43 protein-coding genes, 1 other RNA gene and 1 pseudogene (2 of these 45 only partly in view) are annotated in these 57,671 nt (G+C 68.8%); 24 read left to right on the top strand and 21 right to left on the bottom strand.

Going from position 1 to position 57,671, the window contains the following annotated elements; genetic code table 11:
• The 4 genes in view from G3I56_RS05410 to G3I56_RS05395 are tightly spaced (at most 42 nt apart) and all read right to left on the bottom strand, a layout consistent with a single transcriptional unit that may run on beyond the window.
• Positions 1–798, bottom strand: the 5' end (the start) of a protein-coding gene (locus G3I56_RS05410) for a DEAD/DEAH box helicase (RefSeq protein ID WP_164407624.1). 1,329 nt of this gene lie to the left of the window's left edge; 798 of the gene's 2,127 nt are visible here — the first part of the coding sequence; the start codon lies at positions 796–798; its stop codon lies off the left edge, out of view.
• Positions 799–829: 31 nt separating this feature from the next.
• Positions 830–2,170 carry a BREX system ATP-binding protein BrxD gene (gene brxD / locus G3I56_RS05405; protein ID WP_164407622.1) on the bottom strand — a complete coding sequence of 447 codons (1,341 nt, stop codon included), beginning with the start codon at positions 2,168–2,170 and terminating at the stop codon, positions 830–832.
• Between the two features lie 42 nt (positions 2,171–2,212).
• Entirely contained in the window at positions 2,213–4,996 is a 2,784-nt protein-coding gene (gene pglZ / locus G3I56_RS05400) for a BREX-2 system phosphatase PglZ (protein WP_164407620.1), read from the bottom strand.
• On the bottom strand, positions 4,996–8,916 hold the full coding sequence (locus tag G3I56_RS05395; RefSeq protein WP_164407618.1) for a PglY protein: 3,921 nt from the start codon (positions 8,914–8,916) through the stop codon (positions 4,996–4,998). The genes pglZ and G3I56_RS05395 overlap by 1 nt, the downstream gene beginning before the upstream one ends.
• Positions 8,917–9,271: 355 nt before the next feature.
• On the opposite strand from G3I56_RS05395, the gene G3I56_RS05390 reads away from it, so the two are divergent.
• The gene (locus G3I56_RS05390; protein ID WP_164407617.1) at positions 9,272–10,021 is read left to right on the top strand and encodes a hypothetical protein; all 750 of its coding nucleotides are present in this window, start codon (positions 9,272–9,274) and stop codon (positions 10,019–10,021) included.
• Complete coding sequence (locus G3I56_RS05385; RefSeq protein WP_164407615.1) at positions 10,018–11,328, top strand: 7-cyano-7-deazaguanine synthase; 1,311 nt, start codon at positions 10,018–10,020, stop codon at positions 11,326–11,328. The genes G3I56_RS05390 and G3I56_RS05385 overlap by 4 nt, the downstream gene beginning before the upstream one ends.
• Here G3I56_RS05385 and G3I56_RS05380 read toward each other — a convergent pair.
• Entirely contained in the window at positions 11,305–11,814 is a 510-nt protein-coding gene (locus G3I56_RS05380; protein WP_164407613.1) for an ATP-binding protein, read from the bottom strand. The two genes, G3I56_RS05385 and G3I56_RS05380, sit on opposite strands and share 24 nt — an antisense overlap.
• A gap of 161 nt (positions 11,815–11,975) precedes the next feature.
• On the opposite strand from G3I56_RS05380, the gene G3I56_RS05375 reads away from it, so the two are divergent.
• Complete coding sequence (locus G3I56_RS05375; RefSeq protein WP_164407611.1) at positions 11,976–12,836, top strand: helix-turn-helix transcriptional regulator; 861 nt, start codon at positions 11,976–11,978, stop codon at positions 12,834–12,836.
• Complete coding sequence (locus G3I56_RS05370; RefSeq protein ID WP_164407609.1) at positions 12,833–13,039, top strand: DUF397 domain-containing protein; 207 nt, start codon at positions 12,833–12,835, stop codon at positions 13,037–13,039. Before G3I56_RS05375 ends, G3I56_RS05370 begins: the two co-directional genes overlap by 4 nt.
• A 50-nt stretch (positions 13,040–13,089) precedes the next feature.
• Here G3I56_RS05370 and pglX read toward each other — a convergent pair whose 3' ends face one another.
• Positions 13,090–16,806 (bottom strand): BREX-2 system adenine-specific DNA-methyltransferase PglX, encoded by a 3,717-nt coding sequence (pglX, locus tag G3I56_RS05365; protein ID WP_343239866.1) that lies wholly within the window; start codon positions 16,804–16,806, stop codon positions 13,090–13,092.
• 158 nt (positions 16,807–16,964) lie between these two features.
• On the opposite strand from pglX, the gene G3I56_RS05360 reads away from it, so the two are divergent.
• Positions 16,965–17,219: a hypothetical protein gene (locus G3I56_RS05360; RefSeq protein ID WP_164407605.1), complete on the top strand. Its 255-nt coding sequence runs from the start codon at positions 16,965–16,967 to the stop codon at positions 17,217–17,219.
• Positions 17,220–17,263: 44 nt separating this feature from the next.
• Here G3I56_RS05360 and pglW read toward each other — a convergent pair whose 3' ends face one another.
• Entirely contained in the window at positions 17,264–21,691 is a 4,428-nt protein-coding gene (gene pglW / locus G3I56_RS05355) for a BREX system serine/threonine kinase PglW (RefSeq protein ID WP_343239865.1), read from the bottom strand.
• 325 nt (positions 21,692–22,016) lie between these two features.
• On the opposite strand from pglW, the gene G3I56_RS05350 reads away from it, so the two are divergent.
• The 5 genes and pseudogenes from G3I56_RS05350 to G3I56_RS43615 form a co-directional block, all read left to right on the top strand.
• Positions 22,017–23,942, top strand: a complete 1,926-nt coding sequence (locus tag G3I56_RS05350; RefSeq protein WP_164407601.1) for a DUF2075 domain-containing protein — start codon at positions 22,017–22,019, stop codon at positions 23,940–23,942.
• A 134-nt stretch (positions 23,943–24,076) separates the two neighbouring features.
• Positions 24,077–25,981 (top strand): DUF2075 domain-containing protein, encoded by a 1,905-nt coding sequence (locus G3I56_RS05345; protein WP_164407599.1) that lies wholly within the window; start codon positions 24,077–24,079, stop codon positions 25,979–25,981.
• Positions 25,982–26,649: 668 nt separating this feature from the next.
• Positions 26,650–27,000 carry a type II toxin-antitoxin system Phd/YefM family antitoxin gene (locus tag G3I56_RS05340; RefSeq protein ID WP_164407597.1) on the top strand — a complete coding sequence of 117 codons (351 nt, stop codon included), beginning with the start codon at positions 26,650–26,652 and terminating at the stop codon, positions 26,998–27,000.
• Complete coding sequence (locus G3I56_RS05335; protein ID WP_164407595.1) at positions 26,997–27,566, top strand: Fic family protein; 570 nt, start codon at positions 26,997–26,999, stop codon at positions 27,564–27,566. Before G3I56_RS05340 ends, G3I56_RS05335 begins: the two co-directional genes overlap by 4 nt.
• Positions 27,567–27,606: 40 nt before the next feature.
• A pseudogene (locus G3I56_RS43615) lies at positions 27,607–27,768 on the top strand (MFS transporter); the annotation flags it as partial.
• Here the strand turns inward: G3I56_RS43615 and G3I56_RS05325 are convergent.
• Complete coding sequence (locus G3I56_RS05325) at positions 27,727–28,497, bottom strand: dienelactone hydrolase family protein (protein ID WP_203689223.1); 771 nt, start codon at positions 28,495–28,497, stop codon at positions 27,727–27,729. The pseudogene G3I56_RS43615 and the gene G3I56_RS05325 sit on opposite strands and share 42 nt — an antisense overlap.
• A 47-nt stretch (positions 28,498–28,544) precedes the next feature.
• Complete coding sequence (locus tag G3I56_RS05320) at positions 28,545–29,042, bottom strand: hypothetical protein (RefSeq protein WP_343239864.1); 498 nt, start codon at positions 29,040–29,042, stop codon at positions 28,545–28,547.
• Positions 29,043–29,338: 296 nt separating this feature from the next.
• On the opposite strand from G3I56_RS05320, the gene G3I56_RS05315 reads away from it, so the two are divergent.
• Complete coding sequence (locus tag G3I56_RS05315; protein ID WP_343239863.1) at positions 29,339–32,449, top strand: AAA family ATPase; 3,111 nt, start codon at positions 29,339–29,341, stop codon at positions 32,447–32,449.
• Positions 32,450–32,618: 169 nt separating this feature from the next.
• Here the strand turns inward: G3I56_RS05315 and G3I56_RS05310 are convergent, their stop codons facing one another.
• Together G3I56_RS05310 and rnpB are read right to left on the bottom strand one after the other, a co-directional pair.
• Entirely contained in the window at positions 32,619–33,530 is a 912-nt protein-coding gene (locus G3I56_RS05310) for a calcium-binding protein (RefSeq protein WP_164407593.1), read from the bottom strand.
• Between the two features lie 1,024 nt (positions 33,531–34,554).
• Positions 34,555–34,973, bottom strand: an RNA gene (gene rnpB, locus G3I56_RS05305) — RNase P RNA component class A.
• Positions 34,974–35,071: 98 nt separating this feature from the next.
• Between rnpB and G3I56_RS05300 the strand changes: the two genes are divergently transcribed.
• On the top strand, positions 35,072–35,392 hold the full coding sequence (locus G3I56_RS05300) for a hypothetical protein (RefSeq protein ID WP_164407591.1): 321 nt from the start codon (positions 35,072–35,074) through the stop codon (positions 35,390–35,392).
• 475 nt (positions 35,393–35,867) lie between these two features.
• On the opposite strand, the gene G3I56_RS05290 is transcribed toward G3I56_RS05300, so the two are convergent.
• From G3I56_RS05290 to G3I56_RS05280, 3 genes are all read right to left on the bottom strand, one after another.
• A complete protein-coding gene (locus tag G3I56_RS05290) occupies positions 35,868–36,734 on the bottom strand; it encodes an AraC family transcriptional regulator (RefSeq protein ID WP_164407589.1) in 867 nt (288 codons plus the stop codon).
• A gap of 23 nt (positions 36,735–36,757) precedes the next feature.
• Positions 36,758–37,336, bottom strand: a complete 579-nt coding sequence (locus G3I56_RS05285; RefSeq protein WP_203689219.1) for a Uma2 family endonuclease — start codon at positions 37,334–37,336, stop codon at positions 36,758–36,760.
• Between the two features lie 112 nt (positions 37,337–37,448).
• The gene (locus G3I56_RS05280; RefSeq protein ID WP_164407585.1) at positions 37,449–38,966 is read right to left on the bottom strand and encodes an RNB domain-containing ribonuclease; all 1,518 of its coding nucleotides are present in this window, start codon (positions 38,964–38,966) and stop codon (positions 37,449–37,451) included.
• A 135-nt stretch (positions 38,967–39,101) separates the two neighbouring features.
• Between G3I56_RS05280 and yaaA the strand changes: the two genes are divergently transcribed.
• Together yaaA and eda are read left to right on the top strand one after the other, a co-directional pair.
• Positions 39,102–39,887 (top strand): peroxide stress protein YaaA, encoded by a 786-nt coding sequence (yaaA, locus tag G3I56_RS05275; RefSeq protein WP_164407583.1) that lies wholly within the window; start codon positions 39,102–39,104, stop codon positions 39,885–39,887.
• A 155-nt stretch (positions 39,888–40,042) separates the two neighbouring features.
• Positions 40,043–40,714 carry a bifunctional 4-hydroxy-2-oxoglutarate aldolase/2-dehydro-3-deoxy-phosphogluconate aldolase gene (eda, locus tag G3I56_RS05270; RefSeq protein WP_164407581.1) on the top strand — a complete coding sequence of 224 codons (672 nt, stop codon included), beginning with the start codon at positions 40,043–40,045 and terminating at the stop codon, positions 40,712–40,714.
• Here eda and G3I56_RS05265 read toward each other — a convergent pair.
• Genes G3I56_RS05265 through G3I56_RS05255 form a run of 3 tightly spaced genes read right to left on the bottom strand, consistent with a single transcriptional unit; the run spans position 40,689 to position 43,541 of the window.
• On the bottom strand, positions 40,689–41,855 hold the full coding sequence (locus tag G3I56_RS05265; RefSeq protein WP_164407579.1) for a bifunctional RNase H/acid phosphatase: 1,167 nt from the start codon (positions 41,853–41,855) through the stop codon (positions 40,689–40,691). The two genes, eda and G3I56_RS05265, sit on opposite strands and share 26 nt — an antisense overlap.
• Positions 41,856–41,910: 55 nt before the next feature.
• A complete protein-coding gene (locus G3I56_RS44980; protein ID WP_164407839.1) occupies positions 41,911–42,654 on the bottom strand; it encodes a C4-type zinc ribbon domain-containing protein in 744 nt (247 codons plus the stop codon).
• Positions 42,651–43,541 carry a Nif3-like dinuclear metal center hexameric protein gene (locus G3I56_RS05255; protein ID WP_164407577.1) on the bottom strand — a complete coding sequence of 297 codons (891 nt, stop codon included), beginning with the start codon at positions 43,539–43,541 and terminating at the stop codon, positions 42,651–42,653. Before G3I56_RS05255 ends, G3I56_RS44980 begins: the two co-directional genes overlap by 4 nt.
• Before the next feature lie 246 nt (positions 43,542–43,787).
• On the opposite strand from G3I56_RS05255, the gene G3I56_RS05250 reads away from it, so the two are divergent.
• Positions 43,788–45,059, top strand: a complete 1,272-nt coding sequence (locus G3I56_RS05250) for a hypothetical protein (RefSeq protein ID WP_164407575.1) — start codon at positions 43,788–43,790, stop codon at positions 45,057–45,059.
• A 96-nt stretch (positions 45,060–45,155) separates the two neighbouring features.
• Complete coding sequence (locus tag G3I56_RS05245) at positions 45,156–45,359, top strand: hypothetical protein (protein ID WP_164407573.1); 204 nt, start codon at positions 45,156–45,158, stop codon at positions 45,357–45,359.
• A 117-nt stretch (positions 45,360–45,476) separates the two neighbouring features.
• Here the strand turns inward: G3I56_RS05245 and G3I56_RS05240 are convergent, their stop codons facing one another.
• From G3I56_RS05240 to G3I56_RS05230, 3 genes are all read right to left on the bottom strand, one after another.
• Complete coding sequence (locus tag G3I56_RS05240) at positions 45,477–46,439, bottom strand: 3-oxoacyl-ACP reductase (RefSeq protein ID WP_164407571.1); 963 nt, start codon at positions 46,437–46,439, stop codon at positions 45,477–45,479.
• Between the two features lie 36 nt (positions 46,440–46,475).
• Positions 46,476–47,552, bottom strand: a complete 1,077-nt coding sequence (locus tag G3I56_RS05235) for a Zn-dependent alcohol dehydrogenase (protein ID WP_164407569.1) — start codon at positions 47,550–47,552, stop codon at positions 46,476–46,478.
• 81 nt (positions 47,553–47,633) lie between these two features.
• On the bottom strand, positions 47,634–48,494 hold the full coding sequence (locus tag G3I56_RS05230) for a MaoC/PaaZ C-terminal domain-containing protein (RefSeq protein ID WP_164407567.1): 861 nt from the start codon (positions 48,492–48,494) through the stop codon (positions 47,634–47,636).
• 331 nt (positions 48,495–48,825) lie between these two features.
• On the opposite strand from G3I56_RS05230, the gene G3I56_RS05225 reads away from it, so the two are divergent.
• The 8 genes from G3I56_RS05225 (at position 48,826) to G3I56_RS05190 (ending at position 57,035) form a co-directional block, all read left to right on the top strand.
• Positions 48,826–50,226, top strand: a complete 1,401-nt coding sequence (locus tag G3I56_RS05225) for a sensor histidine kinase (RefSeq protein WP_164407565.1) — start codon at positions 48,826–48,828, stop codon at positions 50,224–50,226.
• A gap of 5 nt (positions 50,227–50,231) precedes the next feature.
• Entirely contained in the window at positions 50,232–50,864 is a 633-nt protein-coding gene (locus tag G3I56_RS05220) for a response regulator transcription factor (RefSeq protein ID WP_164407838.1), read from the top strand.
• Positions 50,865–51,004: 140 nt separating this feature from the next.
• Entirely contained in the window at positions 51,005–52,735 is a 1,731-nt protein-coding gene (locus G3I56_RS05215) for an MFS transporter (protein ID WP_164407563.1), read from the top strand.
• Between the two features lie 169 nt (positions 52,736–52,904).
• On the top strand, positions 52,905–53,570 hold the full coding sequence (locus G3I56_RS05210; RefSeq protein WP_164407561.1) for a class I SAM-dependent methyltransferase: 666 nt from the start codon (positions 52,905–52,907) through the stop codon (positions 53,568–53,570).
• A gap of 10 nt (positions 53,571–53,580) precedes the next feature.
• Positions 53,581–54,507, top strand: a complete 927-nt coding sequence (locus G3I56_RS05205) for an N-acetylmuramoyl-L-alanine amidase (protein ID WP_164407559.1) — start codon at positions 53,581–53,583, stop codon at positions 54,505–54,507.
• 149 nt (positions 54,508–54,656) lie between these two features.
• On the top strand, positions 54,657–55,514 hold the full coding sequence (locus tag G3I56_RS05200) for a DUF5336 domain-containing protein (protein WP_164407558.1): 858 nt from the start codon (positions 54,657–54,659) through the stop codon (positions 55,512–55,514).
• A gap of 111 nt (positions 55,515–55,625) precedes the next feature.
• A complete protein-coding gene (locus G3I56_RS05195; RefSeq protein WP_164407556.1) occupies positions 55,626–56,660 on the top strand; it encodes an LLM class F420-dependent oxidoreductase in 1,035 nt (344 codons plus the stop codon).
• An 81-nt stretch (positions 56,661–56,741) separates the two neighbouring features.
• The gene (locus tag G3I56_RS05190; RefSeq protein ID WP_164407554.1) at positions 56,742–57,035 is read left to right on the top strand and encodes a hypothetical protein; all 294 of its coding nucleotides are present in this window, start codon (positions 56,742–56,744) and stop codon (positions 57,033–57,035) included.
• Between the two features lie 39 nt (positions 57,036–57,074).
• Here G3I56_RS05190 and G3I56_RS05185 read toward each other — a convergent pair whose 3' ends face one another.
• Positions 57,075–57,671: the 3' portion of a prenyltransferase gene (locus G3I56_RS05185; protein WP_164407552.1), read on the bottom strand. The gene runs 474 nt beyond the window's last position; the window shows 597 of its 1,071 coding nt (coding positions 475–1,071); its start codon lies off the right edge, out of view; its stop codon occupies positions 57,075–57,077.

Below are 57,671 nucleotides of genomic sequence, written 5' to 3'. Positions count from 1 at the left end.
TGACTCGCAGAAGACCAAACGCTTCTCTCCCCGGTGCAGGGCCGCAATCACCGTGGCCGCGTTGTCCAGCGAACCGACGTAGTCGAGCTGGATGTCCCCGGGGGGGACGGAGGCCGATCCCTTCACCGGTTGGGCGTCGAGGTGCGGAGCGACCACCCGAGCCGGACGCTTGCCCGCCTCTGCCCCCTGCAGCCAGTGCAGGAGTTCGGCCGGGTTTCCCACCGTTGCGGAGAGGCCGATCCGTTGGATGGGGCGGCCGACGATTCGCTGCATGCGTTCGAGTACGGCAAGCAGGTGCCAGCCACGGTCGTCCCCCGCGAAGGCGTGCACCTCGTCCACGACGATGGCCTTGACGCCGGAGAAGAAGGTGCGGTGGTCGACGTTCGCGCTCACTAGCATCGCTTCCAGCGACTCTGGGGTGGTGAGCAGAATGTCCGGCCGTTGGGTGCGGATCCTCTTGCGTACGGTGGCGTTGATGTCGCCGTGCCACAGCGCTGCTGTGCGGCCGAGCCAGCCCGTGTACGTCTCGAGGCGGGGCAGCAGGTTGTTGAGCAGCGCTTTGAGGGGACACACGTACAGCACGGAGGTGCCGCTCCAGCGTTCTGCTGTCATCCTCGACAGCAACGGGAAGGAGGCTGCCTCCGTCTTGCCGCCTGCCGTGGGGGCCAGAAGAACCGCGTCCTCTCCAGCGAGCAGGGGATCGATCGCCTGCTCCTGGAGCGGTCGAAGGCCTGGCCAGCCAAGGGTGTTGACGATGTGGTGGATCAGAACCGGGTCCAGGTCGTCGATGCCGCTCACGTACGTTCCTGTCCGGAGTCGGCTGTGCCGTTCACGGCAGCTCCAGTTCGATGTCGTCGGCATCGCCCGGGTCGGCCGCGGCATTGCGCTCGACCTCGTTGAGTTCGGTGCTGGAGACGGTCAGCGCGTAGTGCAGACGGGGGTCGAAGTCGTCGAACTCGTCGACCCGGTCCAGGACATCGGCGACCAGTTTGCGCAGGAACAGTCGTGGCGCCACCCCCACCTTCCCACCGAGTCCGCCGGTGACGGCGGTGGCAAGTTCGCCGAGGTAGGCGTCATCCACGCGTTGCGCGATCCGTTCTGGGTGTCGCGCCCCGGCCGCGAACAGGTCGCGTACGTTGCGTCCAAGTTCGCCCAGTCGCTCCAAGTCGAAGCCTGTCAGGCGAAGTTGTACGGCACGGGGCGAGTCGAAGCGCGGGTCGGTGGTGAAGTCTGTGGCCAGACGCTGGGCCAGAGGTGGCAGCCGCTGGACGCCCTGCTGACCGTCGTAGAAGGCCGGTGTGCCGGTGATGACGAGAAACAGTCCGGGGAAGCGTCCGGTGTCGATCTCGTCGAGGAGTTGTCGCAGTGCGTTGAGTCCCTTTTCCCGGACGTCGCCACGGACCCGTTGGAGTGTTTCGGTCTCGTCGAGTACGAGCAGCAGCCCAGGGTGCCCGCAGTCGCGCAGCACGGTGAGCAGTCCTTGGAGGAACCCTAGCGCGGCGAAATGGTCGAGGTCTCCGCGTACGCCGGCCGCCCGGCGGGCGGACGCGGCCACCGACTTCTGTCCGCCGATCCAGGCGATGAGGGCTTCGGCAGTGGCACTGTCGCCCGCCACAGCAGCCTGTCGATAGCCGCGCAGGGCCGCCGAGAATGCAGGGGTGGTTCGTGCGACGTCAGCAAGCCGTCGCTCCATCAGTTCGTCGACGGCTTTTGCCAGTGCCTCGGCGTCGTCCTCGTCCACGTCTCCCGCGTCGACGACCTCGTCCTCAAGGGAGTAGAACCACGAGTCGATGACCGCTCGCAGCGCGCTGGCCTGGTGGGTGGCAGTGGTAAGGCATTCGTTGAGCCGTCGGTAGACGGTCTCGAGCCGGTGAAGGGGTGTCTCTGTCTCTGAAATCTGTACCTCGGCCGTGGCAAGCCCCGCCCGCTTGGCACGTTCGGCCAGCCAGCGGGCGAAGAAGGTTTTGCCGGAGCCGTATTCGCCGCGAATGGCGTGGAAGGCCGCGCCACCGTCCTTGACCGTCTCCAGATCGTCGTCGAGTGCGGCCGTGAACCGGTCGAGTCCTACGGCGAAGAGGTCGAGCCCCGCCTGCGGCACCGTGCCCCGCCTCAACGCATCGACGACTTCCCGGCGACGGGCTGCACTCACGGAGGGCTGTGCGCTGGTCACGTCCGGCTTCCTTCCACGGTCACGTTCCGCATCCTTCCACGGTCATGTCCGTCTCTTCTCCAGCTGGAACTGCGTACGCAGCAGGTGGACATCGAGCCGGACGGTGTGTCCCGAGTCGATGAGGCCGAGCACCGGATATCCCTCCACGTTCAGGAGCCGCTGCAAGGTGGCGATGAAACCATCCATATTGCGCCTGACGCGGTCGCTCGCGGAAATGGCTGCGGCGAGGGCTGCAGGGGACATGGTCTCGCCTGCCTCGGCGAGTGCGTCGATGACGGCGGCGACGACAGGCCTTTCGGGTTTCCTGCGGACGTACTCGGCCTGTGCGGCGTACACGTCGCCGGCCACGACCAGGGCACCCAGAGTCGTTGGAGCCGGCGGGGGCTGGGACTTGGACGGCTCGCGTTCGACCTCGGCCGGGGTGAAGAGGCCTTCACCCTCCTGTTCTGCCCGTTTCCGGGTGGTCCTGGGCTTCGTCACGGGAGCGGCGGCGGGAAGCGTGACGGACTCCGGCCAGGTCTCCTCCGGCATCCGGCTCTGGCTCCACCACGAAGGTGTCGCCTCTTCCCTCGGGAGAACTTCCCAGCCCTTCGGCAGGACATCCAGGGCGGGCAGCAGCACCAGCAGAGGCACTGTCACCTCGGCCAGCGATGCGCCGCCGTGGTAGCCGGCCTTCCGCGGCGTGTACCGGATGTCCTCTCGCCAGGGAGCGATGATCGTGCCTCCGCCTTCCAGAACGCGCGGTCCCGAGAGGATGATCTCTCCGTCTTCGGCGCTGCTCCCGCTGCGCCAGCGGGACGACTCCGCTCCGCTCGCCTTGGCGGGTCCGGGGTTCACCCCGCGTTCCAGCACATGGCCGTGATCCGCAACCAGCAGGACAGGACGCCCATAGCCCTTGGCCGCGGCCAGCAGCTCGCGCATGAAGGTGATGTCGTTGATCCGCCACTGGGTGCGCTCACCCTGCTGTCCGTGGTCCAGGGCGTCGTCGATGGTGTTGAGGACGACACCGACCACCGCGGTCGAGGCGAGGGCGGAGGCCAGTTCCTCAGTCAGCCGGTGTCCGGACGGGCCGCCTATCGTGGCCTTGTGGAACAGCACGCCGACGGCCCGTCGCTGCTCCCAGAACTGGGCGAATCCAGCCGTCTCCTTCGACTGCCCACCCGTGCCGGCCATACCTGTGAGCAGTGAGGTTCGGCTGATCCTGGTCACCGAGGGCAGCATGGAAACCGCTGCGCTGCGCTGCGCCGACTGCCCGGCGGGCGGTGCGGGCACGGCTTCGATCCACCCCTCGCGCTCCGCCTCTTCGCCGAGCTGCACGGCTGCCGCGCTGCTCATGCCGTCGATCAGCAGGATCAGCGGACTCGTCGACTCCGAGTAGAGGCGGGCTGCGCATTCGGTCAGCACGTTCTCGACGAGCAGGCAGCCGCCCGGGTTCTGCTGGTCGGCGGTGCGGGTCCAGCCCGCGAGTCGCTGTGAGAACTGCTCGTCGAGTGTGTCCCTGCGGGCACGAGCAGTGTCGTGAAGCGTCCTGTACGCCTGCCCGGCTACCACGTCCCCGACCGGGTCGCCCGACCACAGGACGTTCAACGCCCGGTCCACCCAGCCCCACTCGGCGAGATGTCCGCGGACCCCAGAGGCGACGGACTCGACGCGGGGCTGTTCGGTGGACAGCCAGCGTGCGACGCGTACAGCCATCTCGGCGACGGCGATACGGTCCGTGTTCAGGGCTGCCAACGCGTGTTCCCGCAGGTCGGCAAGGGCCGCTTCTGCCTGGTCGGGCGAGGCGGCCAAGGCCTCTGCGACGGCCCGTAGTTGAGCGGTGAAGCTGGTCAGAAGGAAGCGGCTGCCTCGCAGTGCCTGGGTCAGTCCGGCTTCCTGGGCGAGGCGGTCCGCACGGTCGATGACGGAGAACACCCGCTGCTTGGCGGCCTCGTTGTGTCGTGCCTCGCCGATCCAACGGGTGAGGGTGCCCGCCACCGCATCGCTGAATGCCAGGATGTCGGACCGGCGTACCTGCCCGAAGAGCCCGCCGACGGCGAGCACGGTGTCCGGCCCGGTCGCCGGGTCGGCCATCGCCGCTGCGAGCAGCCCCCGGGCCATCGCGTCCTGTCCTCGCCCGTCTTCGACGAGTGACATCAGCACAGGCACGGCGGCGCCGGCCGTTTCGCCGAGCCACTCCTTGATCTTTCCCCTCTCGACGGCGTCGAGTTCGAGAAACCTAGTGGGACCGGCCGATGTACGGGACCAGACGAGCATGGCGTCGGCGTCGATGGCGAGGCCGGCGGTGGTCTCCCCGTCGACGACGCGGTCCAGCCCGAGTCGCGCGACGACGAGCGCCTTGACCGCCGCATCCCGGGTGAGCAGAGACCCAGAACGCGGCCAGCCGTCGTGCGGTTCCGCGTCAAGCAGCGCTTCGAGCAGCCACGGTTCGCCGTACAACCGGGAGTCGAGTTCACGCACGCCGAAGCGCTGTTTCACGATCTCCGCCTTCTCGACCGTGAGGGTGCGCCGTTTCACGGCGTGTCCGCGCACGTCCCAACCGAGCTGCTCGTCACCGATACCGGTGGTCACCACGAGTACGTCGGCGTCGCGAGCCCGGTCGGACCGGTGCTGCTGCCAGGCGTCCACGATGCCCAGTACGGATGTCTGGTCGCTGACATGGACCCGGCGGGGTTCCCCACCGATCTTGGCGGTGAAGATGTCGGGTGCCGTGTCCGGGTAGCGACCGTGCACCAGCATCAGACGGCGGTCGCGCAGACCGGCCGCGTAGGTGTCGAGGAGTGCCTCGATCGTGAGCCGGTTGATCTGCGGCGGAGGTGTGGACATCAGCGGGCGGCTCCCTCGTCCGGTGTGCCCTGGCCCTCGGCAGGCACTGGCCGCCAGGCGATCTCGATGCGCACGCCGGGGTTCGCGGCGGCGTACGAACGGATCTCGTCCTGCACATCGGCGATCGCGTCGGTGAGCGCGGACTCGAGGCCGGTGAGCTGGGTCGTGTCCACGACGTGCGGCGCACTCGGACCACGTACCGAAGCGGCCGCAGGAGGAGCCGTCGGCTTCGACTCGTCGAAGCCCAGCTGGGGTGGCAGGCCGGACGGCACCACAGGTCGGCCGTGCTGAGTCAGACTGATGTCCCCCGGACCCGGCATCGGCGGCTGCACAGCGGGCGGCTGGGCGACGGTCGCGAGCCGGGCCGCCTCCGTGACAAGCGCCACGGACTCGTCCTGCAGCCGGCTCAGCACCGGTACGAGGGATCTGGTCAGCTCGTGGTCGTTCACGGCGTCGTGGAGCGCGGTGATCAGCCGATCGGCCTTGTCGCCGACACCGTCGTTTCGTTCGGCGAAGCCTCGCACGCTCCTCAGCAGAGGCCAGTTGGTGCTGTCGAGCGCCGCCAGCACCTCGGGGGCCTGCTTGATCGCAGCGCCCACCTCCCGGTCGGTCACGTCGTACGAGACCGCCGCGAGTTCCTTGACCAGGGAAGTTCCGTCGCTGGTACGGGAGAGCCGGGCGATCAGGTCGGCAGCGGCCCGCATGGAACGCATCCTGTCCGCGTCCGGGCCGGTGATGCCGAGGTCTGTCGCGTGCTTGTCGAGCGAGCGTCGCACTCCCCCGACTGCTGCCTCGTGAGCGGCGGCGACAGCGCGCACCTCGGACTCCAACGAGGCGACATTACGAGCGAAGAGCACGGGCTGGGCAGAGACACCGAAGATCGCCCCGGCTCGGGTGCGGGCGGCGGCGAACTGCTCCTCGCTGGGCAGTTCGACGGCGCGCAGTCCGTACCCCAGTCCGATCCGCTCCAGGTCGGGGGCGGGCACGGGTGTCGTCTGGTGCACCCAGGTCCGGTCGTCGAGCAGCGCGTACGTGGCGATGATCAGGCTGGAGATGTTCTTCTCGAGGCCCTCGAAACCCAGCTCGGCGATCCAGCGTCGGACGTCCTCGACAGCGAGCTCCGTACCGGCCTTGGCGTCGGCGGCCTTCTGGTTGATCTTCAGGCGCCAGTCGTTCAGGAGGTTCAGCGGCCCGTCGTGTACTTCGCCGAGTCCGAGCGGGTGCACGATCTTCTTGACGATGACCAGGTGATGCCTGTCCACCACGACCCGCCGCGATCCGTCCTTCATCGCGTTCCCGATCCACTCCAGGGCTGTCTTGAGTTCCCTGGTGGTTACCGCCTTTCGGGTCAGCGTCGGGTCGAAGTCCGGGTGCTTCGGGTACAGGGCGGCGAACATGCCGTCGGCGAGCGCGTACAGGTTCTGCTCGAAGCTGAGCCCCGCCTGCGGCCTGGGCCGGGAGTACCTGGGTTCGAGTGACCACACGTGCTGGTTGTCCGGCACCTCGGCGCCGACACTCCCGGGGTCGGGCTTGCTGATCCCGTACAACTGCTGGAGTACGGCGATCAGTTGGGAGGTCAGGTTCTCGCTCTGCGCCTTGAGCTGGTGGCGGATCTGGATCCGCTCGTCCTCGGACTTGGTGGCGGTGTGATCGTCGAGGCGGTCCCGCTCCAGCAAGTAGTTGATCTTCAGGAGGCGGCCGAGCTGGTTGGACTTCTGCTCGGAGAAGAAGTCGGGCAGCCAGATGATGGTGCGGGCGTACTTGCCCTCCTGCTTCATCTTCTCGATGCGTCGGACGTCGTCGCTCGGGAAGTGCTTGTCGTCGAAGGGGTAGTCGAGGACGAACCGGATGTTCCCCTCGAGCATCGGCCGGAACTGCTCGTCCGGCAGATGCGGATCACAGACGTTGCCGAAGACGAACTCGGCGGTGCGCTTTGTGCCGCGCCAGACGATCTCGCGCTCGCTGACGAAGCCCTGGGCGTCGCTGATCCCCAGCTCCGTCCACAGCTTGTCCTTGATCCACTGTCGGCGCTTGCCGGGATTGTCCTCACTGGCGACCTCGTCGAGCAGCGGCTCGATGTCGAGGTCGGACAGATGCAGATGAAAGACGGGGTCGGCGCTTCCCTCGCTGCGCAACTCGCCGAATTCGCCCTGGAGTTCCTTGAGCCGCTTGGCCGCCGCGGTCCCGGCGGAGCCGAGCCGTACCTTGATCGACCCGTGGTTGAGCGCGGCGAGCCGTTCTCCGGTGAGTCGGGCCAGCGCAGGGACGTTGGGCGCGAGGGCGGCGAGCAGCAGAGTCTTGATGAGCCGCTCGTCCCCCTTGAACAGGGGGCTGTCGGCCGAGCCGTACTTCTCCAGCAGGTAGGCCACCACGCGTGCATGGAAGCGTTTGGCGGTCTCAGCCTCCTTGCGCAGGCGTGCGGTGAACGCCTCACCCGTGCCGTCCAGGATGACGTCCCACAGGTCTCCGAGCGGGATGAGTTCGCCGAGTTTCAGGTCGTTGCGGCGCCGCGACAGAGCCTCCTGGACGAGCTTCAGACCGGTGCGCTCGCGCTGGAGCGCACCCGCGAGCTCGACCAGCACATTGAGGAAGGCGGGCGAGAGCGGGTAGACCTCCCGGAAGTCGTTCCACGATGCCTCGGTACGCCCATGGGCGTCGAGCAGAACCTGCCGCACCTCGTCCTTGGAGGACTCGACTGCCGCGAAGGCCTCGTCGCGCACACCTTCCATGCCGGGCTTCGGAGCGAGCACGCGGTGCTTGATGATCTCGATGAGGTTGCTGTCTTCGAGGTCGACGACGTCGATGCGGCCCGCGAGGTACTCGACCTGCTGTTCCAGGTTCTGCACCTCGGCCCCGGCGACGTCGGAGCCGATCAGCTGGGAGAGGTCACGCTGGCGGGAGATGAAGGAGATGATCGGCACGGGCCGGTCGCTGTCTCCGGACTCGATCAGCTTGACCAGCCTCTGCACCTGGTCGCGTACGAAGTCCTGCTTCCCCATGTGGGCCTGGAGCCACAGGATCAGTTCGTCCAGGAACAGCACGATCCCGTCGTAACCAAGCATCTGGGCATGGCGGGACACGACTGCGAGCCCGTTCTCCAGCGGAACGAAGGCCTCTTTGTCGCCCCGCGCACCGGTGCCGTAGGAGGCCATGGGTCCGGAGAGCAGAGCGGAGACCAGTGCGTTGCGATGCGGGTCCCCGGCGGGGGCGGCGAAGGCACGGTCGAGTTCTGCGGTGGTCCAGGTGGCGGGCGGGGCAACGCTCGCGGCGGCTCCGAGCCCGCTGGTGTCCAGGTCGCTCGTGTCGAGGTCGTTCTCGTCATCGGCCCCGGCCACGGCGCCACTCGGCGCGACGACCACATCGCCCGAACCGAGCCATCGCGTGAACTTGCCGTCGTCCGCGAGGAACGCGCGCTGCTTGTGGGCGTCAGCCAGCGCGGCGTCCGCCCGATAGACAGCGGGCGTCGGCTTGTCGGAGTGCTGCTTTCGTACGGCCGCCACGTACCCGCCGAGCAGCGCCGAGTCCAGGTCGGCCGAACCGACCAGGTGGTAGGGCACCATCAGGAACTTCTTCTGGCGCAGCCAGTCGTCGTGCGGGGCGATGACTTCCTGGAGCCGCTCCTTGCGGCGGGCTGCGGGGTGGTTGTTGAGCACCGCGTGCAGCACGGTCAGGAAGTGGCTCTTACCGGCGCCGAACGATCCGTGCAGGTAAGCGGCGTGCGAGTTGCCGGTGCGGACGGCCGCCCCGACAAGACTGAGCGCCTGCTTGAACGCCTCCTGAAGCTGGTCCGTGACGACGTACTCCGCCACCCGGGCGTCGGTTTCGGTGAAGCCTCCGGAGAGCTCCACCTTGAAGTCGCCGGCATGGACGTCTTCCTTGATGTCGATGACATCCCGCAGGAAGAGATCGCTCGTGGGCATCAGGGGTCTCGTTCCCTCATTCGACTGCAGTCGGACCCCACGTCTGCACACGGGGCAAGGTCCCATCCTGCCAGCCGAGCAGTGGTGCGGACCTGGGCAGGAGCGAATCTCCGCGACGACCCGGCTACGGTACGCATTCACCCACCTCGCCTTCATCACCTTCCGTGACAATTTGTTGAATATGGCCGAGTCGCGCCCTACCTGCATGTGCCACCCGCTGCTGCACTGGAGCTGAGGGTGCCGGATCGGGGGAGGCGGTGGCATGGGTACATCCACGAGCTGGAAAGGGCCGCGCTGGTCCGGCTTGAACAGCCGCCTCGCGCGTTGGGACCCGGACCGGTCCGACCCTGAGGCTGTGGCCAGCGCTGCGATAGACGCTCTCCAGGGCTCCTGCCGCGACGACCCGTCGGCGTTCGGTCTGCGAGACGCCGCGTGTGAGGCCGGGGCACGACTGTCCGACGCGATGGAGACCTTGGCTGCGGCCGGCCCGAGCGGCTTGCTGGACAAGGACCCGCTCCACGACGACCACGTGTCTGAGCAGGACAGGGACACTCTCGACTGGCAGGACCCTGCTGACGCGTTCGTCGCGGAGCTCACCCGTCAGGTCGGCGGCGAGGGCGGCACGATGGTGGACGCGGCTTTGCGCCGTGCCATCGCGGCCTCCGCTCAGCGGCTGCTCACCGAGCATCCCGACATTCGTGAGTCCCTCACCGCTCCGGGTGGTCCGAGCCACGGCACGGGTCTGGCAGGCGACCTGCTCTGCCTGCTCTACCAGTGGTTCTTCGCGGACCTTGTCACCGAATTCCTGCGTGCGGTCATCGCCGAGAAGATCAAACTCACGGTTCCCGTGCTCGAAGTCATCGACGCGGAGGGCAGGATCGCCGACGGCGTCGCCGAGCGGATCATCGCGCTGATCCCCAATCCCTGCGAGGAGGCCGAGGCACAGACGGCGGAGGCCGCGAAGGCCGCCTTGTCCGTGAACGGCGACTCGATGGAAGCGGATGTCCCCCTCTCGGACGTAGCCCGGCGACTGGTCCCCGGCGTGGTCGGCAAGATCCTCGGCTTCGCCGTCGACGCCCTCAGCGAGGAGGAGGTCCCCGCATGACACCGGCTCCCGGTCCGCTCCACTTCTGGTGGCGCTCGTACGACACCGAGTCGCCCGAAGGGTCCGAGTGGCGCTCGATCGGTGCGAGCGGCATCCAGGAACGCGAGGAACGCCTCACCGGCCACCACCTCCTGTACGGCCCTGTTCCCGCCTGGGCCGACGACCTGCTGCGCATTTCCCGTGCCGTCTTCCTGGCGGACAAGCTCGCCGATCGGAGCCACTGCGAGGACCGCTGGACCCGGCGGTTCCGCCTCTCGGTGCCGGTCTCGGATCCGGACCTCTGGGCGCCGGCGGCCTCCGGCCCACTGCCCGCCCTGTTCCAGACCTTGACTGCCGACGTATGGGACGTGTCCCTCCGCCCGATGCGGGCGACCCCGCAGCAGGTGTCGATCCCGGTCGGCGAGGAATGGCGGGCCCAGGAGGTGGCCCTGTTCTCCGGCGGCCTCGACTCCCTTAGCTGGGCGGCGACTCGTGCCACTGTGCCTGGTGAGGGGATGCTGCTTCTGGTGACGTACGCCGAGAAGAACGTCGAGGACGTGCAGCGTGAGGCATACGCCGCCGTGAAGGTGCTGGCCGCGCGGTCGGGCCGCCGACTGCGGCAGATCACCGTGGGCCAGACTTCTGGCGGTCGGGACGGCGCGGTGGTGGAACGCACCTCCCGTCCTCGTGGCCTGCTCTACGCGTCTACGGCGGTGCGTGTCGCGGCAGCCGACGGGGTCACCGGCGTCCAGGTCCCGGAGAACGGCCAGCTCGCTCTCAACCCGCCCTTGAGCGCGGCCCGTTCAGCGGCTCTGTCCACCCGGTCGGTGCACCCGCGGACTCTCCATCTCCTCAATGCGGTGATCGAATCCGTGGGTGGCCGGGTCAGGGTCGAGAACCCCCTGGCCCGCCTCACAAAGGGCGATGTCTGCCGCGCGGCCCTTGCGGCCGGCCTGTCGGAGGCGTCCTTGGAACACACCCTGAGCTGTGGAGCCCCGCCCCAGCGCCGCCGTGGCCTCCCCCACGTCAACTGCGGCACCTGCTACCCGTGCCTGATACGCCGGGCGGGCCTGCTCAGCGCCGCGGGCTCGGACGCCACCCCGTACGAGACCGCCCCGTGGTTACCCGGCCTCAGCGAGGACCGGATACAGCACTGGCTCGCGCTTCAGGGCTGGTTGGCCCGGGGGTACTCCGTACTCGACATGATCGGTGACACGCCGCTGCCGCCGGGAAGCCGTACGGGAGAGTGGCTGAGCGTTGTGGAGCGGGGGCGGGTTGACCTGCGCGCGCTGGTCCGGTCGGCGTCAGGGGCGAGAGAGGTGGCGTGAGGGGTGTGCTTCGGTCTCGCCCTGCGCGGGCAGGTCGGAAGAACCGGTCAAGTGCGCTGCTGGGAGCGGCACTTCGGCCCAGATGGTCTTACCGATCACCCTTTCGGTGATGCCCCACGCGTGTGAGAGTCCCTGTACGAGCAGTAGGCCGCGCCCGCATTCGGAATCGGCTGACGGAGGCGCGACCTGGCCCGGTGTGGGCGGCTGTCGTTCGGTGCGGGTGTCGGTTACTTCGACACGGACCGTGTGAGGACTGAGCTGAAGACGTAGCTGGAAGTCCCGCCCTGGTACGTGACCGTGGGTGACAGCGTTGGCGGCCAGCTCAGCGACGACGTGGGCGACCGCGTCGGATACGTCGCTGCCGTACGGAATTCCCCATGCGTCGAGTTGATGGAGCGCCAGCCGCCGGGCGAGGCGGGCACCGCGCCGGGTAGCCGAGAGTCGCTGCGTGAAGTCACTGACCAGGGTGGAGATTTCGGCGTTCATGTAACAGAGCGTGTCTGAACGACTCTAGTCTGACCAGGAATGATGTCGGTACGGAGTGTGATCTGTCCGGGCGCGGTGACCGCGTGTCCGGGTGGCCGGGCGTGACGTCGGAGATGCGGGTGTCGTTGGGTGCGGACGGTTGGACCTCGGAGGTGGCGGACATGACGGTCGGGGCGGGTCAGTCGGGCAGTGGAACCGAGGACCAGGACTGGGACGGCGACGAGAGCACGGCGGACCTCCTCAAGACGGTCGGCAAACAGGTCAAGCTGTGGCGTGAGCGGGCGGGCCTCACACAGGCCGAGCTGGGCGCGGCGATCGGGTACAGCGAGGAGCAGGTGTCCTCGGTTGAGCGGGGACGGCGGGTTCCGAAGCCGGGGTTCTTGGACGCGGCGGATGAAGCGCTGGGGGCGGGTGGGTTGTTGGCGGCGTTCAAGGAGGACGTGGAGCGGGCTCGGTATCCGAGGAAGGTTCGGGACCTCGCGAAGCTGGAGGCGGAGGCGGCGCAGTTGGGGGCGTACGCGAGCGCGGTCGTCCATGGGCTGTTGCAAACCCCGGACTACGCGCAGAGCCTCTATCGCCTACACCGTCCGATGCTCGACGAAGACACGATCGAGAGGAGCGTGTCCGCACGTATGGCGCGCCAGGAGATCTTCAGTCGGTGGCCCGCGCCGATCTTGAGCTTCGTACAGGAAGAGGTGACACTACGCCGCCCGGTGGGTGGCAGGATGGTTCTGCGTGGACAGCTCGAACGACTCTTGGAGGTCGGTCAGTTGCGAAACGTCGAGATCCAGGTCATGCCGATCGATCGCGAGGACCACGCCGGTCTTGGTGGCTCGTTCATGCTCATCGACCCACGAACCGGGCCCAAGGTCGGCCACGCTGAGGTTCAGCAGTTCAGCCGGGTCGTAGCTGATCGAAAAGAGGTCCGGCGCCTGGACTCCCTGTATGGAATCATCCGGGCTCAGGCTCTCACTCCTCGGGAGTCGCTGGCCTTCATCGAGAAAGTGCTGGGAGAGACATGACGATAAAGCCCTCTGCCGACGCCACCAGGCTGGAGTGGTTCAAGAGCAGCTACAGCACCAGCGAGGGCCCAGAGTGCGTTGAGGTGGCTGCCCCCTCTGACGCCGTCCACGTCCGGGACTCGAAGGACCAGCAGGGCCCGCAGCTCGCCTTCGGCCAGGCGGAGTGGTCGGCGTTCATCCCTTACGCGGCCAACGGCGGCTGACGTAGTAGAGGTGGCCCCGAACGAGCTGCGGCCACCTCTGCATTGAATTCCTACTCGCCGAGGGCGGGTTGCTCGGCGGAGACCTTCGCCTTGGGGGCGGTCTTTTTTTTGGCCCGGGTCTTCTCCGGTCGCCAGGCCCGCAGGTCCGACTCGCTCACCTGGTGCTTGGCACACAGCTCCTCGAAGTACGCCTGGTACTCGTCGGCGGGTACGCCCTCCCAATCCTCGTCGTAGTCGCCATGCCACTGCCGCACCCACGGCATGACTTCGAGTAGCCCGGCGAGCAGCGGCTTGATGCGATCAGTGTCCCAACCCGCCTGCTTCGTACGGTCGTCAACGAGGTTGAACAGTGCCTGCGCCTGATCCTTGTGGTCCCAGCCGGCCCAGCCGAGCAGGACGGTCGGATCGGCATCCGGGCTCGCCCCCAGGTAGGAGATGAACCGCTCCTTGGGCACATCGAGCTTGCCTCGGTTGGACCAGTACGACTGCTTCAGGAAGTCGGATCCCTTGTACTTTGGCGGCACGGGGATGTCGAGGCGCTGGCCCGTCCGGTCCTCTTCACGCTGCAACTCCCAGACCTGCTCCCACTGTTCGCGGTTGCGGAGCCCGGAGTCCTTGTAGCGGAGGGCAGCAAGGTACGGGACATGCTCGGCGTCGATGACCTCCGCGAGCACGTGCGCGAGGGGCAGGTCCGGCTTGCCCATGTGGTCGGCGGCGTACAGCTGGGCAACGGAGTTGAAGTCAGTGTCGTCTCGCAGGGCATCGGCGAGCTGGCTGACGGTCAGCGTGCGAGGCTGCTTGATTCCGTCACGAAGGGCGTACCAGAGACTCGGCTCCTCAATCCGGTCCAGAAGCCATGTCCGCAGGGCCGCCTTCTCCTTCTTCTCCCAGGAGTCGCCTGCCCAGCGCCGCTTGCACTCTGGACGCTCGATGAGGGCGATGTCCTTGCGGGAGTTGATGATTTCGATGCGGGCCTGAACGATGTCGCGGTACCAGTCGGGCCAGCGATCCGGGATCTCGGTAACTGGATTGGAGCCATGGCGCTCAAACCATGCGGTCTCGATTTCACCCGCAGCCACCTTTCGAGCCAGGACGATCTCGAAGGCCCGTTCTCCTAGGTGGACTTCAGGAACGCTAGTCGATACGCGCAAAGGAACCGTGACGCTAGGCAATTCCTGATTTGCGAGAAGTCCGTATGAACCATAGACCTCCCAGTCCAACTCTTCCTGCCATGCGATCAACAGGCCAAGAATGCTTTCGCTTCTAGAGCGAGCCTTAGCCAGCGCAGTTCGAGTAGGCACAGTCTCACACTGGGCAACAGGTTCACACTCACCCAGCTCACGACACAGAGCATCTACGGCGCACCCCGCCTGATTCGGAACCTTCACAGGCAACGGAAGTTTGCTTACTTTTGTCCCGCTGAACTGATAGTTCCACGACCATGGCTGGTCTGCCATTCCACTAGAAGCTGTAGCGTTACCTTTGCATTGGCATACTTGCTTCAGCCAAAAGCATGCCACCGAAGAATTCAGGATAGCCCATAGTGCAATATGCCGTTCTTCGGAAACTGATTCGCGGAGCTTAACGACTGGAGCAGTCCTGTTGAAGACAACTCCCGCCCTGTCCATCACGAAATGATTATGTGTAGCGACTTCAGCAAAGGCAATGGCGAATGGGTGCGCGCTCTCATCCTTAGGTAGCTGATGCCATTCATACCACTGGCGCCCCGCATCGGCGTATGTGCCTCCACCAAACGCACTACGGCACCAAAGTTCAGTTCGCCAGGGCCAAAAATGGCGAGCAAAGTACTCACCCAGACGATCAAGAGGAAGCAATCGTTTATCTTCATCGTATGGATAAATCATCAGGTCTGAGCGAGAAAATCGCCAGTCTCGAGCCTGATCTCCACGGTGGCTCTTGCGTGCTCGCAGAGCTTCAGCTTTCCGAGCAAGGGGCCCAGTCGGCGGGATAGCAAACGCTTCATCAGCGTGAGAATCACCAAAGAATCCTACACGCTTGACGTATCGCGTGAGTCGATCCGCCATCTTATCGATGTGAGACAGGAGCTCTGAAGCTCCTCCCCCTTGCAATGACCATGGGTGATCCACCATCGCATGACGGTCAACATCTGCGACACTAACCCATTCAGACTCGCTCCCCGGAGAATCAACCTGAGCCTTAATGGCACGCCACGCCGGGCCAAATTGCTCCCCATCGGGAATAGCGGACTCTTGCCGAATGCCCTGCACAACCCGAATGACATCAGATTGACGACCCAGACGATTCCTCCCGACGAGAGTAACAGTCGGGGTACTATGCCCAGGGATGAGCGCACACGACGTATCGATGACGTGCGTCAAGTCCACACTGGGGAAGAACTCTGTAATCAACTTCTTCCCAAACTCGCGTTTCATGAAGTTATTTCCGGTGATCTGACCAACGTACCCGCCGTCTCGCGTTGAACCAGCGGACCGAATAGCCAGGTCGAAAAGTCGCTGAGCGAACGGGACAGTGAGGACCCAGAGCCCCGAGCATGCACTATAGGCTGCCTTATAATTTTCCTTTTCTCGCCTATCGGACACCTCGATGTATGGCGGATTTCCAACTACTACGTGATAGGATCCCCGCCCTAGCAGATCCACCCGCGCAGCGAACTCGCCCACATCCTCCGTCGAGTACTGAAACGCCTCGCCATCGCCTTCCTCCTCAGCGAACAGCGTGTCCAAATCAGTCTGAATTCCCGCCGCCCCCCGCCCATGCAGCAGTGAATCCCCCACCGCCACGTTGATCGGGAACACCGGCGCCTCAGCCAACCGCCGCGCCCCCGCCTCCTTCATCGCCGCAACCAGCAGCCGGAACCGCGCAATTGAAGCCGCGAACGGATTCTTGTCGCACCCGTGCACCGACTCCAACGCCCGCCGCACCAACGCCCACTCGTCCGTCCCCGGCTCAGCGGCCCGCCACTTCTCCACCAGCCGACCGAAAATTCCAAGCAAGAAGTGCCCTGACCCACAAGCAGGGTCAATCGTCCGCAGCCCGCCCTCCGGCGCCAGCCCGAATTCCTCGATCGCAGGCTCAAGCGTGAGATCGAGGATGAACTCCTCCACGAACTCCGGGGTTTGCAACAGCGCGTACGTCTTGCGGGCGTGCTCGCTCAGGTCCTGGTACAGGTCACCCAGGAAACGCGTGTCCCACTCAGGGTCCGTGAAGTCGTACAGGATCTCGCCGTCCGCGCCCCTTCGCCGCCAGAAGGACAGCAGGTCCGTCGCTGCCTCATAGCTCGGCGTGAGACCCCACAGCGGATTGTGTGCGTGGTCGAAGAGGCCGGCCGCCGTCTCGTTCGAGTCGGCCAGGTGCTGGAAAGCTGCCTCCAGCCAGTCCCGATTGTTGAGGTGCGGCTTCTCGCGGAAGAACGCCTCGTGACGCTCCTCCGCATCCCGAAGCCGGTCCTTCGGCCCCGCCAGGAACGGCCACTCGATCAGCCGGTTGTCCTCACAGAACCGTACGAAGACACATCCCAGAACCCACGCCGCCGCAGCCTGCGTGACCCGCTCGTCGCGCCAGGCACCATACGTCGCCGCGGTCCGCTTCCCCTCACGGGCCCGCGCGTACTCGGCCTCAAGTCCGGCGCGGAACTCCTCGACGGACCCAGTGCGCTCCCGGAGATCGTCCTCCAGAGCCGTGACCTGCTTCTTCAGGTCCTTGAGCAGAGCCGCCCCGCTCACTCCCGCACCCGCACCCGCACCCGCACCCGCGACAATCGTCACTCTTCGCATCCCTCTCGCACCGCAACGCCACCCACCGCAAACCGGCAGCTCGACCAACCCATCCTGTCAGCCCCATCAGCACCTCAGTCCGCGAACGACACCCTCCAAGCGGCCGCGAAATCGATTGGCAACTATCGATCCCGAATAGGGCGTGCAAATTGGAGCTGCTCGACAGAGCAGAAGCGCAGCGGCAACAAGCAGATACCCCGGTCCGCGGCGACTTCCTGGCGGCACATGGCAGCCAGCCGGTTCCCGATCTCGAGATCGGGACCACGGGTACCGAGTGGCGAAAGGCAACTCTCTCTGCCTGGTCCCAAGGAGCCATCACAGCCGCCCGCACGGTCGAACTGCTCTACGCCGCAGTGGCTGAAGACGAACTCCCCAGCCGAAACCTGGAGGAGTGCCTGCCGTGACCCAGGCCACGCCTCCGGCATCCTCAGCCTCGAGCGCCGTTGGTCTACGTGTCCTGAGCCCCAGTCCCCGCGTCCGCCGCCCCCGACGCCAGCGTCTCGACAAACCTGCTGTCCAGATGCGTACGCTCCCCGTCGCTGCCGATGTACTCGACCGTCCTGCCGTCCACATGCGGGTCCTGGCCGCGCGTCTCCACCGGGCACAGCAGCCACAGCCCGTGCGGTGCCTCGGCCGGGAGGCGCGCCGCGTGCTGGAGCTTGAGCAGCAGGTCGCGTCCGCCCTCGTCCCAGTAGCGGGCGAGCAGGCCGGCGTCGTAGAGGAAGAGAACCGTGCGCGGGGCGGCGGCGCGCTCCAGGAGTGAGTCCTCGATGCGTGTCCACACCGTGCGCACGTACGCCGCCAGGCCCTTGGAGATCTGGCCACTGGTGGAGAAGCGGGCGTCGACGCCGAGCACCTTGTCCCAGGCCTGGTCCTTCTCGTCTGCCAACCGGCGGAATTCGGACAAGAATTCGTTGTTCACATCGACCGGTTCGACCGGGTATCGGGCGGCTACCGCCTCTGCCGTACCCGGTAGCCGCGTTCCCCTGACCGTCAGCGCGAGGAAACCGCCACGGCGCACGGCAGCGTCCAGGCGTGCCCTGATCGTAGAGTGCGGGTCCTGGGCCACCAGGCGGCTGCCGGTGACCGGAGGCATCAGGCTCGTGGCGTCGCCGGTCGAGGTCCAGGATGCCTCGGCCGCCACCCGGGGCGGGAAGAACTTGCCCTGCTCCGTGTCGTATTCGAGGGAGAAGCGCGCGTCGCGCAGTGCCTCTTCCAGCTCGGGATGCGTGGGCTCCGTACCGTCCGTCAGAAGGGACAGGTCCGGGAATCGTGCGCGCAGACGGTTGTTCAGCTCTCCGGGCGTGATGCCGTTCTCACGGCGGACCCCGGCACCGGCCTGCGAGATGCGCAGTGCCCGCTCCAAGGTCAGATCTCGGGGGTACAGCTCCAGACGCGGGCTCGCCTGGGCCGTGGGCGCGACCGCTGCGGCCAGTGCCACGAGGCGGGTGTCGGCGAGCGGGGCGAGTCCGTCCGGTGCCGGCACGCTCCGCAGGGCACGAATGACCGCGGCCCGGCCCGGCAGGGGGTCCTCATGGGCCAGTCGTCCCGCTTCCTTGCCCAACGCGGCCGCGTAGTTGGCCAGTTCGCTGGGGGCGGGGTCGGCAGTGCCCGGGAGGGACTCGGCAGCGACGAGAACGGCGTCCTCCCGGCGGTGCCAGGCGAGGCGAGGCTCATGGGGTTCGGCTGCTTCGGAATCGCCTTCGCCTGCCTCCGCCTCCACTGCGGCCCGTACGACAGCGAGCGCCTTGGCGAGAGTGCGCTCCTCGGTGTCCCCGCCCGCGCCGTGCCTTATGCGCAGCTCGACAGCCAGTTCCTGAGCGGTCATCACACGGCCAGCCGCCTCGACGACCTCGACGAGAGTCGCGCGGACCGGCGCCAGCCACTCGGTCTCGTACCACTCCTTGATCGCATTGCGGTGGTGGCGCGAGACCGGCGGCTGCTGAATGCCGATCCTGTCCGCGACCCGCTTCTGCACCGGCCAGGGGCCCAGCGGGGGCAGCCCGCCGTCCTCGGGCGGGATGCCCAGGGTGAGGCGGATGACCTCACCGCGGTGGGAGCCCTTGCGTCCGGGCGCGGGAGTGAGCCGCGCGGCCATCTCGTCCACCGAGAGCACCCCGCCCGCCTCGGCGGGTACCGGCCCGGACTCGGGGTCGCGGCGTGCTGAGGGTGCGGCGGGCGTGACAGGCTGCCGCAGGCTCACCGCCCACTGCTTGCGGCGCCGGTTGAGTTCCTTGCGTACGAGTGCTCCGGCGCCTCTTGCCTTGGAAATGATGTACGGCGGAACGTCCAGGAGTCCTTCGACGTCGGTGGCGCCGAGGCCGCCCGCAACCGAGATCGCCCGTTCGGAGAGCCCGGCCGCCACCAGCGGAGTCTTCAGCCCGGCTGCCCTCGCCGCGGCGTCGAGGCTGGTCTCACCTGCGTCCGAGACCGTGTCGACCGTGGCGGGTGTCGTGACGGGCTTGGCCGCATCCGCCTCGCGAAAGATCTCGTACCAGGCATCGCGCATCTGCCGCAGAGTGTCGAAGCGGTGCTCGGTGTCCCGGTGCAGCGCGCGCCTGAAGAACCGGGTCAGTCCGTCACTGAGCGCGTCCTCGAACAGCTCGGTGGCAACGGAGAGTTCGGCCTCGTCATTGGCGACCGGGTCAGCCTGGCCCTCGCCCCACAGCGGGCGTTCGCCACTGGCCATCTCGTGCAGGGTGACGGCTGCCGCGTACCTCTCGGCGTGATCGTCGTAGTGTCCTCGGCGCACCGAGTCCAGGAAGGGGTCGAGGTAGCCGCGGGTGCCCGCCTTGATGTCCCGGTCGGAGGCGTCGGCGAGCGAGAAGTCGAAGAGCATCAGCTGCCAGGTGCGGTCGCTGCGCCTGTACAGACCGAGGTTGTCCGGTTTGATGTCCCGGTGGCGTACACCCTTCGCGGCAAGCTGGTCGAGGGCGGTGAACAGGTCGCTGCCGTACCGCTCCAATTCGTGGTACGACAGCTTGCCGTCAGCGCGCAGTCGGGCGCCGAGGGTGCGCTCCCCCGCGTATTCCAGCTCGAGAATGGTCCTCCCGGCCAGCTCACGCGGTCCACCCTTGAGCTGGACCACGGTGCCGCCGCCGACCAGCTCCAGGGCACGGGCTTCGGCCCGCAGCCGCTGCGCCTTCTCCTGGTCGAGAGCGACCTTGAAAACCCGCTCCTCGGTGTACGACTCTCCGTCCTCGTCCTCGACGACCCGCTCGACGAGCAACGCGCGGGCCGTCGCACCGGTGCCCAGGGCACGACGTACGGACCATTCGCCGTCCAGGGACTGGCCCGGGAGAGCAGACAGTGGGTCGAGTTCGGCAACCTGCGGCTGCTCGGGGACCGCGTTCTCCTCCTCGGCTTCGTCGAGGAGGTCGATGAACCGGTCGACGGGTGCGAGCCGGTGATCGGGGTCCGGATGAGTGGCCTGCTGGATGAGGTGGTCGAGTTCCTCGGAGAGACCGTCGGCGACCGCGATGAGACGCAGCCCGGAGTCGGTTCGCAGCCGTTCGCGCAGAGCACTGCGCCGGTCGGCCGGCGGCTCCCCCGTCAGGATGAAGTACGCGACCGCGCCCAGGCCGAACATGTCGAGGTCGGCCGGATCCGCGTAGGGCTGCTCGCTCTCCGGGGCGAGGTAGACCTGCGCGGCGTCCTCGATGAGGCCGACGTCGAAAGCGGCGTTGCCCAGGGAACGCAGCAGGGTCGCGTTCGTGTCGAAGTCCCGCGCCGCGGTCTGCCAGTCGGTGATCCGCAGCTCGGGGCGGGAGCCATCCGGGCGGGCGCTGACATAGACGGAGCGTGCGGCGAGCGCGCGATGGTAGAGCGAGCGGCTGTGGGCGTGACGTACGGCCTCGGCAAGTTGCCGTACAAGGTCCAGGCGCATCTCGGGGGTGAGGCGGCCCCCGTGAGTGGCCAGGTACTGGTCGAGACGGAGGTCGGTCTTGCGGTGGCGGAAGAGGATCGCCGGACCCGCCTCGTGGTCGCGGATCTCGACCGCAGCCGCGATGCCGCGATGTGTGATGCCCTGGAGCACCTGGTACTCGCGGCGTGCGGCGCGCTCGGTCGCCCGCTTCGCCGACTCGTCGGCCTGCTGGCCGACCAGGTAGATCCGGACCCGGCCCTCCTCCTGCACCAGTCCGTCGACCCGCTCGGCCAACCGGTCCTCCCAGGAGGGACCGGCGTCCAGCGGGTGCGGCCGCATCCGCCAGGCGTCACCGAACTTGAGGTGAGCGGTCGACTGTCGGATACCGATGGCCTTGAGCAGCCGAGGCAGGTGCTGGTGCGAGAACTCCTGGGTGATGCGGCGCTCCGGCCGGTCCGGCGGCAGTCCCAGGAAGTCCTGCCAGATACGTGGCAGCCTGCTCGCGCCGTCGTCCCTGCCGAAGACCCGGATGCGTTGGACGTCGTCGAGGTGGCTCTCCAGATCCGGGGAGGAGAGGAAGACAGCCGGTTCGATGCGCGGCAGCGGACCTGTGAAGCGCAGTTGACGTGCGGCCCACTGGAGCTGGCTTTTGAGGTCCTTGGACTTGGCGTCGTTGAAGTGCAGCGGGTTGTTGATCGTCCTGGTGCGGTCGGTGCCGTGGAAGTTCCAGGTCGAGCCGGAGTTCTCCAGACGCCCCGGATGGCTCTTGATCTCGACCAGGTAGAGCCCGGCCGGGACCGCGATGAGCAGGTCGCACTCGTTGATGCGGCCGGACTGAGCGGTGAAGGAGAACGTCGCCCAGGCACGGTACGGCTCGGCCGGCGGCATGAGACGCCGCACGTGATCGAGGGCGTCCTGTTCCCACGGATAAGGGGACGGCCGCTCCTGGTTCCACTGGTTCGCGGGCCGCGGCGGGGGTCCCGGCTTGGGCGCCGGGGGCGTGCCTGTCACCGTCACAGTCCGACCTCCGCGGTGTCCTTCCGTTCCCGTACAGGCAGGCACAGGAAGCATTCACTTAAAAATCTTCCGGCTGACCCTACCTTGCAGCGATTATCTCCCTCCCTTGCTTACTTGGGACCCCTGGCTCGATCTTGCACCTGCGGCTCCGAAGCGAGCTAGCGTTGCTCGCTGTCATCGCGGCCCGCCAGGCTTCCGTTTCCCAGGACATGCCTCCACCCGCAAGGGATCTGGCGTGCCGTGGGGGAAGTCCTTGTCGTCGTATCTGCTCCGGGAGTCTGCTGCCTCGTTGGCCGAGGAGGTCAAGCGGCAACCTGGAATGGTTCATCGTCCGCTGACCGAACGGCTGATCCGGGCCTACAAGGACCAGCACAAGCGGAAGAAGGGCAAGGATCAGGACGAGACGCCTCCGGCGAACAGTCTTGTCGAAGCCTGGGAGAACAGTCTCCCTCCGGTGATCAGTGCCCTCGTCGAGCGAGGTCTTGGTCAGGTGGAGGTGTTCGTAGAGTTCGGGCTCCCGCACACCAACGCCGACGTGGACCTGCTCCTGGCCGGGGTGCATCCAGGCAGCGGCACACCGTCGTACGTGCTGGTCGAGCTGAAGCAGCAACGTTCCGCCGCCGTTCACCCGGAGCGGTCGGTCGCCGTCGATCTCGGCTTCGACCACTGGAAACTGCATCCGGTCCGGCAGGTGCAGAAGTACTGCGACTACCTGGTGCAGTACAAGGCCGCGCTGCGGGGCAAGCCCGAGAGCGTTGTCGGAGCCGTGCTGATGCACAACGCTCACGACGACGACGTACGAGAGCTGTTCAAGCTTCCGGAGAGCGAACACGGACGGCTTTACACCATGGACCGGCTCGAGTCGTTCCGGAAGTTGCTGGGTGCGAGGCTGGCCGCGCTGCCGGGTGGAGAGGCTGCCCAGGTACTGATCGACTCCCCTGAGTACGATCCTCCGAAGATCGCCGACGTCAACCTCCCCACGCGTATGGGGCCGCCGGAGCGATTCCAACTGCTGGACGAGCAGGAGTTGGCGCACCAGGACGTACACGAAGCGGTACGACGGGTCCGTGAGGGCGCCACCAAGGAAGTCATCATCGTCCGGGGTGGGCCGGGCAGCGGCAAGAGCGCGATCGCTCTCGAACTCCGACGGACTCTCGACCAGGCCGGCTTGAACGTCGTTCACGCGTCGGGTGCCAAGGCACTCACGCTGACCCTTCGCGAGACATACGCGCGCAACGCGCCGCGCGGCATGAAGGGAAAGCTACAGAAGGAAGCCACACGGCTGTTCACCTACTTCAACCAGCTGAAGAAGCTGCCGCCGGACAGCTGCGACGTGGTCATCTGCGACGAGGCACACCGCATTCGCCGCCACTCCGTCGACCGGTACACGCCGCGCGAGGAGCGGGAGAACGCACGCCCTCAGGCGGACGAGATCATAGAGGCCGCCCGCGTTCCCGTCTTCCTGCTCGACGACTGGCAGTCCCTGCGTCCCGGCGAGGTCGGCACGGCCGAGTACCTGATCGAACGTGCTAAGGCGTTGGGGCTTCGGCACACCCTCATCGACCTCGGCGGCATGTTCCGGGCCCAGGGAAGCGCCTACTACCGGGACTGGGTGCTGAAGCTGCTGAGCGTGGGCGTGCACACCCCGCAAGTCTGGGTGCCCGACGGTCGGATGCAGGTTCACCTCGCCGACTCTCCGCAGGAAATGACGGACTTCCTCGAAGGGCAGCGACTCGCAGGGGCGAGCACGCGCATCGTCGCCGGTTTCTGCTGGCCGTGGAGTAATCCGGACGACAACGGCGAGCTGGTCCCGGACGTCACCATCGACGGTTGGCAGCAGCCCTGGAACGTGAAAAGCGGCCATGCCGTGGAGGGCGCACCCGATGCCGACTTCTGGGCTACCGACCCGCGGGGAACCGGGCAGGTCGGTTGCGTCTACACCGCCCAGACCTTCGAGTTCGACTGGGTGGGCGTGATCATCGGCCCTGATCTCGTCTGGCGTGAGGGCCGTTTCGTCATCGACCGGACCGCCACCCAAGACCCAGAACTGCGACCCAAGTCGATCGACGAGGACGATATCGACCGATGTATCCGTAACGCCTATCACGTCCTACTGACCCGCGGAATCATGGGTGTGGTGATCTACTCCACGGACGAGGCGACCCGGGACGCTCTGCGTGGACATGTGATCACCTCGGTGCGGCATCCGCTCCCCAAACAAATGCGCAAGATCGCCACCCCTTGACGACGTTGTTCGGCCGGTCCGCCCTGCACGCCGTTCGGTAGCATTCGATCAATCGTCAATGCGGCCCGCCGGGCTTCCGCCTCAGGACATGCCCCCACCCGCACGAGTTGTTTCGTGCTGCCTGGGGGCCTCTCTTGCTGTTCCGCGACTCCGCCACCGCGGTCGCCGCCCGCCACCTTGAAGGATCGCTGGGCCTGTATCTCACCGAGCAGTTCACTCGGGTGCATGGGTACAGGCCAAGCATGACGGAGGTGCGATCCTGGGAGCGGAGTATCCCGGCGCTCACCGACGCACTGCTCGATGCGGGGCTGGGTCAGGTGGAGGTGTTGCTGGAGTTCGGGCTGCCATTGACGAGCAAGCGGGCCGATGCGGTTCTCGCCGGTGTTCATCCCCGGACTGGTGAGCCGTCGTATGTCGTCGTTGAGCTCAAGCAGTGGAGTGAGGCTCACCCCGACGATGATGATCCTCTGCTGTGCCACTTGAACGACTACTCCCGTCCGGTCCTCAATCCCATTGAGCAGGTACGCGGTTACTGTGACTACCTCGTCGCATTCAACGGGGCACTGGCCCGGCACCCTGAACGGATCTCCGGCGTCGCCTATCTGCACAACGCGACAGCGTTCGGCGTATCAGGCCTCGACGAGGTCGAAATCAGTGAGCGGGGCCGCCTGTTCACGGCGGACAGGCGCGGGGAGTTCCTCGCATACCTGCAGTCGAAGCTGAGCACCGCATCCGGAGCCGCGGCAGCCGACGAGTTGCTGCTCGCCAAGGTCCAGCCTTCGAAGCAGTTGATGGCCGTCGCGGCGCAGGAGGTCCGCGAGCGGGAGCAGTTCGTGCTTCTCGACGAGCAGCGTGTGGCGTACGAGACCGTATTGAAAGCCGTCGAGCGGGCGCACGAGGCTGATCACAAGGAAGTCGTGATCATCACGGGTGGGCCGGGGACCGGCAAGAGCGTGATCGCTCTGTCGTTGCTGGGAGAGCTTTACCGGCGTGGAGTTCCCGCACTGCACGCAACCGGCTCACAGTCGTTCACCAAGACCATGCGCAAGGTGGCCGGCGCACGGAAGCCCGAAGTACGGGACCTCTTCAAGTACTTCAACAGTTTCGTGACCGCCAACCGCAACAGCCTGGACGTGTTGGTGTGCGACGAAGCCCATCGCGTGCGGGAGACGTCCGCGAGCCGGTTCACTCCAGCGACTCAGCGCACTGGCAAGCGGCAGCTTGAGGAACTGATCGACGTGGCCCGTGTGCCGGTCTTTCTCCTGGACCAGCATCAGGTGGTACGGCCCGGGGAGACGGGGACTGTCGAGGAGATCAAGGCAGCTGCCGCGCAGAAGGATCTGCCATGCCGAGAGGTGGAGCTGGACAGCCAGTTCCGCTGCGGTGGGAGCGACGCGTATCTGCGGTGGGTCGTACGACTGCTGGGCCTGGAGGGCGACCAGGCCGTCACATGGGAACCCGACGGCCGGATGCAGCTTGATGTCGTCGATTCCCCGGAGGAGTTGGAAGCCTTTCTGGACGAAAAGCGATCAAAGGGGTACGGGGCCAGGTTGTCAGCCGGGTTCTGTTGGCGCTGGTCGGATGCCAAGCCCGGTGAGCCGCTTCCCGACGATGTTCAGATCGGCGACTGGGGCCGACCGTGGAACCTCAAGGGTGAGCGGTCGATCATGGGCGCACCGCCATCAGCGCTCTGGGCCACTGACCCTGCGGGCTTCGGCCAAGTCGGCTGCGTCTACACGGCGCAGGGCTTCGAGTACGACTGGAGCGGCGTGATCATTGGGCCCGACCTAGTCTGGCGAGAGAACGGCTGGGTTGTCGACCGGACCGCTTCGAAGGACCCCGCCCTGCGGAAGGGGAACGGCCAGAGCGTGGCATCGGACATCGACGTGGATCGGTTGATCCGCAATACGTACAAGGTGCTCTTGACGCGTGGCATGGTCGGCACGGCCATCTACTCAACAGATCCGGAGACTCGGGCGAAACTACATGATCTGGTGAAGCCTGGGAGATCAAATGCCACGGCGCTCAGTGCGGGATAGTGCCACTGGGTCAACTGCTACGGCCGCAGCCGCAGGATGCAATTTCCCGCCTGTCACGAGTGGGGTCCGCCGGATGGATCGCGCGATGCGCAACTCGCTCCGCAGTGCCTTTGGACGAAGCAGAGCTGTCCAAGAGGTACCCGTTGGCCGGAACTTCGTAGCCCGCTCAGTCATCGCGGTAGGACCCGAAGAGGCCTCTGACCAGCATATTCACTGACAGAGGCCTTGGTGGCAGACTAGCCGGGCCATACGCCGGAGAGAAGCACCGCACCGCTATGACCTGCACGAACATGCGGGGAGGATGCTTCCGTGGCTACCTTGACGGCTACGCAAGGAGGCGCCCCGCGCCGGAGCGATCCGGACGGACGCTTGGTCGTTCTCGGAGCGGCCGGTACTGGTGGCCACCGAGGCCGACGGCATCACCGCCGACATGGTGATCACCGAACTCGACCAGCGCGATGTACCGGTGGTCCGGTTCAACCTCGCCGACATCGGCGAGAACTTCACGATTTCGGCTCGGTTCGCACCTGCCCCCCCCTGTGGCGCCACCGGCCCGTTGTCCAGCTCCGCTTGCAGGACGGCGAACCCGCCGCCCAGGACGGGACACTCACCGGAATCCGTACTAGAATCTGTACAGAATCAAGCCTCTATATGGGTACGGTGACAGCATGGAGATCCCTGAGGTCGTGACCGTCAGCGACGCACGCGCGGGACTGTCGCGGATCCTGGCTGACCTGTCGGAGTCCGGCGCGGATGCCGACCCGGTCCTGATCGGCGCCCACCGCAAGCCCCAGGGCGTCCTCCTGTCCGTCGAGGCCTTCGAGGCGCTGCGCGGCCGAGCGGCACGACGTGCAGCCGTCGCCTCGGCCACCGGCTCCATCGAGGCCGAGGGGCTCCAGGCCTCCAACGCCTCAGCCCGCGACACCGAGGCATACGTGAAGGGCGACCTCGACGTGGACACCCTTGTCGCCCGCGCGATCGCCCGCCACCGACAGACTTCGGAGCGGCGAGCAGGGTGAACGACCCGTACGCCATGCCCAACGGCGTGCTGCGCAACAAACTCGGCATCACCGACCATCAGCTGCTCGCGGCAGCGGAGGCGGACATCACCCGGGCGCGCCTCGTCATGCTCGCCAAACGCCCCCTACCCGGCGCGTACGACCTCGGCTATCTCCAAGCGTTCCATGCCGTGATCTTCGGTGACATCTATCCGTGGGCAGGCGAGTTACGCACCGTGAAAATCGCCCAGCGCACACCGTTCTGTCCGGCGAGAAACCTGGTGTCCTACGCCGGAGAGGTATTCGGCCGCCTCGCCTCATCCGGCCGGCTGTGGAGTCTCCCTCGGCAGGAATTCGTCATCCAACTGGCCACGTCGTACGGCGACCTGAACGTCCTCCACCCGTTCCGTGAGGGCAACCGCCGTGCCCAGCGGGCGTTCCTGGCCCAGCTCGGCGCCGACGCGGGATACGCCCTGACCTGGTCGGGCATAGACCCTCAACGCAACGAGGACGCCTCGGTGAAGAGCTTCCTCGGCGACAACAATCTGTTGGAGCAGCTACTCGACGAGCAGGTCACCAGGAGTTGACGCCCGTCACTCCGGCTGGGAAGGAAGCCCGGAACAGGACGTCGCCCCTTGGGACCGGGCCTGGGTGCCCGATCTCGCCGCCGAAGGGCAGCTCGGGCTCTACGGGGCGATGTCGTCCGTGTCCGGTCTGATCGTGCTGGCCGGCAGTGCGGGTGCCGGGTCACTGATGGACGCCGACCTGCCGGCCGTCCCCTTTGAGGTGCGTGGCGAAGAAATCGTCGATGCGTCGCCACGCGTCGACGGCGGACTCCGGGTGCGGCCTGATTCCGGCGACACGCATCAGCGGACGCAGCGCGCGTGGCCCGACCTCGGCGTCGTTCAGGAAGGAGTGCCCTGCCTCCGGATACTCCTTGACGTCGTGGACGACGCCGAGCCGGTCGAGCGACGCCTCCAGACCGGAGGCCGCGCCCTTCAGCGTACGGTCACGGGCCCCGTAACTCGCGACGACGGGACAGGAATCGGTGAGCGCCTGTTCGAGATGCCTGGGCAGGCGGCCGTAGTTGACGGCGGCGGCGGCGTAGTCGCCGCCCACGGCGAGGAGGGCGAAGGAGCCGCCCATGCAGAAGCCGATGACGCCGATCCGCCCGGTGCAGTCGGGATCCCGGGCGAGGTGGGTGCGGGCAGCCTCGATGTCGTGGAAGGCCCGGCCGCGTCCGGACAGGGCGGCCCGGAAGGTCGGCACCAGGCAGCGTACGGCCCCTCCGTCGGTGAACAGGTCTGGCATGACGACGAGGTACCCGGCTCTCGCCAGCCGCTCTGCCTGGCGGTGCATCACGTCATTGACGCCCAGCGCCTCATGGATCACGACGACACCGGGCCAGGGGCCCGGCCCGGTGGGCCGGGTGAGATGGCCGGTGAGCCGACGGGAGCCGCCGCGGGCGGCGCTGAGCCCGCTCAGATCGACGGCGGCGGTGGTGGTCGTGACGGACAAACTCTCCTCCAGGGGAGGTCTGGGGGCGGGGGTGGCCGAAGTGAGGACTACGGCGCGATGAAGGGCTGGACGCGCTTGCGATAGTCCTTGGGCCGCACTTCGTTGTAGTACTTGTCCTTGTCCTCGCCCTCCGAGGTGAAGATGTACACCGGGCACTCGTCGGACTTGGCCTCACCGGTGTGCTCGTACAGTTCTTCGCCCGTCCGCGACTCGACCACGCTCAGTCGGTAGGAGGTGTTGTACGTGCGTATCTTCAGCGGCTTGCCGTCATCGGTCTCCATGTCGCACACCTTGCCGGTCGGGGTCGCCTTGGTGCGTTCGACGCAGACGACCAGCTCGGCTTCGGCGGGCTTGTCCGCGTAGCCGAGGATCCAGCCCCTGGGGAAGTCCCCGGAGGGCGGCTCGAACTGTGACCAGGTGTCGCCGGGGTGGTTCATGAGCATCGCCGGATGCACGGTCTTCTTCGTACGGTCGTAGGCGGGCATCCCCGCGTAGCCGAGCCCGTCCGTGCACACGCGCTCCAGATCCAGGGCGGACGCCGGCACGTCCGGCCCTTCGGCTGCCGAACCTGTCGACGGCGACGTGCCGGCACCCCCTCCCGGGCTTCCCGTGAGCGACGAGCATCCGGACAGGACCACAGCCAGAAGCCCGGCGGTGACCAGAATCGAAGACCTTGAATGCATTTGGATCCGCCCATCGAAGAAAGAACAGCAGACAGGGCATGTCCCCCCTCCCCCGGACATGCCCTGTCCCCCCAACCTGCTGAGAAGAGGATGCCGTGCGCCTGCTGCCGGGGGCATGGGGGAAGAGCCCCCATCTAGTTGTGCGTCCCCTGTGACTCGTGGGCACTACGCTGTACGGACTCGAAGGAGCATTCGAGGGGGCGGCCGGGACATCCCGGAAGAATTCGAAGAAGGCGAAGAAGGCGCAGGGGGCCCGAGTGTCGTTGTCGTCACCGGCACTGGTCGGCCGAGGACCGGAGCTGAACCTTCTGACCGAGGTGGGACGGTCGGCGGGCGAAGGGCGGGGCTCGTCGGTGTTCGTGCTGGGCGAGCCGGGTATCGGCAAGTCGCGCCTCGTGGAAGAAGCCGTGGCTGCTGCCGCGCGCACCGGGTCGCGGGTGCTGCGCGGGCGGGCCGCGTCGGCCGGGCGCGCGGTGCCCCTGCGCCCGCTGGCGGAGGCCGTGTTCTCCGGACTGCGCGGTGAAGGGGCGCCTGCGGACGGGGACTTGGGCCCCTACGAGCCGCTGCTGTCACGGCTGTGCGGGCTGGCGCCGCAGGACGGCGCGCCGCTGGTGGGTTACGCCGAGGCGGTGCTGCGGCTCCTGGGGGTCCTCGGACGTACCCATGGCTGCTTACTGGTGCTGGAGGACCTGCACGACGCGGACGCCGACACGCTCACCATCGTCGACTACCTCACGGACAACCTCCCCGGCCAGCGGGCCGCCTTGCTGGCCACCCTGCGCGGTGGGCCCGGACCGGCCCTCGACCTCGCCGAGGCCGCGGTATCCCGCCGTGCGGCCCGCACACTGCGCCTGGCGCGCCTCGGGCCCGCCCACACGGCGGAACTGGCCGCCCGCTGTCTGGGCCACGACGACGCCGGCAAGGTGCCGGCGGCCGTACTGGACCGCCTGCACGCCGTCTCCGAGGGCGTCCCCTTCGTCGTTGAGGAACTGCTGCAGGCCATGGTCGACAGCGGCAACCTCGTCCGGACGCGGAACGACGGCTGGACGGTGACCGGCGCGCTGAACGCCGGCGTACCCACGACGGTCGCCGCCGCCGTCCTCCAGCGCGTCGACCACCTGGAACCGCCCGGGATCGCGCTCCTGGAAGCGGCGGCGGTCCTGGGCAGGCGGTTCCCCGTGGACGTGGCCGCCCGTGTCGCCGAGCTCGACCGGATGACGGCGCTCCGCCAGCTGAGACATGCGGCACGGGCCCACCTGGTCACCGACGGCGCCACCGCGGAGCAGCCCGGCTGGCACTCCTTCCGCCACGCCCTGACAGCCGACGCCATCGCCCACCGGCTGCTGCCCGCTGAGCGGGCGGCGCTCTGTCTCGCCGCCGCCGACGCCATCGAGGCCGCCGACGCGGCGGTGCCGGAGTCGGGGACCGACCGCCCCGACCGGGGCGGGGAGCTCCGAGGTCTGCTCGGCGGCGGCTCGGGCGACGACCTGTACCGCCTGGCCGCGGAGCTGTGCGTCGCCGGCGGGCAGCCGGCCCGGGCGGCTGCGCTGCTCACCCGGGCCAGTCGGCAGGCGGTCCTACGCGGCGCGCTGCTGACCGCGGTGGAACTCCTCGACCGGGGCCTGGAACTGACCGCCGATGCCACGGACACGCCGCCCGAGACAGTGGCCCGGCTGCTGGAGGAACTGCTGGGGACGCTCGTCCTGACGGGCGACGTCCAGCGCGTCCCGGAGCTCGGCGATCGGCTGGACCATGTCCTGATCGCGTGGGGCGCGCCCGCCGCCCGGCGCGCCGCGGGCTTCCTGACCCGGGCCCGGGCCGCGGCCACCGCACAGCAGTGGGAGGAAGGTCTGACCGCCGTGCGCCGGGCACGGGAACTGCTCGGCGCCGAGCCCGACGCGGCGTCCCGGGCCGCCCTGGACGCCGTGGCGGCGCACCTGGTGCTCGGCTCACAGCGCCCGGACCGGCTGGAGAGCGCCCGGGTCCTGGCCGAAGGGGCACTGGCCGCTGCCGAGGCGGTCGGGCTGCCGGAGGTGAGCTGCAAGGCGCTGAACATCCTCGGGTACTGCCTGCGGCCCCACGACCTGGCCGAGGCGGAGAAGGTGTTCGAACGTCTGGTGTCCACGGCCGAGGCACATGCCCTGCCGGTCTGGCGGATACGCGGCCTGCTGGAACTCGGTGCGCTGGACCGGATCCGGTTCACCGGTACCGATCGGCTGCTGGCAGCACGGAAGGCGGCCGAGGAGACCGGTGCCGTGCTTCTGACAGCCTGGGCCGACACGCATCTGACGCAGGCTCATGTGCTGCGCGACGACCTGGACGGGGCCCTGGAGTACGCCGAGCGGCTCCGCACGACAGCCGACAGGCTGCGGCTGCGCGAGGTGCAGCTGATCGGTGTCGCGATGGACGCCGTCATCGCCGCCTCCCGAGGCGAACGGGAGAAACTCCAGGCCGCGCTGCACGTACTGGAGACCGCGTTGGCCGGGGGGAGCGCCGGAGCGGTCTGGGGCTACGCCGACACCTCGGTGTGGGGCTGGGCCCGGGGCGTGTGTTCCCTGCTGCTGGAGGAACCCGACCGTGCCATGGCCGAGTTCACCGAGGCGGACCGGACCATGCGGGCACTGCCCAGCACCCGCGGGGTCATCGGTTTCCTCGGCCCGTACCTGCTCCTGCGCACCGTACGGGGCGCGGCCGGCTGGGCGGAGCTGGACGGCGCGGTCGCCGACCGGCTCACCCAGGTCCACTGGGACAGGCCCTTCGTGGGATGGTCCCGAGCTGTGCTGCTGGGCCGCGAAGGCCGGGCCGCCGAGGCCGCCAAGGTGGCCGAGGAAGCCCTGGCCGGTACCGACACCATTCCCATGGCCCGTCACCTGTGTCTGCGCCTGGGTGCCCAGGCGGCTCTCACGGACGACTGGGGGCAGCCTGTCGAGTGGCTGCGCGCCGCCGAGCAGTTCTTCCACGACCGGGGCACGACACGGATGTCGGCGGCCTGCCGTGCCCTGCTGCGGGAAGCGGGCTCTCCCGTGCCCCGGCGACGCCAGGGCCATGACACGATTCCGCCGGAGCTGCGGCGGACGGGGGTGACCGCCCGGGAGTACGAGGTGCTGCGCCTGCTCGGCCGGGGGCTCGGCAACCAGGAGATCGCCCAGCAGCTGTTCCTCTCGCCCCGCACCGTCGAAAAGCACCTGGCGAGTCTCCGCGACCGCACCGGCCAGAGCAGCCGGACCGCCCTGCGCGGCCTGGCGCGCCGGTACTCGGACGGGCAGTGACTCCGGCGCGCTTTGCGCCGCGGCAGCGAAGGTCGCTCCCCCTACGGTGGCGGGCGACGCCGACACCTGACGTGGGCTGACCGCTGACTGCTGACCGCACGGGATCATTCCGGTATATGCCTGCATTGGTCCCGTGCATAACCCTGGATTGGTCCCGTGCGGCCTTTACTCACGCCTCGCAGAGACTCTTGGTGTCCCCGGTGTCGGCGGTGCAGGTGTCGGTGTTGGCGCCCCCGTCGACACTGTCGTTGCCCAGGATGTTGTCCACGCCGTTCAGGGTGTCGTTCCCGGGACCGCCGACCAGGGTGTCGGCACCGGTCCGGCCGCTGCTCGACGGGACGAGGTCCCCGACCAGGCTGTCGTTGCCCGCCCCGCCGACCAGCCGGTCGTTGCCCCCGTAGCCGAGCATGGTGTCGTTCGACGCGCTCCCGGTGATCGTGTCGTTGAACTCGCTGCCGTAGATGGTCTCCACGTCGGTGAGGACGTTGTCGCCCTCGCCGCCGACGCCGTCGTCGGCGGCGTTGTCGATGTCGACGACCACCCCCGAGCCGCTCTCGAAGTAGCTGGCGATGTCGGTGGTGCCGCCCCCGCCGCTGAGCGTGTCGGCGCCGGGGCCGCCGATGAGGAGGTCGAAGGTGGGGCCACCGTTGAGAGTGTCGTTGCCCGCCCCGCCGTTGAGGATGTTGCTGCCCGGGCTGGGGCCGCCGCCGATGATGTCGTTGCCCGACTCGCCCTTCAGGTTGCCCCGGACATTGCCGGTCTTGGTGATCCGGTCGTTCAGGTCCCCGGCGTTCACCACCACCGTCGGGAAGCTGCCGACCTGGCAGGCCACCGATCCGTTGATCTGAGCCGAGCAGCCGATGCCGGCCGTCAGGGTGGCGGCGGTGTCCTGAATGACGACGAAACTTCCCGACAGGGAGACCGTGATGTTGTTCGCGACGCCCGACCCCGCGTTGACGATCACATCACCCCCGCTCACGAACACCCCTGTGGCCGCGCTCGCGGGCCCCGCGGTCAAGGACACCGCGGAACCCGCCATCACGGCGACCATCAGGACCCGGAGTAACGCTTTTCTGCCCATCGACTTCCCCTCGGTTGCGCACGCGTGGTGACGTCGTGCTGAGACATGGCCACCAATGTGCCCGCCGCGTACACCGGGCGCATGAGGGAAAGTCCCCCAACTACCTCGTGGCCCTCGCCGCGCAGCCGGACGCCGGGACGGCGGGCCACACGGGGCGTCGCTCACGCCATCTGGCGTCGCACCAGCTCGTGCAGGCGCCCGCCCGCCTACGCCCGATCCGGTATCTCCCCCTGGCTCCGCTCGTCGGCCGCCATGGACGGTTCCGAGCCGCTCCCGTGCCCCTTCCTCGAGCCGGGCTGTGGCCACCGGCACGTGCGAATCGTGACCATCGTGTCACCGCGTAGGTCCACTTCGACCTGGTAGCGCATCCGGCTGGGGTGACGGCCCCTGCTCCGCCTCCCCGGTGCAGGGTCCACACCCCGGCAAGACTTCCGGCGCCGACCCACCAGCCCGTTGACTCCTCGGGTGCGCGTCGTCCGGTCCGTGCCGGAACCCCGCGGCCAGGCCGGCGGTCTGGGCATGGGCCCCGGCCAGGCCGCGACACCAGAACCCCGGGGGCGGTACCTTCCCCGCCATGACCCGCGAGCAGTTCTCGCCCCACACACGCTCCCGCGTGGCACGGCCCTGCGCCATCCGCGAGGCGCTGCGCGCACCGAGGGCCTTCAAGGTGCCCCCGCATGCTCGTTACGGTGGCGCGTCACGGGGAAAAACGGGGATTCCTCGCATCCTTCGACCGTCGGCGCAGGTCAGCGTTCTGCCAGGTCAGGCCGGATCCGCATACGCGATCTCCTTCACTGAGACCTCAACGATCAGGACGAGTGCCCGCAGTGGCCGCGTGGGTGGCTGCCTTCGTGGCCACCTTGATGGCTACCTTGATGGCTACCTTGATGGCTACCTTGATGGCTACGTTCACAGCCGCGTGTACCGGTTTGCACCGTTACGGACCGGGGCCTGATGAAGCCCTTCGACCTACGGAAAGAGGGCCCCTGACCAGCATTTTCCCTGGTCATAGGGCCCTTGGCGGCAGACGAGCCGGGCCGTACGCCGGGTTCTGTTTCCGAGAGGACCTCGCGATCCCCTCGGCGACGGCCATCCATCTAGGGCCGGCGTTGCCGCCGGCCTCGTGCGGTCTACCCGGGGACTCGGGCGGGCAGCCCTCGAACGTCCTCGCAGGAGCGTCGTCCAAATCCTTGGGGACGTTCCCTTTTGACCTTGCTCCGGGTGGGGTTTACCTAGCTGCCCAGGTCGCCCTGGGCACTGGTGGTCTCTTACACCACCGTTTCACCCTTACCCGGCGCCGAAGCGCCAGGCGGTTTGTTTTCTGTGGCACTGTCCCGCGGGTCACCCCGGGTGGCCGTTAGCCATCACCCTGCCCTGTGGAGCCCGGACGTTCCTCGGGGAGCGCCCCCGAAGGGGAGTCCACGCGGCCGTCCGCCCGGCTCGTCTGCCGTGTCGACCATGCTACCGGGCGTCCGCCCCGACGCGGTCCAGTGGCCGTCGCCAGGACAGATCCCGCCAGGATCAGCGCGAAGGCGGCGAGGATGCCGACCGTCAGCGGTTCGTCGAGGAACACGGCGCCCGCCGCCACCGCGACCGCCGGATTGACGTACGTGAAGACCGTCGCCCGGGTCGGGCCGACCTCCTTGATCAGCTCCAGGAACGCCACGAAGGCGAGGGCCGTGCAGACCACGCCCAGGACGGCCAGGGCCAGCAGTACGTGTGTGGCCGGAAGGGTGGCCGGGCGGGTGATCACCGCCGCCGGGGCGTACACCAGCGCCGCCAGTGCCAGGCACGGCGCCGTGAGGTGGAGCGACGGGACGTCCTTCAGATGGCGCGCCACTATCAGCGGAGCCGTGGCGTAGCCGATCACCGTCAGCAGGACCTCCGCGAGTGAGCGGGCGTCGCCGCCTGTCAGGTGCGGGACGGTCAGGACCGCGACGCCCGCCAGGCCCAGGGTCAGGCCCGTGAGCCGCCGGGCCCCCAGCCTCTCCGTGCTGCCGAAGAAGCGGGCCAGCGCAAGCCCGACTATCGGTACCCCCGCGATCAGCAGGCCCGCCGTGGAGCTGGAGAGGTGGCGTTCCGCGTCGGTCAGGGTCCACCACGGGCCGATGATCTCGATGACCGCGAAGGCCAGCATCGGGCGCCAGTGCGTGCGGAGCGTGAGAGGGAGACCGCCCTGGCGGATCGCGAAGGGGAGGAGGAGCGCCGCGCCCAGCACGCAGCGCGTGAACACCACCGTCGACGGCGACAGGTCCGCCTCCACCGCCACCTTGATCAGCAGATACGGGATGCCCCAGACCACTCCCATCAGGGAGAACAACAACCAGCCGCGTGCAGTCATGCGGGCAAGTGTCGGCTGCCTTCCCGTCCGCCGTCTTGAACGCTGTTGCGGTACGCCGCCGGGGTCACCCCCATCACGCGCCGGAACCAGCGGGTCAGGTGCGCCTGGTCGGCGAAGCCGACGAGCGACGCGACTTCTGCGGGGCGTAGGCCGGCGTCCAGTAGGCCGCGGGCCCGGGTCACGCGGTGCTGGGCCAGCCAGGCGTACGGGGGTATCCCGACCGTCGTACGGAAGGCGCGCAGGAGTTGGTAGCGGGACAGGCCCAGGTCGGTGGCGAGGTCGGCGAGGGAGGGTGGGGCGGTCAGTTCGTCCGCCAGGCGGGTTCGTACCTCGCGGGCTATGCGCCCCTCGCCCGGGACCCTGTCGTCCGCCGGGCGGGCCGTGGAGTGGCGGCGGGCCAGTTCCGCCAGCAGCCACGCCAGGCGGGACTCGGCCTCCAACGGGTCGGGGCAGGCGCTGAGTTCGATGTGCGCGGTGTGGAAGGCGGCGGCCAGTTCGGGGTCGTCGACCAGCGGCTCGCGGAAGTGCGGGAACCGGCCGTCGAGGATGCCGTCGGCGAGGAGGGCCGGGTCGGCGTACAGGGCCCGGTAGGAGTACCCGGCGGAGGTGGCGGGGCCTCCTGTGTGGATCTCTCCGGGTTCCAGTACGACCAGGGAACCGGGGTCGGTGCAGATGCGCCCGCCCCGGTAGTCGATGATCTCGACGCCGCTGGAGCTGACGCCGACGGTGAACTCGTCGTGGGCGTGCGGGGCGTAGACGTGCCGGTCGAAACAGGCGGTGAGCAGGTCGAGGGCGGGGCCGCAGCGGCCGAGTCTCGCTCTGGTCCACAATGCCTGTTCCCGTGTGCCCCCGCGTGCGTTCACGGTTCCACGGTACTTCGCGGACGTCAGAGGAAGTCTGTCGTGTCCAGGTCGAAGGCGAAGGGCTCGGGGAGAGCCACCGGCTTGCCGAGCGGGAGGGTGCAGTGCTGGCGGTAGTCGTCCTTCTCCGGGGCGCTGAACAGCGTGATCGACGACGTATCGCGGTCGACGAGGAGATAAAGGGGGATGCCACCGCGTGCGTAGCAGCGGCGTTTGACCTCGCGGTCAGCCCTGGGTTTCGTCGACGTCACTTCCATCACCATGGCAACGCCGTCACAAGGCATCCACGAGCCTGCGCTCGCGAGGACGTCCAGCTCAAGGGGAGCGAATGTGACATCCGGGATCACGTGGTTCTTCGGGCAGGCTTCCCCACTCTTCAGTTTCAGCCCCTTGTTCCCGGAAAAGTCCATGTCGGTCCGGGACCGCCTGTTCACTTGCCGCACAATCCGGCTGATGTAGCGCTCGTGTTCCCCGTCCGGCGGCGGCGTCACGACGATCTCCCCCTCGATCAGTTCTGCCCGGAAGCCCTCCGGGGTGTCGAGGGACAGGAAGATCTCCAGCAGGCCCTCAGCCATAGTGGTGGGCTCATGAGCCACGGCAGTCATGTCACGCCCCTCCTTCGGTCGCTCGCCAGACTGGGACATCGGCTGATCACCTGTCCATGAGATCGGGAACCGTTCCCTCGATCGTGGCACACGGTCACGCCCGATGTACGGCTCACACGGGAGCGAACCGTACCCCCGCCGCCCCCAGCTCGGCCCGTGTGAGCCGCACTCGCAGCCGCTCCCCCAGTGGCAGCGGGACCCCGTCACCGTCCTCGATTCGCGCGACCACCGCCGGAGAGTCCAGCTGCACTGTCCCGACCGTCGGTTTGCGTTCCTCCACGTCCACCACACACCCCTCGAAGACCTCCCCCACCCGGTCCTTGAGGAGTGCCGCCTCGACGATGTCCACGCAGCCGCGTTCCACCGCGCCCGCCCGTCTCCCGCCCTCGGCCATCTCCTTGGGGAGCGTGTCCAGGGCCGCCAACACCCAGTCGGGCGGGGACTGTTCGGCGACGGCGGCGAGGCAGATCTCCGAGGCGTAGCGGTCGACGAGGCGGCGCAGGGGGGCCGTGCAGTGGGCGTAGGGGGCGGCCACGGCGGCGTGGGTGGTGAGCGGCGGGAGGTTGCCGTCGCGGAAGATCGTGTAGCCGGCGCCTCGTAGCAGCGTCGTGCACTCCTGGAGGAAGGCCGCGTGGTGGGGGCGGCGCGGGTCCAGGGAACGGATCAGGGCCGCGTACGAGACGTGGTGCGGCCAGTCGATGTGCAGAGCTTGCGCGGTGCGGCGCAGGCGGCCCACCGCACCGTCCGGAGCGGCAGGGAGGGTACGGAGTACTCCCGTGCCGTGCGTCAGCATCAGCTCGGCCGCCGCCATGCCCGTGAGCAGGGAGATCTGGGCGTTCCAGCCTTCGGCGGCCAGTGGTGCGCGGTAGGTGAGTGAGTACGTGCGAGCGTCCCCGCCCCCGGCCCCATCCTCGTCCCCGCCCCCGGCCCCCTCCCCGTCACCGTCACCGTCACCGTCACCATCCTCGACTATCTCCTGCTCCGGGACGTTCAGGGAGATTCCGCCGCGTTCGGCTTCCAGGCGTTCTCTCGCCTCGCCTATGTCCTTGAGGAGGGTCAGCGGTTCCTCCGCCGTCCCGGCGTCCAGTTGTCGTTGCACGCCCTCGTAGTCGAGTTTCGCGCGGCTGCGGACCAGGGCCCGGTGGACGTCTACGGCGACCGTACGGCCGTCCGCGTCGAGGTCGATCGTCCAGAGGGCGGCCGGGCGGGTCCGGTCGGGGAGGAGGCTCGCGGCGTTCTCGCTGAGTACCGGCGGGTGGAGCGGGGTCTTCTCGTCCGGGAAGTAGAGGGTGGTGACCCGGCGGTGCGTCTCCGCGTCCAACGCCCCACCCGGTTCGACGAACGCCGCCACGTCCGCGATGGCGTACCGGACGCGGAAGCCGCCGTCGGGGCGGCGGGACAGGTGCATCGCCTGGTCCAGGTCCGTGGACGTGGGCGGGTCGATGGTGAAGAACGGGATGTCCGTGGCGTCGAGCGGCGGGAGAACGGGGGCCTTCGCCGCCCGGTCCGCCTCCGCCAGTACCGCGGGCGGGAAGCTGTCGGGGACGCCCAGTTCGGTGCGTAGCGCGGTGAGGGCGGCCCGGAGAGGGGCTTCGGGGGCGCCGGTCACTCGTATGCGGCGGCGGGGCATGGAACGAGCGTAGGCATAATCCGGGCGACCCGCCTCACCACGTAATCTGACGCGGGTCGACCCCGCGACCCGCATAGCCGCATACCCGTGTGGCCGCGTACCCGCATACCCGCGTACCCGTTTGGAGAACTCACCGTGCTTGTCCTGCTGCCTCCCTCCGAAGGCAAGGCCGCTTCGGGTCGTGGCGCCCCGTTGAAGCTGGAGTCGCTGTCTCTGCCGGGGCTCACGGGTGCCCGCGAGGCTGTTCTCCGGGAGCTCGTCGAGCTGTGCGTCGGTGACGAGGACAAGGCGCGTGAGGTGCTGGGGCTGAGTGAGGGGCTGCGGGGTGAGGTCGCCAAGAACGTCGACCTGCTCACCGCCGGCGCGCGGCCCGCCGGGCAGGTCTACACGGGGGTGCTGTACGACGCCCTCGACCTCGCCTCTCTCGACGCCGCCGCGAAGAGGCGGGCCGCACGGTCGTTGCTCGTCTTCTCGGGGTTGTGGGGTGCCGTACGGGTCACGGATCGCATTCCCTCGTACCGGTGCTCGATGGGCGTGAAGTTGCCCGGGCTCGGGGCGCTGGGCGCGCACTGGCGTGCTCCGATGGCCGCCGTCCTTCCCGAGGTGGCCGGTGAAGGGCTCGTTCTCGATCTGCGGTCCTCCGCGTACGGCTCCGCCTGGAAGCCGAAGGGGGAGGTTGCCGGGCGGACGGCGACGGTGCGGGTGTTGCATGCGCCGACCCGGAAGGTGGTCAGCCACTTCAACAAGGCGACGAAGGGAAGGATTGTGCGGAGCCTGGTGAGTGCGGGGGTGGCGCCCTCCGGGCCCGGGGAGCTGGTGGAGGCGTTGCGGGATCTCGGGTACGTGGTGGAGGGGGAGGCGCCGCCGAGGGGGACGGGGGCTGCGTGGGCGTTGGATGTGCTGGTGGACGAGATCCACTGAGGCATGCTCCGCTGGTTGGGGCGCGTTGTGTTGTCTGTCGGCTGCAGCGCCGTCGTGGCTTGTCGCGCAGTTCCCCGCGCCCCAATAAACTCGCCCCATTGCAACATGTGCAACTCTCTTTGCGCATGCTGCAAACCGCAGGCAGGATGAGGCACATGCCCAGCCTCCCCGCGTCCGGCCCCTCCGAGCCCTCTGTTCTTGATCTCGCGCCCGTCGTCCCCGTGGTCGTCGTCGAGGACCTGGCCGATGCCGTGCCGCTTGCTCGGGCGCTCGTCGCAGGGGGGCTGCCGGCCATCGAGGTCACCCTGCGTACGCCCGTCGCGCTCGACGCCATCCGGGCCATCGCCGACGGAGTCCCCGGCGCGGTGGTCGGCGCGGGCACCGTCATCTCGCCGGCTCAGGTGTCCGACGCGCTCGCGGCCGGGGCGCGTTTTCTCGTCAGCCCGGGCTGGACGGACGTACTGCTGGAGTCCATGCGGGCTTCCGGGGTGCCGTTCCTGCCGGGAGTGTCGACGACGTCCGAGGTTGTCGCGCTGTTGGAGCGCGGGGTGCGGGAGATGAAGTTCTTCCCGGCGGAGGCGGCGGGCGGCACCGCGTATCTGAAGTCGCTGTCCGGGCCGCTCCCCCAGGCCCGGTTCTGTCCGACCGGGGGGATCGGTCCCGCGAACGCGCCCGAGTATCTCGCGCTGCCCAACGTCGGTTGTGTGGGCGGGAGTTGGATGCTCCCGGCGGATGCCATCGCCGCGCGCGACTGGGGCCGCGTCGAGACACTTGCCCGTCAGGCCGCAGGGCTCAGCGGGCTCAGCGCAGGTGGGACGTGTCGTTGAAGAGCCGTACGCTCGCGTTGCCGTCCGCGTAGTACGCCACCGCCGAGAGTGAGGCCGCCGAGAGTTCCATGCGGAACAGGGACTCGGGTGGGGCGCCCAGGGCCAGGCGGATGAGGGTCTTGATCGGGGTCACGTGGGTGACCAGCAGGACCGTACGGCCCGCGTGGGCCGCGATCAACTTGTCGCGAGTGACGGCCATCCGGCGTGCGGTCGCCGCGAAACTCTCGCCGCCGCCCGTCGGTTCGGCCTTCGGGGAGGTCAACCAGGCGTTCATGTCGTCCGGGTAGCGCTCGCGCACCTCGCCGAACGTCAGCCCCTCCCACGCGCCGAAGTCCGTCTCGCGCAGGCCGTCGTCGATGGTTACGTCGAGGCCGAGGCGGGTCGCCACAGCAGCGGCGGTCTGGCGCGTGCGGGTCAGGGGGGACGCGATGATCGCCTCGATCGTGCCGCGCTCGGCCAGGGACGCCGCCGCCCGCTCGGCCTGGTCCAGGCCCACGTCCGAGAGGGACGGGTCAGTGCCGCCACTGCCCGAGAAGCGCTTCTGGGGAGTGAGGAGGGTCTCGCCGTGGCGTAGGAGTACGAACGTCGCCGGCGGGCCGAGATCCGCGGGCGCCGACCAGCCGACGGACACCTTCGTCGCGGCGCCGGTGTCCGCGTCAGACGCCGTGGCGGCGGGGGTGAGGCTTGCGTCCAGCTCCGCCGTCGACGTGGACGCCGACCACTGTTCGCCGCGCTTGCCCGCGTCCATCGCCTCGTTCGCCAAGCGGTCCGCGTGCTTGTTCCTCTCGCGCGGGATCCACTCGTACGTCACCTGCCCGGCGTCCGGGAACACCCGGGCCGCCTCCGCCGCCAACGGCTTCATGTCCGGGTGCTTGATCTTCCAGCGGCCCGACATCTGCTCGACGACCAGCTTGGAGTCCATCCGGACGTGGACGGCGGCGGCCGGGTCCAGTTCGCGGGCCGCGCGCAGGCCGGCGACCAGGCCCCGGTACTCGGCGACGTTGTTCGTGGCGACGCCGATGTACTCGGCCGCCTCCGCCAGCGTCTCCCCTGTGGCCGCGTCGATGACGACGGAACCGTAGCCCGCAGGCCCCGGGTTGCCCCGGGAACCGCCGTCGGCCTCGACGATGAACTCCCGCACGCCACAAGCTCCTTGCTGACCGACAGAGGTGATTTACAGCTGGATTACAACTGCCTTACAGGCCCGACTCCGACGTGCGCACCAGGATGCGGCGGCAGTTCTCGCAGCGCAGTACGGCGTCGCGGGGGGCGGCCTTCACCTCGTTGACCTCGGTGATGTTCAGCTCCAGACGGCAGCCCTCGCAGCGGCGCTGGAAGAGACGGGCGGCGCCGACTCCGCCCTGCTGCTGGCGCAGCTTGTCGTACAGCTTGAGGAGGTCGTCGGGCACCGAACCCGAGATGACCTCGCGCTCCTTCGTCGCCGTGCCCACCTCACCGCCGAGGGACTCGTACGCCGCCTCGCGCCGCGCTGTCGCGTCGTCGATCTTGCCCTGGACGGCGCCGACCCGCTCGGTCAGCTCGGCGACCCGCTCCTGCGCGGACTCACGGCGCTCCATGACCTCCAGGACGATGTCCTCCAGGTCGCCCTGCCGCTTGGCGAGGGAGACGATCTCGCGCTGGAGGTTCTCCAGGTCCTTGGACGAGCTGACGGCACCGGAGTCCAGGCGCTGCTGGTCGCGGGTGGCGCGCTGGCGCACCTGGTCCACGTCCTGCTCGGCCTTGGTCTGCTCGCGGGCGCAGTCGCTCTCCTCGGTCGTCGCGGCCACCAGCAGGTCGCGCAGCTGTGTGAGGTCCTTGGTCAGCGACTCGATCTCGGCGTGCTCGGGCAGCGACTTGCGCTTGTGCGCGAGCTGCTGGAGGCGTACGTCGAGAGCCTGGACGTCGAGAAGTCGGATCTGGTCGGCGGGCTCGGCGTTCAGTTGGGGGCTCCCAGTGCTTCAGAGGTGGTGGTGGACGCCGCGTGGGCCGTCCAGGGGTCGGTGACCGTGGCGGAGACGTGGACCCGAAGGCCCCATCCGTGCCGGTCGGAGATCTCGTCGAGCTGGGCGGCGGCCAGCTCGCACCAGGGCCACTCGGTGGCCCAGTGCGCCGCGTCGAGCAGCGCGAGGGGGTTGTGGGGGGCGTGGGTGTCGGCGCCATGGGCACTTTGGGCGCGGGCCTCGCTCGCCGGGTGGTGGCGCAGGTCCGCGGTGAGGAAGGCGTCGACACCGGCCGCGCGTACGTCGTCGAAGAGGCTGTCGCCGGAGCCGCCGCTGACGGCGACCGTGCGGACGAGGGCCTCGGGGTCACCGGCGACCCGGATGCCCTGCGCGGTCGCGGGCAGCCGTTCGGCGGCGCGGGCGGCGAACTCGCGGACGGTCAGCGGGTGGTCCAGCTCGCAGACCCGGCCGAGACCGCGCCGGCCGGCGGGGTCGGTGGGGTCCGGCACGAGCGGTCGTACGACCCGCAGGTCGAGGGCGCCGGCGAGGGCGTCACTGACTCCCGGGTCGGCGACGTCGGCGTTGGTGTGGGCGACGTGGAGGGCGATGTCGTGCTTGATCAGGGTGTGCACGACCCGGCCCTTGAAGGTGTCCGCCGCGACCGTGGTCGTACCGCGCAGATAGAGCGGGTGGTGGGTGACCAGCAGGTCGGCGCCCAGCTTCACGGCCTCGTCGACGATGTCCTGGACGGGGTCCACGGCGAACAGGACCCGGGAGACCTCCTGATCGGGGTCGCCCACGACCGTGCCGACCGCGTCCCAGGACTCGGCCCGCTCGGCGGGCCACAGGGTCTCCAGCGCGGTGATGACTTCAGACAGACGGGGCACGAGCGCAAGGCTACCTGGCTGTTCCGTACGGCTGAACCGGTGTGCCCGCCCCGCTGTCACCCCGTCTCCGCTCCCGCCGCTGTCCCCGACGCTGTCCCCACTGACGTCGCCGGTCCCGGTCAGCACAGGCGTCACCGTTTCCTCAGGCGAATCGTTCCTGGGCCACCCTTATGTGTGAAATGGCCGCTGCCCGGTCCCACGTCTGTGCGTGCGAAAACTAGTTTCGTCGCCGGAGGTGACCGATCGATGACGGCCTGTGCGATCGACGCGATCGAGCCCATGGCCCAGCCCATGATCGAACCCATGGCGATCGGGCTTATGGCGGAGGACGGAATTTCCCCGGGAGCGGAGCTGGCGATCACGGCGGACGGTGCCTACGCCGCCCGGCTCGTGCGAAGCGGAGACTCGCGGAGCGGCGAATCCTGGTTCCCGGAGCGCTGGACGCTCGACGGGCCCGAGCCGTACGCCGTGCCGCTGCCCGGCAACCAGCCGGAGGAGCCCGGCACGCAGGTGCTGCCGATGGGCGACGGGCGGGTCCTCATCCACCGTCCGATCGACGGCCGGCACACCTTCGCGCTCCTCTACCCGACCGGCCCCGGCACCGGCGAACTCCCCCTCGGCGCCGTCGAGTGCCCCGATGCGGGCACCCGGCTGCGGCTGCTGCCCCCGGCTCCGGGCGGCGACCGTGCGTACGCCCTCGCCCTGGGCCGGCGTTCGACGACGGTGTGGCTGGTGGCGGGCGGCGCCTTCGGGCCCGAGTACGTCACGGAGGTTCCCGGCCGCTGCTCGGGCGGGGTCTGGCTGGACCGCACGGGGCGGCTGCTCGCCCTGGACCGGGAGGTCGGGGGGCACACGAAGGCGATCGTGGTCGATCTTGAGCGCGACGGCGAGGTGTCGCCACTGCTCCAGATCTCGGCGGAGAGCAACGACCGGCTGCTGCTCGCGGACGCGGACAGCGGACTGCTGCTGATCGGCTCGGACGCGCCCTCGCCCGGCGGGCAGGAACGATTGGGCTGGGGAGTGCTCGGCAGCACCCTGCCGGTGCGTTTCCCGGAGTGCCTGCGGATCGACGGGTGCGCGCTCACTCCGTTCGCGATCCAGCCGGGGCAGGTGCTGACGCCGGAGAGCTGCGGGGTGGCGTTGCGCGTGGACGGTTCGACGGGGAGCTGGGTGGGGGTGTGGCGGCCCGCTGAGCGACAGGTGCGGCATCTTCCGGCGCCGGAGGGGTGGGTGCCGGGGGCGGGGCTGTGGAGCAGGGACGGGGAGCTTCAACTGCCGTACGTGACGGGGGAGGTGCCGTGCGGGGTGGCCCGGGTGCGAGCCGAGAGGTTCGACGCGAGCGAGGCGACCGAGGCGTGCGTGACGTTGGACTCGGGGGCGGCGACGGGCCCGGAACGGGCTGCTCCCGCGCCCGTCGCGGTGGCTCGGCCGGTGCCGTTGCAACAGGCTCCGCTGGGGCGGCCCGTGGCGAAGGCCGGGAAGCCCGGTAACGAAGTGGCGAAGCTTGTAACGAACTAGTCCCGGTCGGTGTGTGCGGCTCGTGTCACCCCGAGTTGTGCTGGTTAAGATCACCCGGCTGTAGAAAGATCATGTTGACGGGGTGAACACGTACCGATGAACGACTCAAGCACCATGCAGCCGCTGTCCACCGATGCCCACGAGGGTACGAACCACAGCAACGGCCACACCAGTGGTTACAGCAGTGGTTACAGCAGTGGTTACGGCAAGCACCGGGGGCCGGTCTCGGCCCACAACGACGAGACGGCCCCGCACGGCCGTCATCGCAAGCCGTCCGAGCAGGCCGAGAACAGGGCCTGACGGTACGTCAAGCAACATGCAGCCCCGCCCAGTTGGCCACGGCCACGGGCGGGGCTGCTTTTTGCTGTGCCAGACGCTTTCTCAGTGGCTGCCTCAGTCGTTGTGCCGGCCGCTCGGTCAGGCGTGCTTGAGGCCGAGCACCTCCGTCGCCGCGAACGTCTCCCCGGCGGGCCGCTCCGCGTAGTGCGGGGTGAGGAGCGCGTCCAGTTCGTCGTAGGTGAAGGTGTCCTGTTTGCTGTCGAACTTGGCAGCCACCCGCGGGCGTTCGACGACGGCGACCATCCCGCCGTGGACGACGAGCAGCTGTCCGTTGATGTGTCCGGCAGCCGGGGACGCCAGGTAGCCGACGAGCGGGGCGACATGCTCGGGGGCGAGTGGGTCGAGGCCTCCTTGGCCTTCCTCCGCCCCCTCGATGCCCTGGAAGACGTCCTCGGTCATACGTGTCCGGGCGCGTGGGCAGATGGCGTTCGCCGTGACGCCGTACTTGGCGAGGGCGAGGGCCGTGGAGGTGGTCAGGCCGACGATTCCGCCTTTCGCGGCGGCGTAGTTGGGCTGTCCGGCCGAACCGGCGAGAAACGCCTCCGAGGATGTGTTCACGATCCGCCCGTACACCGGTGCGCCGGTCGCCTTGGCACGCTCCCGCCAGTGCGCGGCGGCGAAGTGGGTCGTGTTGAAGTGCCCCTTCAGGTGGACCCGTATGACGGCGTCCCACTCCCCCTCCGTCATGGAGAAGACCATGCGGTCGCGCAGGATGCCCGCGTTGTTGACGAGGACGTCCAGCTTTCCGAACTCGGCGATCGCCAACTCGACCAGTTCACGCGCCTGTTCGTGATCGGCGACATCTCCGGTGTGGGCGATCGCCGTGCCGCCCGCTGCGCGGATCTCGGCGGCAACCTCCTCGGCGGGGGTTGCGGACGCCTCGCCGGAGCCGTCCCGGCCGGGCTGCCCGTAGTCGTTGACGACGACGGCCGCGCCGAGCCGGGCCAGTTCCAGCGCCTCGACCCGGCCCAGACCGCGCCCCGCGCCGGTGACGATCGCGGCGAGTCCCTCAAGTGGCAATGACGGTGACAGTAGTGACATCGGAGTCCTCTGCGTCCTCGGCGTCCTCTGCGTCCTTCAGATCTCGATGCACGTACGCAGCGCGGTTCCCGTGCGCATCTGGTCGAGGGCCTCGTTGATACCGGCGAGCGGTACGCGGTGGGTGATGAGGCCCGCGAGGTCGACGCGTCCGGCGCGCCAGAGGGCGATCGTGCGCTCGTAGGAACGCAGGACGTCGCCGCCGCCGTACATGGACGGCAGGATGCGCTTCTCGTCGAAGAACAGCTCGAACATGTTGAGTTGGAGGTTGTCATCCATGGCGCCCGCGCCGACGACGACCATGGTGCCGCCGCGCCGGGTGGTGTCGTAGGCGGTGCGGGCGGTGGCGGAGCGGCCGACGACCTCGAAGACGTAGTCGAACCCCTCGCCACCGGTGAGCTGTTGCTTGGCGTCGGCCAGCTCGTCCGGTGAAACGGCCTTCGTGGCACCGAACTTGAGCGCGGCCTCGCGGCGTGAGAGCACCGGGTCGACGGCGACGATCTCGGCGGCGCCCTGGAGCCGCGCGCCCTGTATCGCGGAGATGCCGACGCCTCCGCAGCCGATCACGGCGACCGACGAACCGGCCTGTACGTCAGCGGTGTTGATGGCGGCACCGAGTCCGGTGGTCACCCCGCAGCCGATGAGGGCGGCGATGTCGAAGGGCACGTCGTCGGGGATGGGCACGGCGCAGCCGGCGTCGACGACGACCTCCTCGGCGAAGGTGCCGGTGCCGGCCATGCCGAAGATGTCGCCGCCAGGGCGCCTGAAGTTGGGGGTGCCCGCGTTCATGAACCCGGCGAGACACAGTTCGGTCTGGCCTCGCTTGCACGCGGGACACACGCCGCAGGCGGGCAGCCAGCAGACGACGACCCGGTCACCGGCCTTCAGGTGGCTTACGCCCTCCCCGACTTCGAGGATCTCCCCGGCGCCTTCGTGGCCGGGGACGAAGGGCGCGGGCTGCGGCAGTACGCCGTTCATCGCGGAGAGGTCCGAGTGGCACAGCCCGGTGGCCCGGACCCGGATCCTCACCCTGCCTGGGCCGAAGCCCACGGCCTCGACGTCGTCCAGGACGTCCAGCTTGTCCTGCCCGATCTCGTGCAGTACGGCTGCGCGCATTGGTGCGGCTCCCTTCGGGGACCTACAGCGATGTACAGGGATGTGCGGGTGGTACTGAAATGTGCGTGTGCGCGGTCATGATCACGAGTGTTCGACGAGTGTGTCGGCCAGTACGGGCGCGTCGTCCCGATCGACGGCGGTGACCGACACCTGGACGCGGTCCGGTTCGTGCGTCCACATCCGGATGCGGAGGGTCTCCCCGGGGAACACAACCCCGGCGAAGCGGGTGCGGTACGCGCGGACCCTGCCGACGTCCCCGCCGAGCACCGTGTCGACGACCGCCTTGAGCGTCATCCCGTATGTGCACAGGCCGTGCAGGATGGGCCGCTCGAACCCGGCGCGGGCGGCGAAGTCGGGGTCGGCGTGCAATGGGTTCCAGTCGCCGGAGAGCCGATAGAGCAGCGCCTGGTCGTCGCGAACGGTTCGCTCGACGACCTTCGCGGGCTCGATGTCGGGCGCCGGGAGCCGGTTCGAGGGCCCCCGGTCACCTCCCCATCCGCCCTCTCCGCGTACGAAGATCTGCGCGTCGCTCGTCCACAACGGCCCCTCGGTGTCGGCGACTTCGGTGCGCATGACGAGGATCGCCGCGTTGCCCTTGTCGTACACGGCGGCGATGCTCCCGGTGGCGCGGGCCTTGCCCTCGACCGGGATCGGGCGGTGCAGCTCGATGCTCTGGCCACCGTGCAGGACGCGGGCGAGATCGACGTCGACGCCGGGCATGGAGAGGCCGCTGATCACGTCCGGGGAGTCGTTGCCTGCGACGGTGGCGAAGCTTGGCAGGACGTGCAGCCGGGATTCGAGGGTGTAGCGCAGCTCGCCGGGGTCGGTCGCGGGGACGCCGGCGCCGATGCCGAGGTGGTAGAGCTGGACGTCCTTGCGACCCCAGGCGATCGCTGCGGACCGGGGTTCGGCGGCGACGGCCTTGGCGGCGTCAATGGGCATGGGGCTCCTGATCAATTCGCGGGACGGACATCTCACACGACAGACATCTCACAGGGACATCGCACGGGACGGAGAACTCGCGGGACTGAGACCTCGGTACGACCGTCCGCACCGTCGGCCGCACCGAGGTCGATACGGGCCGTTCTAGAACGGGTTCCAGTCCGGCGCCCCCTGTTGTATAGCCGAGCGGTCCTGAGTTGTGAATACTCCTGACGATGTGTCAGCTGTGCGATCCGAAGGCTGGGTGGCACGCCGGGCGGGACATTTGTCCTGCCGGAGTCCGTACATCGGCATCTGCCCGGCGTGCCCCTCGCTTCGTACGCTGGTGCGCATGTTCTGGATGCGAGAGGCCGCCTGCCAGGTGGGCGAATGGCGGGCCGAGCGGGCGCACTGGCGGGCCGACATGGCTCGGTACAAGGCCGCCCGGCGTGCCGCGCGGAAGTCGGGCGAACGGCTGCCGGAGGACCCGGGACCGCCGCCCACCGGATTCGCCCTGCTGCCCTGGCTCCTGATGGGCATGGGCTCCTTCTCCAACCTGCTCCAGGGCCGGACCCCGCTGCCCTGGATCGGCGCCCTGGGCCTGCTCACCTTCAACTCCCTCTACATCTACGTCACGTTCCGCGCCTTCGCGAAGGAGACACGGGACGCCAGGTCGACACGGGTGGCGCTCGTCGTGATGGGCGCGGTGACCTGCGCGCTGGCGATCGTCTACGGCGGCAGCTGGCTGTACTTCTTCCCGCTGCTCGGGCTGGCCACCGGCGCGGTGATGCGGGGCCCGTGGCTGGGCAGCACCGGGCTCGCGCTCACCGCCCTCGCGGCAACGGTCTCCTCGGTCCGGGAGGGCTGGGACGCGCTGAACGTGGCGTACGGGACCTTCCTGTCGACGATGGTGACGGCAGCGATCCTGTCCCTGACCGAGGCGGTACGTGAACTGCGGGCGGCGCGTGAGGAGTTGGCGCGCCGCGCGGTCGAGGAGGAACGGCTCCGTTTCTCCCGCGACCTGCACGATCTGCTGGGCCACACCTTGTCGGTGATCGTCGTGAAGTCGGAGGCGGCCCGGCGGCTGGCGCCCCGGGACATGGACGCGGCCCTGCTCCAGATCACGGACATCGAGTCGGTGGGCCGCCAGGCCCTGACGGAGATCCGCGAGGCGGTGACCGGCTACCGGCAGGGCAGCCTGGCCACGGAACTGGACCGGGCGGACTCGGTCCTGACAGCGGCGGCCGTCACCCCGGTGATCCACCGCTCGGGCCCGCCCCTGCCGTCGCCGACGGAGGCGCTGCTGGGGTGGGTGGTACGGGAGGCGGTGACGAACGTCCTGCGGCACAGCGGCGCCACCCGCTGCGAGATCACGGTGGAGGGCGCGGGCACGGCGGGCACCGGTATCGAGGGCACGGGAGCGGAGGGCACAGGCGGGCGGGTGCGGCTGACTGTCGCGGACAACGGGACGGGCGCGACGCCGCCCGCCGGGGCCGCGCGGACGGGTACCGGTATCGGCGGCACAGGGCTCAAGGGGCTGACGGAACGCCTGGCGGCGGCAGGGGGCTCGCTGTCGGCGGGCCCGATCCCACAGGGCGGATTCCTGGTGACGGCCGAACTGCCCGGTCTGCCCGGCCTGCCCGACCTGGCGGCAGAAACGGCCTCCCCTGCCTCCTCTTCGTCGCCCTCCTCCCCTCTTTCGCCCTCTCCTTCCCAGGTCAACCCCCACATCCGCCCTACCCTTACCCCGTGAACGAGATGCCCCGGGACCACCGTCCCTCGAAGTCCATCAGGGTCCTCCTCGCCGAGGACCAGCAGATGATGCGAGGTGCTCTCGCCCTGTTGCTCGGGATGGAGCCGGACATCACAGTCGTCGCCCAGATCGCGGCCGGTGACGCGATCGTCGACGCGGCGCTGCTGCACCGCCCGGACGTGGCGCTCCTCGACATCGAGCTGCCGGGCATCAGCGGGCTGGACGCCGCAGCCCAGCTCCGCGACGAGGCCCCGGACTGCCGGGTGCTGATCCTGACCACCTTCGGCCGCCCCGGCTATCTACGCCGGGCCATGGAGGCGGGGGCCGCCGGTTTCCTCGTCAAGGACGGGCCCGTGGAGGAGCTGGCGGCGGCGATCCGCCGTGTGCTGACCGGGGAGACGGTCATCGACCCGGCCCTTGCCGCGGCTGCGCTCAGCGCCGGGCCCAATCCGCTCACGGCTCGCGAGTGCGAGGTTCTGAAGGCCTCGGTGGACGGGGCGACGGTCGCCGATGTCGCCGGCAGGCTTCACCTCTCCGAGTCGACGGTCCGCAACTATCTCTCGGCGGCCATCGGGAAGACCGGGACCCGCAACCGGATGGAGGCGGTGCGGGAGGCCAGGCAGCAGGGGTGGCTTTAGGCCGCATCTCTGACGGGAGATCAAATTCCCATGAGCAGGTCAAGGATTAGTTAGTACGCCGAAACATCGGAATAGTTGCCCAGGCACACGGGTTTGTCACACACGTACCCTCACCCGGATCTGCCTGGAGGCTCCACCCCATGACGCACACGACGACCGACCGGCCCGCCGGTGGAACCGGCAGAACGGGCGGGGCCATAGTCCCGGTGCTCGCCTTCGCGGGCATTGTTGTCGCGGTCATGCAGACCCTGCTCGTCCCCGTCATCAAGGACCTGCCCCAGCTGCTGAGCACCTCGCCCAGCAACGCCACCTGGGTGCTGACCTCGACACTCCTCTCCGGAGCCGTGGCCACGCCGATCATGGGGCGGCTCGGTGACCTGTACGGCAAGCGGCGCCTGCTGATCGCCAGCCTCTCCGTGATGGTGGTCGGCGCCCTCGTCAGCGCGCTCACCAGCGACCTGCTGACCATGATCGCGGGCCGTACGCTCCAGGGCTTCGCCATGGGTGCCATCCCCCTCGGCATCGGTCTGATGCGCGACCTGCTGCCCCGTGAGAAGCTCCCCTCGGCGATGGCCCTGATGAGCTCCTCCATCGGCGTCGGCGGCGGCCTCGCCCTTCCCCTCGCCGCGCTGATCGCCCAGCACTCCGACTGGCACGCCCTCTTCTACGGCGCGGCCGGCCTCGGCGCCGTCGCCATCACCCTCACCCTGCTCGTCGTGCCCGAGTCCGAAATGCGCGCCGAGGGCACCTTCGACGTCCTCGGGGCCATCGGGCTCTCCGTCGGCCTCGTTCTCTTCCTGCTGCCGATCACCAAGGGCAGCGACTGGGGCTGGACCTCCGGCACCACGCTCGGCCTGTTCGGCGCGTCCGCCCTCGTACTCCTCCTGTGGGGCGTGCTGGAGCTGCGTCTGAAGGCCCCGCTGGTGGACCTGCGGACCACCGCCCGGCCCGCTGTGCTCTTCACCAACCTCGCCTCGATCATGGTCGGCGTCTCCTTCTTCGTCGTCTCGCTCGTCCTGCCCCAGCTCCTCCAGCTGCCCACCTCCACCGGCTACGGCCTCGGCCAGTCGATGGTCATGGCAGGCCTGATCGTGGCGCCCCTCGGCCTGACGATGATGTTCACGGCGCCCGTCTATGCCCGCCTCTCCGCCAGGTACGGCCCCAAGGTCACCCTCATCCTCGGCCTGCTGATCATCGCGATCGGCTACGGCGCCGGCCTCGGCCTGATGAGCGCCGCCTGGCAGTCCGTGGTCATCGCGGTGGTGCTGGGCGCCGGTATCGGCCTCGCCTACTCCTCCCTCCCCGCCCTGATCGTCGGCGCGGTCCCGGCCTCCGAGACCGGCGCGGCCAACGGCCTGAACACCCTCATGCGTTCCATCGGTACGTCCGTGTCCAGCGCCGTCATCGGCATGGTGCTCGCCAACACCGCGGACCATGTGGGCGGCGTCGCGATCCCCACGATGCACGGCTTCCGCGTCTCCTTCCTGATCGCCACGGGCGCGGTGCTGGTCGGCCTGCTGCTGGCCCTGTTCCTGCCCGGACGGCGCCCGGCGAGCAAGCCGCAGCTGCTGGCGAGCAGTGAGCAGGACGCCGTGCTCGGCTCCGGGTTCCGTGGGCGGGTGCTGGGTGCCGACGGCAGCCCGGTCGCGCGTGCCAAGGTCACGTTGATCGACCGGCGTGGGCGCCAGGCGGGCGCGACGCTCTCCGAGGCCGACGGGAGCTATGCGCTCGCCGTCCCCGCGCAGGGCGCGTACGTCCTGGCGGCGAGGGCCTCCGGCCATGGGCCGCTTGCGTCGTCCGCGACCCACGCGGGCGTTGGCGCGACGGTCGATGTCGACCTGTCGCTGCCTGGGGAGACCGTCAGCGCGTAGGCGCTGCGCTTGCCGGGCGCGGGGTGCGTTTTTGGCTGCGGGCCCGCTGTGGCTGGTCGCGCAGTTCCCCGCGCCCCTAGGTAGGTATGCGTGCCCCCGGTCATCCAGTGAACCGGGGGTGCGGCAGCATTGGGGGTTCCCGCACGTCCGTACGACCGAGAGGGCCCTTATGGCCGCGGCAGCGCCCAAGCCCGAGATTCTGGCCGCTTTCGAGGCGGCCAAGGGGTTCATGCCCGCCGGTGAGGGGCTCGCGCTGTACGAGGCCGCCGTCGAGGCGGGGGCGCTCGGGCTGCCGTTGCTGGAGGTCGGGACGTACTGCGGGCGTTCCACGATTCTGCTCGCCGACGCGGCCCGCGCGGCCGGGGTCACGGCGGTCACCGTCGATCATCACCGGGGCAGCGAGGAACAGCAGCCGGGGTGGGACTACCACGACCCCGAGACCGTCGACCCGGAACTCGGTGTCATGGACACCCTTCCGCTCTTCCGGCGCACCCTCCACACCGCGGGCCTGGAGGACCACGTGATCGCGGTCGTCGGGCGTTCGCCGCAGGTGGCGCGGATCTGGAACTCGCCGCTCGGCCTCGTCTTCATCGACGGCGGGCACACCGACGAGCACGCCACCGCCGACTACGAGGGCTGGGCCCCGCACGTCGCCGAGGGCGGCCTCCTCCTGATCCACGACGTGTACCCCGAACCCGAGGACGAGTTCACCGGCCAGGCGCCCTACCGCGTCTACCTCCGCGCCCTCGCCTCCGGCGCCTTCACCGAGGTCTCCGCGACCGACTCGCTGCGCGTCCTGCGGCGAACGGAAGCCGGAGTCCGAGCCCACGATTAGAGTCGCTCTCGTGTCCTACGCAGGCCCCGGCTTCGAGCCGCCCCCGCCCCCTCGTCCCTTTCTGCGCCGTCCACTGGCCGTCGCCCTCGCCGCGCTGGTGCTGGGCGGGACAGGCGGGTGGTTCGTCTGGGGGGCCGTCGCCGACGACGGCGGGGGCGACGGCAAGGGCCGGGCCGAGTCCGGCGGCGTGTATCCGTCCCTGTCGCCGATCGAACCGCCCGACTTCGCCGCCGCGCCCAGCCAGCGGGCGACTCCACTGACGGGCAAGGTCGTCGTCATCGACCCCGGCCACAATCCCGGCAACTTCAAGCACACCGCCGAGATCGCCCGCAAGGTGAACATCGGCACGAACTCGAAGGAGTGCGACACCACCGGTACCTCCACCAACAGCGGTTATACGGAGGCCGAGTTCACCCTCGATGTCGCGCGCCGGCTGCGGACGGTACTCGAACGGGAGGGCGCCACCGTGAAGTTCACCCAGGACGGCGACCGGTCCGACTACGCCTTCGGGCCGTGCGTGGACGAGCGCGCCCGGATCGGGAACGCCGCGCACGCCGACGCCGTCGTCTCCATCCATGCCGACGGGAGCGTGCAGGGCAACCGCGGGTTCCATGTGATCCTGCCGGGCGCGGTGCACGAAGGGGCCGCGGACACCCGGCCGATCGTCGCCTCCTCCCGGCTGCTCGGCGAGGATGTCAAGGCCGGGTTCATCGGCGAGACGGGCGCCGCGCCCTCCAACTACATCGGTGGCGGTACCGGTCTGGACACCCGCACGGACCTCGGCGGTCTCAATCTGTCAACGGTTCCGAAGGTGTTCATCGAGTGCGGCAACATGCGCGACAGCAAGGACGCGGCCCTGCTGACCAGCGGAACCTGGCGGCAGGAGGCCGCACAGGGGATCTCTGAGGGAATCGTGAGTTTTCTGCGCGGGTCGTGATCAACGTGTGCATCCCGGCGGACAGTCCACTCGGGCGGACGATAATGTCGTGCCCCTACGCACGATCGATCGACGACCGTCCGAATCCGGATGGTCGGCCGACCGAATGACGGCGACGACACGACCTACGAAGGACCTGAGGACCTGAAGTGAATATCCGCTCCCTCACTCGAGGCGACGGCGTGGTGATCGGAGCAGCGGTATTGCTGTTCATCGCGTCGTTCCTCGACATCTACTCCGTCGACGGCGCCACGGGCGTCGACATGCCGAGCGCCTGGGCCAGCGGACCGCTCCTGCTGGGCGTCGTCCTGGCGGGCCTCATCGGTGCCGCGCTCGTCGTGGTGTCGCACGGTCTGCCGCAGGTGCCCAAGGTCGCGGGCATCGAGCTCGGCCAGTTCGGTGTCGCCTTCACCGTCTTCGCCGCCTGGAGCGCGCTGGGCAACGTCTTCGACCCGGCGGGCGGCATCGACAACGTCGGCAACAACGCCGGTTCGGGCCCGGACGCCGGCACCGGCCTGATCCTCTCCCTCGTCGCGACGGTCGTCATGGCCGCCGCCGCTGTCGCCACCCCGCTGGTCCCGGCCCTGAAGGGCGCCCTGGTCGGCGCTCCCAAGCCGCCCGCCCCGCAGCCGTACGGCGGGGCCGGCCAGCCCTTCCCCGGCGGCCAGCCCCAGGGCAGCTACGGCTACCCGGGCGCCGACGCCCAGCAGCCGCCGTACGGCGGTCAGCCGCAGACCGGTCAGGCCTTCGGCGCCGGCGCGGGTGCCGGTGCGGGTCAGCCGCCGCAGCAGGCGCAGCCACCGGCCCCGGAGTTCTCCCCGTTCTGGTTCGCCGTGCCGGTGCCGCGTGCCCTGTTCGCGGAGGACGGCTCCGCGACGGCGATCGCCGAACTGGCCCCCGGTACCTGGTACCTGGCCGTCGAGCAACGCGGCCAGGGCCTCATCGCCCAGACGCAGGACGGCCGCCGGGGTGTCCTGCAGGACACCTCCGGCATCCAGCGCGGATAACACCGACTGCGGGATACGCGAGCTGCGGCCCCTTGCCCTTCCGGGCGAGGGGCCGTTGTCGTACAGTCACGGCCGGCCCTCTCGGATCTGACGTACCGTCAGGAGGCAGGCATGCGGCTCGGTCTCGCGCTCGGCTACTGGGGTCGTGGCCCCTCCCCGCTCCATGTACCGCTCGCCCAGGAGGCCGAACGGCTCGGCTACGACTCGGTGTGGACCGCCGAGTCCTGGGGCTCGGACGCGTTCACCCCGCTGACGTGGATCGCGGCGCAGACGTCAAGGATCAAGCTGGGTACGGCGGTTGCCCAGATGGCGGCCCGCTCGCCGACGACCACCGCGATGCACGCCCTCACCCTCGACCACCTCTCCGGCGGACGCGTCATGCTCGGCCTCGGCCTGTCCGGTCCGCAGGTCGTCGAGGGCTGGTACGGGCGCCCGTTCCCGAAGTCGCCGCTCACCGCGACCCGGGAGTACGTGGATGTCGTACGCCAAGTACTCAGGCGCGAGGCCCCCGTTGAGCTGGAGGGGCGCTTCCACCCCGTGCCGTACGACGGTCCGGACGGCACGGGAATCGGCAAGCCACTGAAGTCGATCACCCATCCCCTGCGCGCCGAACTCCCCGTCCTGCTCGGGGCGGAGGGGCCGAAGAACATCGCGCAGACGGCCCGGATCGCCGACGGCTGGCTGCCCCTGTACTGGTCCCCGCTGCGGGCGGAGGTGTACGAGGAGCCGCTGAGCGGTGCTCCGGAAGCCCGCGAGGGATCGAGCAAATGTGACTTCCTGGTCGCGCCGATGGCGCAGGCCCGCGTCTGCGCCGACGTCTCGGAAGGGCTGCTGCCCGTCAAGACGATGCTCGGCTTCTACATCGGCGGGATGGGGCACGCGGCCCGTAACTTCCACGCCGACCTGATGGCACGCATGGGGTACGAGGAGGAGGCCCGGCGGATCCAGGAACTCTTCCTGGCCGGTCGGCGCGAGGAGGCCGTGCTCGCCGTGCCGGACGCCTTCGCCGACGAGATCTCCCTCGTCGGGCCGCGTGAACGCATCGCGGAGCGGCTGGAGTTGTGGCGCAAGGGGCCGGTGACCGACCTGCTCCTCCTCTCCCCCGACCCGCACACTCTGCGCGTGCTCGCGGAACTCAACTCCTGACGACAGGCTGCCGTCGGACCGGCCTCAGACCGGCGGCGGTCCAGTTGGTTTCAACCGGGGTTTCCGGGCAATCCGAAGGACATGTCCCCTGCATATCGCCGTGGTAGCAATCAGGCCGGGTCGATCGTCGCGATCGTCGCCGACATCATGGCCTTCATCATCGGCCTCTGGATCCTGATGTACTTGCTGGACGCCAACCGTGCGAACGACTTCGTACAGTTCGTCTACGACGCGGCCTCCTGGCTCGCGGGCTGGTCGCACGACCTGTTCACGTTCGACGAGCAGTGGGCGCGGGTTGTCGCCGGTTACGGACTGGCCGCCATCGTCTATCTGTTCGTGGGCCACGCGATCGCCAACCGCATCAACCGTCACTGAGTACCGGTCCAACGGCTGGACCCCGGCTGCAGGCATCCGCTACTCGCAGCAGTCCGGGTCCAGCCCCGTCGGCAGCAGTTCGCCGCCGAACACCGCGCAGGTCGCCTCGTGGCCGCCGAGTGCGGCGACCGCGAGGAGCAGTGAACCAGCCGTCCAGGTGGTGAGTTCGCGCGGCCAGATCGCCTTGGCGTCGAACACGTACCCCGTCCAGTAGAGGCCGCTTTCCGCGTCGCGCAGATGCCGGATGGACTGGAGGATCTCCAGGGCCCGGTCGGACTCGCCGACCACCCAGAGCGCCAGGGCCAGTTCGGCCGACTCGCCGCCCGTCACCCAGGGGTTGGGCACGACACAGCGCACCCCGAGTCCGGGGACGACGAAGCGCTCCCACCCCTCCTCGATACGGGACTTGGCCTCCGTACCCGTCAACGCACCGCCCAGGACCGGGTAGTACCAGTCCATCGAGTAGCGGCCCTTGTCGAGGAACCGCTCGGGGTGCCGGCGGATCGCGTGCCGCAGCGCACCCACCGCCAACTCCCAGTCGGGCTGCGGCTCTTCGCGTGCCTCGGCGATGGCGAGCGCGCAACGCAGCGCGTGGTGGACGGACGAACTGCCGGTCAGCAGCGCGTCCTTGATCTC

Origin of the sequence: Streptomyces sp. SID12488 (assembly GCF_010548275.1) — a bacterium.
In the GTDB taxonomy this organism is placed as follows: domain Bacteria; phylum Actinomycetota; class Actinomycetes; order Streptomycetales; family Streptomycetaceae; genus Streptomyces.
This window is presented reverse-complemented; position numbering and strand designations above follow the sequence as displayed.

Coding starts and splice junctions, on each gene's coding strand:
- pglZ (WP_164407620.1), bottom strand. CDS start 4,996: ATGTCCACACCTCCGCCGCAGATCAACCGGCTCACGATCGAGGCACTC.
- G3I56_RS05395 (WP_164407618.1), bottom strand. CDS start 8,916: ATGCCCACGAGCGATCTCTTCCTGCGGGATGTCATCGACATCAAGGAA.
- G3I56_RS05385 (WP_164407615.1), top strand. CDS start 10,018: ATGACACCGGCTCCCGGTCCGCTCCACTTCTGGTGGCGCTCGTACGAC.
- G3I56_RS05380 (WP_164407613.1), bottom strand. CDS start 11,814: ATGAACGCCGAAATCTCCACCCTGGTCAGTGACTTCACGCAGCGACTC.
- G3I56_RS05375 (WP_164407611.1), top strand. CDS start 11,976: ATGACGGTCGGGGCGGGTCAGTCGGGCAGTGGAACCGAGGACCAGGAC.
- G3I56_RS05370 (WP_164407609.1), top strand. CDS start 12,833: ATGACGATAAAGCCCTCTGCCGACGCCACCAGGCTGGAGTGGTTCAAG.
- G3I56_RS05350 (WP_164407601.1), top strand. CDS start 22,017: ATGGTTCATCGTCCGCTGACCGAACGGCTGATCCGGGCCTACAAGGAC.
- G3I56_RS05340 (WP_164407597.1), top strand. CDS start 26,650: ATGGAGATCCCTGAGGTCGTGACCGTCAGCGACGCACGCGCGGGACTG.
- G3I56_RS05310 (WP_164407593.1), bottom strand. CDS start 33,530: ATGGGCAGAAAAGCGTTACTCCGGGTCCTGATGGTCGCCGTGATGGCG.
- G3I56_RS05300 (WP_164407591.1), top strand. CDS start 35,072: ATGCCGACCGTCAGCGGTTCGTCGAGGAACACGGCGCCCGCCGCCACC.
- G3I56_RS05285 (WP_203689219.1), bottom strand. CDS start 37,336: ATGACTGCCGTGGCTCATGAGCCCACCACTATGGCTGAGGGCCTGCTG.
- G3I56_RS05280 (WP_164407585.1), bottom strand. CDS start 38,966: ATGCCCCGCCGCCGCATACGAGTGACCGGCGCCCCCGAAGCCCCTCTC.
- eda (WP_164407581.1), top strand. CDS start 40,043: ATGCCCAGCCTCCCCGCGTCCGGCCCCTCCGAGCCCTCTGTTCTTGAT.
- G3I56_RS05250 (WP_164407575.1), top strand. CDS start 43,788: ATGACGGCCTGTGCGATCGACGCGATCGAGCCCATGGCCCAGCCCATG.
- G3I56_RS05245 (WP_164407573.1), top strand. CDS start 45,156: ATGAACGACTCAAGCACCATGCAGCCGCTGTCCACCGATGCCCACGAG.
- G3I56_RS05240 (WP_164407571.1), bottom strand. CDS start 46,439: ATGTCACTACTGTCACCGTCATTGCCACTTGAGGGACTCGCCGCGATC.
- G3I56_RS05235 (WP_164407569.1), bottom strand. CDS start 47,552: ATGCGCGCAGCCGTACTGCACGAGATCGGGCAGGACAAGCTGGACGTC.
- G3I56_RS05230 (WP_164407567.1), bottom strand. CDS start 48,494: ATGCCCATTGACGCCGCCAAGGCCGTCGCCGCCGAACCCCGGTCCGCA.
- G3I56_RS05225 (WP_164407565.1), top strand. CDS start 48,826: ATGTTCTGGATGCGAGAGGCCGCCTGCCAGGTGGGCGAATGGCGGGCC.
- G3I56_RS05220 (WP_164407838.1), top strand. CDS start 50,232: ATGCCCCGGGACCACCGTCCCTCGAAGTCCATCAGGGTCCTCCTCGCC.
- G3I56_RS05215 (WP_164407563.1), top strand. CDS start 51,005: ATGACGCACACGACGACCGACCGGCCCGCCGGTGGAACCGGCAGAACG.
- G3I56_RS05210 (WP_164407561.1), top strand. CDS start 52,905: ATGGCCGCGGCAGCGCCCAAGCCCGAGATTCTGGCCGCTTTCGAGGCG.
- G3I56_RS05195 (WP_164407556.1), top strand. CDS start 55,626: ATGCGGCTCGGTCTCGCGCTCGGCTACTGGGGTCGTGGCCCCTCCCCG.
- G3I56_RS05190 (WP_164407554.1), top strand. CDS start 56,742: ATGTCCCCTGCATATCGCCGTGGTAGCAATCAGGCCGGGTCGATCGTC.